This window comes from Flavobacterium bomense (genome assembly GCF_003970355.1).
This window is the reverse complement of record NZ_RYDJ01000019.1, coordinates 1-57,671: the sequence shown is the minus strand read 5'-3', so window position 1 is coordinate 57,671 and position 57,671 is coordinate 1. Positions and strand designations below refer to the sequence as shown.

Below are 57,671 nucleotides of genomic sequence, written 5' to 3'. Positions count from 1 at the left end.
TACTAATACTAACTCTTCTAGTACAGTTGTAGGTGGAGTTTACTTCTCATCAGGATTTGTATATTCAGTTCAATTCTTTTGTCCATTAGCTAGTGCAGCTGCTTTCAATGGTAACTACAAAGTAACCGCTGATGCTTGGGCTGACTACGCAGTTGGAGATATAGTGCCTGTTCAATACGTATCCACTGATGGATTGTATACATTTAGAATTAGAAATACAAACAATCCATACTTAAACAATCCTTCGACATCCTATATGATAGTAACAATCAACCCTTCAAATGCAGTGGCAACTGTTACTGCTAATGAGCAGTTCGACTACACAGGCTGGATGAAGGTAACAGTGACTGGATCAGGATCTGTAGGTTCTTGTACTGGGGACATTAACTTAAGATTAAACTTCAGTGGATCGTCACAAAATCAAACTTTTACCTTAGTTAAAATTTAGATTAAATAAATTTCCATATATCTAAAACCACCATCATTACGATGGTGGTTTTTTTTTATATATTTGCACCATGGAAAAAGAACATCAAATATTTGGGATTAGAGCTATAATCGAAGCCATACAAGCAGGCGCAACAGTAGACAAAGTCTACATTCAGAAGGAAGCGAGCAGCGAACTGATGAAAGACTTAATGAAAGTGATGAAGCGCGGTAATATTAACTTTTCTTATGTTCCGGTTGAAAAACTAAATAGATTAACGCCTAATAACCATCAAGGTGCAGTGGCAACCATATCCCCTATCTCCTTTTTTGATTTAGAAACGTTGATTGAATCTGTAATTGAAAACGGGAAAAAACCATTGTTCTTAATATTAGATCAAATCTCTGATGCGCGTAATTTTGGCGCTATCATCAGAACTGCTGAATGCACCGGCGTAAACGGTATTATTGTCCAAAAAGCAGGCTCAGCTCCTGTGAATGGTGATACGGTAAAAACCTCTGCAGGAGCTGTATTCAATATTCCAATTTGCAAAGTAGAACACATCAAAGATGCTATTTTCTTATTGCAAGCAAGCGGTATCAAAACAGTTGCTGCAACTGAAAAAACAGATCAAAACATCTATGATATCTCTTTGAACGAGCCTGTTGCCATAATTATGGGATCTGAGGATCGTGGTGTAAACCCATCTGTATTGAAGATTGTTGACGAAAAAGCTAAACTTCCCATGTTTGGAACTATTGGTTCTTTAAATGTATCCGTAGCTTGTGGTGCTTTTTTATACGAAGCGGTAAGACAGAGAAGTTAATTTCCAAACCCTTCCCAAAGAATAGGGAACCAAAACAAATTCACTAAAAATGAATCAAGACTCCCGTTTTGATTCATTTTTTTTATGCGCTACAACAGTGTAACAAATCGGGAGACTACACCAATAAAAAGAAGCAAATTCCTCAGGCTCGTCTCTCGGAAGATTTACAAAATTACCGTTGGCATCAAAACGCTGCATGAATTTATCCGCCAAGGGATCATAATCCGGATGTTCCCAATCATACTTAAGGACTTTTTTATACTCTGGAGTTTTATATACTAACGTAAGAAGGAATCCAGAGAGCAACCCTCCCAGGTGACCTTCCCAAGAAATAGACTTATTACCTGGAATCTCAGGACTTGGAAAAACATACCAAACTAAACCTCCATAAACAACAATCACGGCAAGAGACAAGGCTATTAATCGATTGTACTTTGTTTGAATTCCCTTAAAAAAAATAAAACTAAACAACACATAAATCAAACCACTGGCTCCAATATGGTAATTCTCCCGACCAATAATCCACGTGATAAATCCAGACAATAGAATTCCATACCCAACAACCGCCAACGATTGTTTCGCATAGAAAAATTGTAAAGCGACCAATAATACCAATACAGGTATCGAGTTGTTGTACAAATGCTCTATATCACTATGAATAAAAGGACTGAACAAGATTCCTTGCAGACCTGAAAATGTTCGAGGGTAAATACCGTTTTGGACAAAGTCAAAATCAAATCGAATTTCGAGCCAATAGACAAACCACAATACTACCACAAAAAAAAGAGGCAGTCCAATAACTAAATTCGTGAATTTAAAATGTTTGTCCATGAATCCTACTTGTTTATACTATTATCTTAATTCAAAAACTTCTCCAAAAGCAATTTAATGCAATTTTGTCATAGTACAACCCAAGAGTAAAATTAAACACAAGAATTCCTAGCCCAGATGGAAACGGCATCCCACGCTTTTTTGCGTGGATATAGTGTACAGCTGGAAATAGCTCCGAAAAATAAATTTGACAATCATAAATGGGCTTAGATTAAAAAAAATATTAATTTTGCACAATGGAAGCACCACTTGCAGAGCGCATACGACCACAAAAATTAGAAGAGTACATTAGTCAATCCCATTTGGTCGGACCAAATGGTTCCTTGACACAACAAATCACAAAAGGAATTATCCCTTCCTTAATTTTTTGGGGACCACCGGGCACTGGTAAAACTACTTTAGCGCAAATTATTGCACAGGAATCAAAACGACCCTTTTATATTTTGAGTGCCATCAATTCCGGTGTGAAAGACATTCGCGAGGTGATTGAAAAAGCAAAGCAAAGTGGGGGTTTGTTTACGGCTAAAAACCCTATATTATTCATTGATGAGATTCATCGTTTTAGCAAATCCCAACAAGATTCGTTATTGGCTGCGGTAGAAAAAGGGTGGATCACCCTAATTGGTGCCACAACAGAAAACCCTAGTTTTGAAGTTATTCCAGCACTACTGTCCCGATGTCAGGTGTATGTTTTGAACGCTTTTAGCAAAAAAGACTTAGAAACACTTCTGGAACGCGCCATAAAAACAGACGCTTATTTGCAGACCAAAAACATTAAACTAAGAGAAACAGAAGCCTTATTGCGCCTTTCCGGTGGCGATGGACGTAAGCTGTTGAATATTTTTGAACTTGTTGTACATGCATCCGAAGAAGACGATGTTATAATCACTAACGAACGTGTTTTTGCTTTAGTACAACAAAATACCGTTTTGTATGACAAAACTGGCGAACAACATTATGACATTGTTTCAGCTTTTATAAAATCCATTCGGGGAAGTGATCCAAATGGTGCTGTGTATTGGCTTGCCCGCATGATTGAAGGCGGTGAAGATGTTAAATTTATTGCTCGTCGAATGCTTATCCTGAGTAGTGAAGATATAGGAAATGCCAATCCAACTGCTTTTATTATGGCCAATAATACCTTTCAGGCGGTTGCCACAATTGGATATCCGGAAAGCAGGATTATATTAAGCCAATGTGCCGTTTATTTAGCCACTTCCCCTAAAAGTAACGCTTCGTATCTGGCCATTGGAACTGCGCAACAACTTGTAAAACAAACTGGCGATTTACCGGTACCAATTCACTTGCGCAACGCGCCCACTAAATTAATGAAAGAATTAGGGTATGGCGAAGAATATAAATATGCACACGATTACACAAATAATTTTGCAGAACAAGAATTCCTTCCTAATGAACTGTCCAACAATCCCATTTATATTCCCGGAAATAACTCCCGAGAAAACATCACAAGAGAATTCTTAAAAAACCGCTGGAAAAATAAATATGGCTATTAAAACACAAAAAGGGATACACCGCAGTACATCCCTTTTAGAAAAATAATTAATTTATAATTGCACTAAAACTTTACCGTTATTTTTTCAGAATATAATTTGTCGTTTTCATAATACTCAAAAAACCATTGGTTGTTCTTAGCAATTAAAACACCTTTAATATCTCCTTTGAAAGCGATAAAAGATTCGGCACTAGAGGTTTTAAAAACTTTCATAACAACTTTTGGAGAACTATCAATCAACTGGAAACCGGTTGCCGTAGGCTGAGCATAAAGCAAATCCATTTCTTTTTCATCAGATACTGAGTCGCTGACTACTTTTTGAGCCAACACCACCGGAGCGGCCAAGGGCTTGGTAACTTCTGGCTCCATAGTTGTATTTATAGTACCGTTATATTTATATTGCAACTCATTAACGGATTCAAAAGCTTTGTTAAGCGCTTCGCCATACGCAGTTTCATATTGTTTCTCCTTGCTTTTCCCCACTGCAGATTGGAAAATTATTTTCCCGTAACAATCCTTAAGTGTCACAAATAACTTAGTCATCAAAAAAGCATTTTCTTTAACAACATCCATATACAACAAACTGCAACGGTCACTGTAGTCACTTGGAATGGCTTCTTTGCTGTAAAAAGCTTCAAAACCGGCTTTGTTTAGATTGAATTTAGACATTGTTGTCAGTCGATACTGATTCTCTGTTTTGAGGAAATCGTACTTAACGGGAATAATCACAGCTTTATAATCGTTTACCGATTGAGAATAGGAATAACTAACAACTAATATCAGCAGGAATACTAATGATTTTTTCATCTTTATAAATATTTTTTAAGTTCTAATAAATGGTTAATTTGTATGATGTGCTGTTCTACCTGAACTTTACTTTCATTAAAGAAAATAGCTTGCAGTCCCGCATCCAGTGCTCCTTGAACATCCGCTTCTAAACTATCACCAATCATGATACTTTTTTCTTTTTTGGCTTTGGCCAAATCTAAAGCGTAATCAAAGATAATGGGATTTGGTTTTTTTACCCCAGCCATTTCTGAATTAGTTATGGTCTGAAAATAGCTTCCAATTTTTGAATTGTTCAATTTTTTAAATTGCACTTCCGCAAAACCATTGGTTATAATATGCAAATTGTATTTAGGTTTTAAATACTCCAAAAGTTCCACTGTCCCATCAAAAAGATGATTGTTGTCCGGCAAAAACCGAATATAATCCTCCGCTATAGTCTCTATTTCTTCATCTGAAATAGTATAACTCAACGCATCAAACGAGTGTTTCAATCGATTGTACCGCAATTCCTGATGGGTAATCTTATCGTATTGATAAAGTGCCCAACACGCTTGGTTAATTGGAACATATTTTTCAATAAACTCCTTGGTTGCTATCGTTGGATGATTTCTGTTAAAAATAGTCTCAAAAGTGAGCTCTGAATTTTTATCAAAATCCCAAAGGGTATGATCTAAATCAAAAAAAACGTCCTTTATATGTGTTTGTTTCATTTTGTAATTTTAAAATATCCCTTCATCTGCAAAGCTGAAATAACTGGTTTCAGTTATAATAAGATGATCTAATACTTTTATTTCTAAACTATCACCTGCCAATTTCAATTTTCTTGTAATTTGTTTGTCGGCATCACTAGGAATCAATGTTCCGGAAGGATGATTGTGACACAAGATCAATGCTGTAGCTCCGATTTCGAGTGCCGTTTTGAAAACGATTCGCACATCGACCAATGTTCCGGTGATTCCGCCTTTACTCAATTGGGATTTCGACAGTACCTTATTGGAGTTATTCATATAAATAATCCAAAATTCTTCGTGTGGTAATTCCCCAATAATAGGCTGCATGATTTCGAAAATGATTTTGCTGGAAGTAATTTTCGTTAATTCCACAACCTCTTCGCCTCTTCTGCGTCTTCCTAATTCTAAAGCAGCAATAATAGAAATGGCCTTTGCCTCTCCTATTCCTTTAAATTGCATGAGCTGAGACAGTGATAATTTTCCTAAGGCATTCAAATTAGTATCTACGCTTGCCAAAATCCGTTTACTCAAATCCACCGCTGACTCATTCCTGCTGCCGGAACCTATCAAAATAGCTATCAGTTCCGCATCACTCAAAACACTTTTACCTTTCAGCATTAGTTTTTCACGTGGTTTATCGTCTTCGGACCAATTGGTAATAGGAAAAAAGGAATTTTCAGCCATTCGCTTGTTGTTTAAATTTGTTTGCGCATGCAAATACTATTTTCTAAACCCACATAAGGCTCATAATTATCAACAATAACATATCCCGCTTTTTGATACAAAGCAATGGCTTCCTTTTGCTTGTATAATGTTTCCAAAACAGAAAATGATGATCCAGAATCCTGCGCCCAAAGTTCCAATTCTCGTAAAATAGTTTGAGCCAATCCCATTCCTCGCACCTCAGGAGAAACAAACATACGTTTTATTTCAATTGTATTTTTATCATATTTTTTAAAACAACCGCAAGCAACAGCTTCGTTTTTTAGATATACAACAATAACATTTGGGTTTAATTCCAAAATATTATTACCCCAATAGTCGGTTTTTAATTCGGGATAACGCTCCCATAAACTTTTATCTAAAGCGCTAATAAGAGCCATAAAATCAGGATTTTCGCTTGTAGTCTTAGCAATTCTTATAGAATCTTTCATAGCATTATTTACTTTACCAATTCCTTTACTTCATCAAAATTCAATCCGCCGTAATTACCGGAACTCATCAACAACAAAGCCGAATTTTCAAGGTTTAAATTAAACAAATAATCCGCAAAATCTTTTGGATTGGTATAAATAATTAAATCTTTTTTGTTAAAAGCAGTAGCAATTTGCTCGTGTGTTACTTCCTCCAATTGTTTGATTTTTACGGCATCGGGCGAATAGAAAACTACTGCTGTATCAGCATATTCAAGTGCGCCTTCGTATTCTTTTAAGAATTCTGCATTCAAGCTACTATAAGTGTGAAGTTCTAAACAACCCACTAAAGTACGATTTGGATATTGTTCTTTTACCGCTTTGGTAGTTGCCGCCACTTTACTTGGGGAATGTGCAAAATCTTTATAGGCCACTTTTGTTTTACTCTCCGCAATTTTTTCTAATCGTTTTGATGCACCTTTGAAACTGGCAATGGCTTCATAAAAATCAGCTTCATCAACACCCATATTCTGGCAAATCCATTTGGCACCAGCCAAATTATTAAGATTATGTGCTCCAAAAACTTCAATTGGCATGTCGCCTTCCGGAGTTTCCAGCAGTGTCACACCCTCATTAACAGTATATTTTGGGGTATGATAGGCTAATTTTCGGATTGGATTTGTAGCCGCTTCTGCAACACGTTTTACTTCAGTATCATCTTCATTATACACGAGAATCCCGCCATTGGTAATTTTGCCAATAAAAATTTCGAACTGCTCCACGTAATTTTCATACGTGGGAAAAACATTGATATGGTCCCAAGCAATCCCTGAAATTAGAGCAATATTCGGTTGGTATAAATGGAACTTTGGTCTTCTGTCTATCGGCGAGGACAAATATTCATCTCCTTCTAAAACGATAAAGTCATTCTCTTCCGTAAGATGCACCATTGTATCAAATCCTTCCAGTTGAGCGCCAACCATGTAATCTACAGCAATGTCATGGTAGTGCATTACATGCAAAATCATCGAAGTTATAGTTGTTTTTCCATGAGAACCACCAATAACCACACGTGTTTTATTTTTAGATTGTTCGTATAAAAACTCCGGATACGAATATATTTTGAGTCCTAATTCCTGGGCTTTCAATAATTCAGGATTATCTGCTTTGGCATGCATACCAAGAATTACAGCTTCAATAGCTGATGTTATTTTTTCAGGAAACCAGCCTAATGCTGGCGGTAAAATCCCTTTTTTGTCTAATCTAGATTTTGACGGTTCAAAAATGGCGTCGTCACTTCCCGTAACTTGATATCCTTTGTTGTGTAATGCTAAAGCCAGATTGTGCATGGCGCTACCTCCGACAGCTATAAAATGTGTACGCATTAATTGTTTTAATTTAGAGTTTTACAGTTCAAGTGAATTAAAAACTACTTTGAACCTTTTTGTTATTATAGGATTCTAAAAGAGATTTTGCCTTTTCAGTTTCATTCATTTTATCATTATATAAGCTAACCAGCTTTTGGTAACTTATTTTTGAACCACCAGCCAGAATTGCTTTTTTATACTGCTGTTCCGCACCTTTATATCGTTCGAAATATTCCTCAATATGACCTCTTGACAAATATCCATCAACAGGCGACAACCGCAATAATTCATCGGAATATTTCATAGCCTTAGTTTCACTCCCGCCAACAATTCCCGGTAACTGAATGTATATTTCAATCAAAGCCCAACGCGCCTCTATATGTTTTGGATTCAGATTGATGGCTTTTTCAAAGGAGGCTTTAACTTCAGCAATCATCCCAAGCGCCTTAAATTTACTGCTCTCTTTAGCTCTCATTCCCATCGCACCACCATATTTATAATAATAATTGGCTTCTGATGGTTTTACTGTTTTTAGCTTTTTATAATAGGTAATTGCTTTTTCCCATGAATTATAATAACCGGCAATATCGCCCAAATACTCTATCGTCTTCAAATCTGAAGGATTCGTTTTTAGTATTGATTCAAATATTGTTTGTGCCTGCTCATACTTTTCCTCTTTGAAGAGTTTTTGCGCTTTTTCAAAATTGGATTGTGACCAAATCATAATAGGAAACAATAAAAAAACTAGTATACTATGTTTCATGCTTCAAAAATAAGGAAAATTTAAAGTATTAAACAGCTTTTTTAATCTTAAAAAAGTTAACAAATCAATATGTGTAGCGTGTAATAATAATATATACGAAACATTATCATAACACAGAGTAATTAATTTCGTCAAAACAAATTATGAAAAGAAAGAGAAAAATTCCTTTAGTCGTATTGAGCGATGTACACTTAGGAACATATGGTTGTCAGGCCAATGAATTACTACAATATTTAAAATCGATTCAGCCAAAAATGTTGGTTTTAAATGGAGACATTATTGATATGTGGAGTTTTAGCAAAAGATATTTTCCTGCCTCACACATGAATGTATTGCGACAAATCATAAAAATGTCGAATCAAGGAACTCGAGTTATTTATATTACGGGAAATCATGATGAAGCTTTAAGGAAATATTCCGATTTTATTTTAGGGAATTTTGAATTGGCAGATAAATTGATCCTGGACTTAGATGGAAAAAAAACCTGGATTTTTCACGGGGATGTTTTCGATTCTTCTACGAAAGGTTATGCTAAAATTTTAGCTAAACTTGGCGGAAAAGGCTATGATTTATTGATTTTGATAAATAGTTTTATCAATTGGGTTTTAGTGCTTTTGGGAAAAGAAAAAAGAAGCTATTCTAAAATGATTAAGGACAGTGTAAAAAAAGCCGTCTCTTTTGTGTCAAATTTTGAAACTACAGCCGCCGAAATTGCTATTCAAAAAAAATACAGTTATGTAGTTTGCGGACACATTCACAAACCCCAAATGAGGGAAGTACAAAATGAACATGGAAAGGTTATGTATTTAAACAGCGGTGATTGGGTCGAAAACCTTACCGCATTGGAATACAAAAAAGAAAAATGGAGTATTTACCAGTATAAAAAAACGGACTATATAGACCATGAGAACAAAGAAGATGCAATTATAAATGACATTGTAACCAAAATTTTATCTTAATAACCCTGAGGAAAAATCATCTTATCCTAATAAATCCATATTTAAAAGAAATCAGTTATAATCCAATCTAAATAACAAACATGAAAATATTTTATGCTATTCAAGCCACTGGCAACGGTCATATCAGTAGAGCCATGCAACTTTATCCTTATTTACAAAAATTTGGCACTGTAGACTTCTTCATGAGTGGAAATAATGCTAGCCTAAAAATTGATTTACCAGTAAAATACAAAAGCGACGGTTGCAGCTTGCACTACAGTAAATGTGGTGGCTTGAACTACTGGAATATTGCAAAAAACATTAGGCCAATACAGATGTTCAAAGATGCAAGCTCTCTACCTTTAAAAAATTATGATGTTGTAATAAATGATTTTGATTCAATTACTTCTCTTGCTTGTAAATTACAGAAAGTACATTCGGTACAATTTGGACATCAAGCTAGTTTTGCGTCAAAATTGACACCAAGACCAGAAAAAAAAAGCCTTATGGGAGAAATAATTCTAAAACATTATGCTCCTTCTCCACAGTATATTGGACTGCATTTTGAGAAATACGATTCTTTCATTCTCCCTCCAATTATTAAAGATGAAATCATACAAGCCGAACCAAAAGACTTAAAACACATAACGGTTTATTTACCGTCTTTCCAAAAAGATTGTTTAGAAAAAGCGTTTAATAAACGCTCCGAAATTAATTTTCACTGGTTTTTGAATGATGTAAAACTCAAACATACCATTGGCAACATCACGTATTATCCTGTAAATCAAAAACAGTTCAATCAAAGCTTAATCAACTGTCATGGTGTCATAACCGGTGGTGGATTTGAAACACCCGCAGAAGCATTGTATCTTAGAAAAAAAATACTCAGCATTCCTATACGAAATCATTATGAGCAGGAGTGTAATGCTGCAGCACTAAAAAAAATGGGGGTTCCAGTAGTTTATGAAGTAGGTGATAATTTTGATTTAATCATAGAAAACTGGCTTAATAAGGATACTCTTACGCCTAATATACTAGCTAATACAGTCCCTGACACATTACAGTTCTTATTTGACACCTACAACAGTAACTAATTCTTAAATTATGGCAACAAAAAAGGTGTTCTAAAAGAACACCTTTTTTGTGAAATTTATGAAAATTAGTCGTTCAACATTTTCCACAACTTGTCTTTTAATTCTGTCAAACCTTGTTGAGCCACAGAAGAAATAAACATATACGGAACATCCTTGAAAGCAACGTCTAATTCTACTTTTAGCTCTGCTTTTAACTCATCATCAAGCATATCGCATTTAGAAATCACCAGCAAACGCTCTTTGTCAAGCATTTCGGGATTGTATTTTGTCAATTCATTTACCAAAATATCATATTCCGCTTTGATATCCGGAGTATCCACTGGAACTAAGAACAATAAAGTTGAATTCCGTTCAATATGGCGCAAGAAATAATGTCCAAGACCTTTTCCTTCGGCTGCTCCTTCAATAATTCCGGGAATGTCTGCAATTACAAAAGATTGAAAATCTCTGTAGGCTACAATACCAAGATTTGGTTTCAAGGTAGTAAACGGATAATCGGCAATTTTTGGTTTTGCAGAAGTCAAAACTGACAATAATGTTGATTTTCCTGCATTAGGAAAACCTACCAAACCTACATCAGCCAGCACTTTTAATTCTAAAATAACATCCATCTCTGCTCCAGGCAATCCCGGTTGAGAATATCTGGGGGTTTGATTTGTTGAGCTTCTAAAATGCCAGTTACCTAAACCACCTTTCCCACCGCGAGAAAGAATTTGTTTTTCACCCTCATCAGTAATTTCAAATAATATTTCTCCCGTTTCTTTATCCTTTACAACAGTACCCAGCGGCACTTCGATAAATTTATCGTCACCATCTGCACCGGTACTCCTGTCTCCACTTCCATCTCCACCATTACCGGCTTTGATATGTCTGGCAAATTTTAGGTGAAACAATGTCCAAAGTGCTTTATTTCCTACCAAATATACATGGCCACCACGACCACCATCACCACCGTCAGGGCCTCCTTTTTCAATAAATTTTTCTCTGTGCAAGTGCGTAGATCCTTTTCCTCCTTTTCCGGATGAAACATATATTTTAACATAATCTACAAAATTCCCTTCAGTCATTTTTTTTTGTTTAAAAGTTTATCGTTTAAAGATTAAAGATTAGCGGCACACTAACTTTACACATTAAACTTTAAACCAAATTTTAACCCTTTAAGGCTTTCACCATCACTTTATCAATCTTGACGCCATCCATATCGATAACTTCTAACTCAAATTTTTGCCAAATTAATTTCTCTCCTTGTTTGGGTATGTGAGATAGTTCCGTCATTATTAATCCACTCACCGTAGTAACTTCATAATCATTGATTAGCTCATCTAACTCAAAGTACGTCAAGAAATCGTGCAACGAATAATGTCCGTCAACGAGCCATGTTCCATCTTCTCTTTCAATTAACTGAAAATCATCTTTATAAAAATCCGAAGCATCACCAACCAGCGCTTCCAGAATATCATTCAGTGTAATAACACCCTGAAAAACACCATATTCATCAGATACAAATGCGTAATGTATTCCGGTTTTTTTAAAATTCTCTAACGCTACATACGCCGTGGTTTGCTCCATCATAAAGGGAGCTTCGGTCATAATATCAGCCAAATTGAAATTTTCGTTCTCAAAATGGGCAAAAATATTTTTTAGGTTAACAACCCCTACAATATCATCATAATTCTCACCGTAAACAGGATAAATAGAATGCAACTCTTTAAGCATAAACTCTCTAACCTGTTCTTTATCTGCATGAAAAGGTAGAAAAACCACTGATTTTCTATGTGTCATCAAAGAATTTATTTTCCGATCACCAATATGAAAAACGCGTTCCACAATATCTTGCTCTATTTCCTGAACTTCGCCTCCTTCAGTTCCTTCTTTGATAATCGCTCTAATTTCTTCTTCTGTAACTTTGCCGTCAGCTGTTGGTTTTATTTGTAAAATACTCAACAAAAATTCCGTTGAATGCGTCAACATCCAAATGAATGGAGCCATAATTACCGAAATAATTTTCATGGGTAATGCCACTGTTTTTGCAATGCTTTCCGGATGATTTAAACCAATTCTTTTTGGCAGTAATTCCCCTAAAACCATAGAAAAAAAAGTTAAAGCCACTACAACAATCCCAACAGAAACAGAATGGGCATACGGTTTGAGTATCTCAAAATTATTGATGTAAGTTTCGACGTCAAATGTGATTTTATCCCCACTATAAATACCGGTTAGAATCCCTATCAAGGTAATTCCTATTTGTACGGTTGATAAAAATTTGTTTGGAGAATTGGCTAATTCCAATGCAATTTGAGCATTTTTATTCCCTTTTTTTGCAGAAGTTTCTAATCTATTTTTACGTGCCGAAATCAATGCGATTTCTGACATGGAAAAAATTCCATTAAGCAGTATTAGAAAAAATATTATTAGTATTTCCAATTTCTTAGTTGATTCGTTTGTGTATTAAAATGTGATTCCTCCATTTTTTGTTTTGAAATCGGTTGTTTGTAACCTCAATTTTATAGCCCAGATAACAGTGAAAAGCCCAAAGGTAAAAAAACTATTTTTCTTGAGGCTTGCAAAGTACAGCTGGAACTGCTCCTATAAATGATCAATAACGGTACTTACTCTTTGGGTAATTTCTGCAATGGTACCAATTCCGTTTACTGCGTGAAATTTCCCTTGTCCCTGATAATAATCCATTAATGGCACTGTTTTTTCGTTGTATTCCTGGTAGCGATTTCTGATCTTTTCTTCGTCTTGATCGTCAATTCTGCCACTTGTTTTTCCTCTTTCTAACAATCGTTGTACCAGGATTTCGTCATCAGCTTCGAGTGCAATTGTTGCGGCAACAGTCGAACTAATTGAAACAAGAAATGCATCTAAATCTTTGGCTTGTGATAGTGTTCTTGGATATCCGTCAAATAAAATTCCGTTTGTGTCTGGATGTTTATTTACCTCATCAATCAACATTTTTGTCGTCAATTCATCCGGTACTAAATCCCCTGCATCCATATAAACTCTTGCTTGTTTGCCTAATTCTGTGTCGTTTTTTAAATTAAAACGAAATACGTCGCCCGTGGAAATATGCGTTAATTTGTACTTGTCTTTCAAAAATTCTGCTTGAGTTCCTTTTCCTGCTCCTGGTTTTCCAAATAAAACAATGTTAGTCATAATGTGTTGGTAATTATTCTTTTAGTTTATATACTTCGGATAAATTTCTTCCTAAACCATCATAATCCAAACCAAAACCTACAATAAATTTATTTGGGATTCGAATCCCAATATAATCTATTTTGATATCTTTTGTGTATGCCTCTGGTTTGAAGAAAAGTGTCGCTATTTTGAAATGCTTTACATTTTGTTTTTTGAATAATTCTTTGAGTTCCACTAAAGTATTTCCGGTATCTACAATATCCTCTAGTATGATAACGCTACGTCCAGTCAAATCCTGATTTAATCCGATTAATTGTTTTACCTCATTTGTGGTAGAAGTTCCTTCATAAGAAGCCATTTTTATAAAAGACACTTCACATGGTTTTTTATACTGTTTCATAAAATCAGAAACGACCATAAAAGCTCCGTTTAATACACCTACAAAAACTGGTATTTCATCAGCGAAATCATCTTCTATTTGCGCCACCATTTTAGCAATGGCAAAATCAATTTCTTTAGCAGAAATAAACGGAACAAATTGTTTGTCGTGAAGTTGTATCATTATTTTCGTTTTTAAAATAATGTGCAAAGATACAGAATTCGGATTTGTGAATTGATAAATGAGAATTAATTTGTAATTTTAAGTAAATTTCACATAAAAGGGCCTCAAAATGTATTGAAAGCAACAAAAGTTATAATAAAAATTCCGAAGAAAATAAAATTGTGTTTTCGGATTCCATCATTATAAAGTATCTTTGCTTAAACATACAACTACACAATGAATTATTTTTCTTCTGATTTTAAATTGGGAATTCTCGGTGGCGGACAACTGGGCAAAATGCTATTGTTTGACACCCGAAAGTTCGACATACAAACCTATGTTTTGGATCCAAGTGATGAAGCACCTTGCAAAATAGCTTGTGACCAATTCTTCAAAGGGGATTTAATGGATTTTGAAACCGTGTATAACTTTGGTAAAAAAGTAGATATTTTGACTTTTGAAATCGAATTAGTCAATCTGGAAGCTTTGGTAAAACTGGAAGAAGAAGGGTTAAAGGTATTTCCTTCGCCAAAAACGTTGAAACTCATTCAAAACAAAGGAATTCAGAAAGATTTTTACATTCAACATGCCATCCCAACCGCAAATTACAAACGATTTCACAATTTAAAAAGTCTCGTTGTTGATATTCTGGATTCGAAAACAAAACTACCGTTTGTATGGAAATGTACGGAATTTGGCTACGATGGAAATGGCGTAAAAGTGATTCGACACATTTCGGATTTGGATAATTTAGCCAATGTAGAATGCATTGCCGAAGAAATGATTCCGTTCAAAAAAGAATTGGCTGTCATCGTTTGTCGCAATCCTTCCGGTGAAATAAAAACCTATCCTGTAGTAGAAATGGAATTTCATCCAGAAGCCAATCAAGTAGAATATGTGATTTGCCCAGCTCGAATTGATGATACAGTAGCCGAAAAAGCAAGAGCTATCGCATTGAATGTTTCTAAAAAATTCAATCATGTGGGATTATTAGCCGTAGAAATGTTTCAAACCGAAGACGATGAAATCCTTGTGAACGAAGTGGCTCCACGCCCGCACAATTCAGGTCATTACTCGATTGAAGCCAGTTATACCTCGCAATTTGAAAATCATTTGCGTGCCATTCTAGATTTGCCTTTAGGGAATACAGACAGTAAAGTAGCCGGGATCATGGTAAATCTAGTGGGCGAAGAAGGTTTTTCAGGAGATGTAGTCTACGAAAACATCGAAAAAATACTGGGATGGAATGGTGTTACGCCACATATTTACGGAAAAAAACAAACGCGTCCCTTTAGAAAAATGGGACACGTAACCATCGTAAATGAAGACATCAACGAAGCCCGAAGAATTGCTGAGGATGTAAAGAATACGATTAGAGTGATAAGTTAATTAAAAGATTGAAAAAATTAAAGATTGAAAAATTCAAAAAATTAATTAAATTGAATTTCTCAAAAATCTTTAAATGCTTAAATCTTTAAATCTTTAAATAAGAAACAATGAAAGTAGCCGTAATAATGGGAAGCATCTCAGATATGCCGATCATGCAAGAAGCCATAGATATCCTAAAAGCATTTGAAATCGAAATTGAAGTCGATATCGTTTCGGCACACCGAACGCCTGAAAAATTATTTGATTTTAGCATGAACGCACATACTCGCGGTATTTCTGTGGTTATTGCCGGTGCTGGCGGCGCGGCACATTTACCCGGAATGGTCGCTTCAATGTCGCCACTTCCCGTAATTGGCGTTCCTATAAAATCCAGTAATTCAATCGATGGCTGGGACAGCGTTTTATCCATTCTGCAAATGCCAGGTGGCGTTCCCGTAGCAACCGTAGCCTTAAATGGCGCCAAGAACGCAGGTATTCTTGCCGCTCAAATCATAGGAAGTCACAACAAAAGTGTCCTAGAGAAAGTAATTAAGTACAAAACCGGATTGAAAGAAGCCGTCAATATCGCTTCCCAAAGCCTCCAAAAATAAAAAAAGCTCCATGACGGAGCTTTTTTTATGAATTCAGATAGTGAAATAATTTATTCTGCATCAACAACAATTTCAAGAACTCCTTCAAATTCTGATGCAATAATGTCCTCTCTGCTTAACCAGTATTCAGAAGTTGTAATCGTATAATTCACATTATCCGTGGTCTTAACATCCCATAAAATATCTTCCGCTTCCGAAAAAGGGACGTTTTCAGTCATTGGCAGATCGAACAATCTTTTGATCAAATTACTGCCCGATAAACCGTTGTTTAATAATTTCAGAATATTTTCTTTAGTCAATTCGCTTTCATTTTCACCTTCGACCGGGACCAAACTGCATTCAACAATCGTCGCTTTTGCATTAGGAAAAGTACCGTTGTAAGCTTTGAAAAGCAATTGATTGATATGAAACAATGTTGAATGCAATCCAATTTCGGGATATTCTTCACATACTTTATCTAAAAGCATATCGTTTGAAATTTGCTGAATTTGACCTTCATTCAAATCTTCTGATAATTTGTATTCCAATAGTATTGCAGCGGCATCTTTTGGTTCGAAATCACTTATTGCCATAAACAACAATTCCCTTAAACTGGCAGCATCCCCATCAGCAGCATCCGGATAATCAAACTTTCCCAAGAGTTTTATATAATCCTCATTTGTCCAATATTCTTCAACCTCATCAACAGTATTCGCTCTATTTATTGTAATTTGATAATTCATCTTTTCTTTTAGTTTATTATATTTTTTTCGATTCATTTTTTACAAAACCAATCATTTTTTACAATTTAAGGCTTTATTACTGCCAAACGAAATAAATAACATTTAAATAACACTTCTGAATCCGCTATTTTGGCCCAAATCAATTCCTTGGACAAACACATTTTTTTTATTAAATCCGTACCTTTGATTTCTTTAAACATCAAATTATTTTTATTACAAAATACAAATGAGCATCCTAACACACCTTTTCAATACAAAGTACAATACTGCACCTTTTTCGAAAATTAAAAATGAAGATTTCCTTCCTGCTTTTCAAAAAGGAATCGAATTGGCAAAAGCCGAAATCGATGCGATTGTACAAAATCCGATAAAACCCACTTTCGAAAACACGATTGAAGCATTAGCGTTCAGCGGCGATGTTTTGGACCGAATCTCAAGCATCTTTTTCAACTTGAATTCAGCCGAAACCAATGACGAAATTCAAAAAATCGCTCAGGAAGTTTCGCCTCTGCTCTCTGAGTTTGGCAACGATGTGCGTCTTAATCCGGATTTATTCGCACGAGTAAAAACAGTGTATGAGCAACGAGAAAAACTGAATCTCAATCCGGAGCAAACCACGCTTTTAGACAAAAAATACAAAAGCTTTTCCAGAAATGGAGCGAATTTACCGGAAGATAAAAAGAATCAATTGCGAGAAATTGATAAAGAATTATCAAAATTGAGCTTGCAGTTTGGCGAAAATGTTTTGACCGAAACACAGGCCTATCAACTGCATATTACTAACAAAACAGATTTAGCCGGTTTGCCAGAGGGAACTATCGAAGCCGCTCGTTCATTGGCTAAAAGCCAAGAAAAAGAAGGATGGATTTTCACATTGGACTATCCTAGTTATGTTCCGTTTGTGACCTATGCTGACAATCGGGAATTACGCATGGAAATGGCAATCGCTTTTGGTGCCAAAGGTTTTCAAAATAACGAATTTGACAATCAGGAAATTGTACTAAAAATCGCCAAATTGCGTTTTGACAGAGCGCAAGTTTTAGGTTATGCTACGCACGCTCATTTTGTACTTGAAGAAAGAATGGCCGAAAGTCCGGAGAAAGTAAAAACCTTCTCGAATGATTTATTAGAAAAAGCCAAACCGGCAGCTTTGAAAGAATTTGCACAATTGACCGCTTTTGCAAAAGAGCTTCACGGAATCGAGCAACTTCAAAAATGGGATGGTGCGTATTATTCGGAGAAATTGAAGCAGCAATTATTCAATTTGGATGATGAAATTTTAAAACCGTATTTTCAATTAGAAAAAGTTTTGAACGGTGCTTTTGCAGTAGCGCAAAAATTATACGGAATTACTTTTGAAGAAGTTTACGAAGTAGATAAATACCATGAAGAAGTAACAACATACGCAGTAAAAGATGAAGACGATCAATTAGTTGCGGTGTTTTATGCTGATTTCTTTCCAAGAAAAGGCAAACGAAACGGAGCTTGGATGACTTCTTTTAAATCGCAATATGTTAAAAAAGAAATTAACGAAAGACCTCATATTTCTATTGTTTGTAATTTCACGAAACCTACCGAAACAAAACCATCCTTATTAACTTTTAACGAGGTAACAACTTTATTTCATGAATTTGGTCACGCGTTGCACGGAATGTTAGCCAACACGGCATATCCAAGTTTGTCCGGTACTTCAGTATATTGGGATTTTGTAGAATTGCCAAGTCAGATTCTGGAAAACTGGTGTTACGAACCGGAGGCCTTGGCGTTGTTTGCCTATCATTATCAAACCGGCGAAATGATTCCGATGGAGTTAGTTCATAAAATTAAGGAAAGCGCGAGTTTTCAAGAAGGTATGGCAACGATGCGCCAATTGAGTTTTGGATTATTAGATATGGGTTGGCATTCACAAGATCCATCTAACATCAAAGACATCAAATCTTTTGAAACCGAACAATTTGCAGCCACACAATTGTATCCTGAAGTAAAAGAAAATGCGATGAGCACTTCTTTTTCACACATATTTCAAGGCGGGTATTCCTCGGGTTATTACAGTTATAAATGGGCCGAAGTGCTGGATGCTGATGCTTTTGAATATTTCCAAGAAAAAGGTATTTTTAATACAGAAGTGGCCACCAAATTCAAAGAAAACATACTTTCAAAAGGCGGAACAGAACACCCTATGATTTTGTACAAACGCTTCAGAGGACAGGAACCAAAACCGGAAGCTTTGTTACGAAGAGCAGGATTGGTTTAGAAAAAACTTATTGAAAACCTGAAGTAACAGGCTTCGGGTTTTTTCAATAGTATTTCACATACCTACAAAAAATTAAAACCAACAAAAAAATGAGTTTCTTATAAGCCGAGTGGAATAATTTAGCCCTGAATTAATTATATGGTCAATCCGGAAATTCTAGAGAAATATGTCCCAAAAGGAACAGAAATCGATTGATGGAACGGCAAATGTTATGTTAGTTTTATTGGTTTCTTGTTCGAAAACGTGCGCGTTTTAGGAATGAAGATCCCGTTTCTTTCTGATTTTGAAGAGGTCAATCTTCGTTTTTACGTTAAGCGTTTTGAAAATGGTGTATGGAAAAGAGGTGCCGTTTTTATCAGCAAAATTGTCCCAAAACATACTATTACACTTGTTGCAAATACGTTTTACAATGAGCATTATAGAACGCTACCGATGAAACACGTTTTGAAAGTCAATGGAAACTCCCGAGAATTTATATACCAATGGAAAGTAAAAAACAAATGGAATACGATTCAGGTAACAACCCAAAAAAAACCCATTGCAATTGCACCGGATTCCGAAGCTGAGTTCATTACGGAGCATTATTTTGGGTATACCAAAATCAACGAAAATGCAACTTTTGAATACGAAGTCACGCATCCCCGATGGCAACAATTTGAAGTAACGAAAAACGAGTCAGTAATTGATTTCGAAGGCGTTTACGAAAAAGAATTACTTACGGATTAATTAACTACAACGAAACGGTTACCTGGCGCGGTAAATATTTTGGTTTCTAAAAACCCCTTATTCCTTTTATCCTCGAAAGAAACAAAGTATTAAAAGCTTTGTCTGAAAATAAACAGTAAAAACCAACACACTACGTACACAAAGACCAAACTACTTCAAAAATTCTCGAAAATTATCTTTAATCAACACTAGAAAAATATCCTATTCACCAAATTAATACTATTATTAGTGAACGTACTCACCAATTAAGTGCTTTTTAAAATAATAAAAGTAACAACCACCAAACTATCGGAATGCTTTCAACACAAAAAGAAGTATAATATTTTGATCGTTTTTCATTGGCAAAAATCAAAAATAATGAAATCATCAGTACTAAAATGAAGTTTACAATCAATTGATCTTTATCTAAATTACTTTTAAAAAACTCCAATAAATAAAATGGAATCAAAAGTAACAGTCCCAATATTTTGGTTCGCTTCACTCCTATTTGTTGCGGAACTGTTTTAAGATGCGGATCGTCATGTGCCATATCAATGATTTCAAAAACAAGCACCAATACAAAAATCAAGATAAAGCGTTGCATGCATTTTAGATAGAAATCCATGGTTATTGGTATGCCCGCATCTAAAATTGGGAGTCCTAGCGTGACACCCACCCAGCACAATGCTACGATATAAATTTTGACACCAGCCCAATTTCTTGCGTTTTTTTTATTTGGAAAAAAAGGAAGCGTATACAACAAGGTAATACTCAAAAAAACAATAGCGGTAATTTGCGTCACTCGTTCCAGCATAAAGAAATAATAGCCTACAAATAGAAGGGAGCAAAAACTAAACAAAGCAATCCCTTTTAGTTCCTTGCGCATTTTTATCTTTTTGGATCGAGCCAAAGCATCGTATTTCACAAAATTATACCCCACAATAGTTCCAAAAAAAACAAAATTAGCAACTGGTTCACCTACTGGAATGTGGAACATATAGTTCGTCATTCGGACCAAAGCATAACACGATAAACCCACGTGAATACTACTATTTATATAAAAATCGAATATTTGTTTAAAAAACCTCATTAGACAAAATTAATCAAAGTGTTAATAAGAACGGCTTTTAGTTGAAAAATTCACAGAAAATCCGATTAAAAAAGGCAATTAATAGCATATTAATATTTAATTTTACAGCCTTTTAAAACAAGAAACACACAACCTATTTTATATACAATGAAAACAGACGCTTTTGCATTAAGACACATTGGCCCTAGAGAAAATGATTTAGAACACATGTTAAAGACAATTGGGGCAGCAACGCTGGAACAATTGATTCAGGAAACGATTCCAAGTGACATTCGTTTAAAATCTGATTTAGATTTAGAACCTGCAATGACCGAATATGAGTTTGCAAATCACATCCAGAAACTAGGAAATAAAAATAAAGTTTTTCAATCCTACATTGGTTTAGGATACAATGCCGCAATTATTCCTGCAGTGATACAAAGAAATGTATTTGAAAATCCAGGATGGTATACTGCCTATACGCCGTATCAAGCCGAAATTGCGCAAGGCCGTTTAGAAGCCATTTTGAATTTCCAAACGATGGTTATCGAATTAACCGGAATGGAAATTGCAAATGCCTCTTTATTAGATGAAGGAACTGCAGCCGCAGAAGCAATGGCATTGCTTTTTGACGTTCGCTCCCGGGATCAAAAGAAAAATAACACCAATAAATTCTTCGTTTCTGAAGAAATACTACCCCAAACTTTATCCGTTTTACAAACACGTTCCACGCCAATTGGTGTCGAATTAGTACTAGGAAACCATGAAACATTCGATTTTTCATCGGACTATTTTGGAGCAATCCTTCAATATCCGGGAAAATTTGGGCAAGTACATGATTATACTGCCTTTATCGCTAAAGCAGCTGCAAACGAAATAAAAGTAGCTGTTGCCGCTGATATTTTGAGTTTGGCTAAACTGACACCTCCCGGAGAAATAGGCGCTGCTGTTGTTCTTGGAACAACACAACGTTTTGGAATCCCGCTAGGATACGGTGGTCCGCACGCAGCTTATTTTGCAACAAAAGACGAATATAAAAGAAGTATGCCAGGAAGAATCATCGGCGTGACAGTTGATACGGATGGAAACCGCGCCTTGCGTATGGCGTTGCAAACCCGTGAGCAACACATCAAACGGGATAAAGCGACTTCTAACATTTGTACCGCTCAAGTATTATTATCCGTTATGGCCGGAATGTATACCGTGTATCACGGACCAAAAGGATTGCAATATATTGCAAATAAAGTACATGCTTCAGCAGCGACATTGGCTAATGCATTAGAAAAATCTGGTTTCCAGCAAATGAACACTGCTTTCTTTGACACCATTGTCATCAAGGCTGACGCTAAAAAAGTAAAAACAATTGCAGAAGAAAACGAAATTAATTTCTATTACATTGATGATTATACGATTTCAATTTCCTTAAACGAGACGACAAGCATTGCTGATTTGAATAAAATTATTGCTGTTTTCGCTTCTGCAAATGGGACTCCGCTTACACTGATTGAAACGTTATCAAAAACCAATCATTTTCCTGAAAACGTAAACAGAACATCAACGTTTTTACAACACGATGTTTTCAATAAACATCACTCAGAAACAGCTTTGATGCGTTACATCAAAATGTTAGAACGAAAAGATTTAGCGTTGAATCACTCGATGATTTCATTAGGGTCTTGTACCATGAAACTGAATGCCGCTTCAGAGATGTTGCCGTTAAGCATGCCACAATGGAACAATATTCACCCGTTTGCACCACTTGATCAAGCGCAAGGATATCAGGAAATGTTGGCTAAATTAGAAAACCAATTAAACGTCATTACTGGTTTTGCAGGAACAACATTACAACCTAATTCAGGTGCTCAAGGCGAATATGCCGGATTAATGGTGATTCGTGCGTACCACCAGTCAAGAGGAGATCACCACAGAAACATTGCTTTAATTCCATCATCCGCGCACGGAACAAATCCTGCATCAGCAGCGATGGCAGGAATGAAAGTAGTGGTAACTAAAACATTGGAAAACGGAAATATTGACGTAGAAGATTTACGCGAAAAAGCAGTTTTACACAAAGACAATCTTGCCTGTTTGATGGTAACCTATCCATCGACTCATGGAGTTTTTGAAAGTGCCATTAGAGAAATCACACAATTGATACACAATAACGGAGGCCAAGTATACATGGATGGTGCGAATATGAATGCGCAAGTTGGATTGACAAATCCTGCAACTATTGGCGCTGATGTATGTCACTTGAACCTACATAAAACATTTGCGATTCCTCACGGCGGCGGCGGACCAGGAGTAGGACCTATATGCGTTGCACCACAATTAGTGCCGTTTTTACCTACTAATCCTGTAATTCCAACTGGTGGAGAAAACGCGATAACAGCAATTTCTGCAGCACCTTGGGGTTCCGCATTAGTGTGCTTGATCTCTTACGGCTATATCTGTATGCTAGGAGCCGAAGGGTTGAAACAATCTACTCAATATGCCATTTTAAACGCCAACTATATTAAAGAGAAACTAAACGGTCATTATGATACGTTGTATTCTGGAGAAATGGGTCGTGCCGCACACGAGATGATTTTAGAATGCCGCCCTTTCAAACAAAAAGGAATTGAAGTTACTGATATTGCAAAACGCTTGATGGATTACGGTTTCCATGCACCTACGGTTTCTTTCCCAGTGGCAGGAACATTAATGATTGAACCTACAGAAAGTGAAAACCTGGAAGAGTTGGATCGTTTTTGTGATGCCATGATTGCAATCCGTAAAGAAATTGAAAACGCAACATTAGAAGACAAAAACAATGTTTTGAAAAATTCGCCCCACACATTAGCCATGCTAACTACTGATATCTGGAATTTTCCTTACACTCGGGAACAAGCCGCTTTCCCATTAGATTATATTGCCGAGAATAAATTCTGGCCAACCGTACGAAGAGCAGATGATGCCTATGGAGACCGAAACTTAGTTTGTTCCTGCGCACCAATTGAAGCCTATATGGAAAGTTAAACCACTACAAAATGTCTCGAGAAATCGAGACATTTTTTTTGCGCAAAAAAATTATCTGACCAGAAGCAATCTTTTGATAAAAAAAATAAAAAAGCAGTTTTTTTAACTTAAAAGAAGTAAGAAATAAAAATCGCATCAAAACATTCCTTTTACAATAAAAAAATTAATATTTTAGCCAATAAATTATTATTTCACAATTATATGCATGCATAGTAAATATTGTGACTGTACTAATTTTTTAATGATTAATTTAGCATAAATTTTGGAAAATTAACGCAATGAAAATAAAAATAGCTGGAATAGGAAGTTATATTCCTGAGAAAAAAATAAGCAATACAGATTTTGGCGAACATGTTTTTTTAAACGAGGATGGAACCGCTTTTGGTTATCCAAACGAAGTAGTCATTAATAAATTTAAGGGCATTACCGGAATTGAACACCGGCGCTATGCAGAGGATCATTTAAACTCCTCCGATCTCGCTTTTTTTGCCGCTCAAAAAGCAATAAAAAATGCTGGAATTGATCCTGAAACAATAGATTACATCATCTTTGCTCATAACTTTGGCGATGTAAAATACGGCACAAGCCAGTCCGATATGCTTCCAAGTTTAGCCACACGTGTCAAACACAAGCTACAAATAAAAAACCCAAAATGTGTTGCATACGACATCCTTTTTGGCTGTCCCGGATGGATCGAAGGCGTACTTCAAGCCAATGCTTATATCAAATCCGGCATGGCAAAACGTTGCTTGGTTATAGGTTCAGAAACGCTTTCCAGAGTAGTCGATGCGCATGACAGGGATTCCATGATCTACTCAGATGGTGCCGGCGCTTCTATCATTGAAGCTTCAGATGATGACACCGGTTTGTTAGCGTATGAAAGTGCAACCTATGCAAATGACGAAGCCAACTATTTATTCTTTGGAAAATCCTACAATCCTGATTTAGATCCGGACATTCGCTACATAAAAATGTACGGACGTAAAATCTATGAATTTGCATTAAATCATGTCCCTGCAGCCATGAAAAGTTGTTTAGACAAAAGCGGACTAGGTATTGATGATGTCAAAAAAATTCTTATCCATCAGGCTAACGAAAAAATGGACGAAGCAATCATACAGCGTTTTTACAAATTATACGACAGATCAGTTCCTAAAGACATCATGCCCATGAGCATCCATGAACTGGGAAACAGCAGTGTTGCTACCGTTCCAACTCTTTTTGACCTGCTCATCCGAGGCAAAATAGAAAATCAGGAAATACACAAAGGAGATGTTATGATTTTTGCCTCTGTTGGAGCAGGAATGAACATCAACGCCTTTATTTACCGATATTAATTCTTTTTAGGAAATTGTAATCAGGAGCTAATCCGGCTGTCCATTACAATTCCTCACTACAAAACTTGTTTTTCTAAGGTGCAATAAAGCTTCTTTTAGTCGCTTTTTGCACCTTGAAAAACTACATTTTGAAGCTCCGGGATTTTCATTGCCATCCGGGCTAAAAAACAATCTTCAAAAACACATTTATTACTATATTTGTGCCTTCGTTCCCCAGCGGACAAATCAAAAAAACATGTACGAAAAAACGTTTCCCAATAAAAGATTCAAACATACTTTAGAATTTCTAAAAAAACATGTCTCCTCCTCAGAGACCATCTTAGACTTAGGCGTTGAAAACCCTTTCTCTAAAATCATGAAATCCGAAGGATTTACAGTTACAAACACAGCCGGAGAAGACTTAGACAAAGACCAATCCGTATTTTTAAGAGAACAAAAAGAGGTTGTAACCGCTTTCGAAATTTTTGAACATTTACTAAATCCTTTCACTATTTTAAGCGAAATAAAATCGGATAAACTTTTTATTTCTATACCATTGCGACTGTGGTTTTCTCCAGCTTACCGCAGTAAAACAGACCCCTGGGATAGGCATTACCATGAATTTGAAGACTGGCAACTCGATTGGCTATTAGAAAAAACAGGCTGGAAAATAATAGACCGGCAAAAATGGACCAATCCCGTTAAAAAATTTGGAATTCGTCCCTTATTAAGAAAGTTTACCAACCGATATTATATTGTTTACGCTGAAAAAATCAAATAGATTTAAGATTGTAGATTAACGATTTCTGATTTCTGATTTCTGATTAACGACTTGCAACAAATCGTTAATCTGAAATTTAAAATCTAAAATCTAAAAATTTTTAAATGAATTATTACATTGTTATTCCGGCCCATAACGAGGAAGCATTTATTGCTTTAACGCTAAATTCTTTGATTTCGCAAACCATTTTACCCAAAAAAGTAGTCGTAGTCAATGACAATTCTACTGATAAAACGGCCGAAATAGTTATGGCTTTCGCCAAAGAAAATCCGTTTATCACATTGGTCACAAAAACCTCCCAAGCAATTCATTTGCCGGGAAGTAAAGTTATTCAGGCTTTTCACAAAGGTTATGAAACATTAGATAAAAATTATGACGTAATCGTGAAACTGGATGCCGATTTAATTCTGCCCAACAACTATTTTGAAACTATTTTAAACATTTTCAAAAAAGATACAACAATAGGAATGGCAGGCGGATTTGCTTATATCGAAAAAAATGGCACATGGATTCTGGAAAATCTTACTGACAAAGACCATATTCGTGGCGCATTCAAAGCCTATAGAAAAGCATGCTTCGAGCAAATAGGTAATTTAAAACCGGCAATGGGTTGGGACACCGTAGATGAATTACTATGTAAATTTTACGGATGGAAAGTCATTACGGACACTTCATTACTGGTAAAACACCTAAAACCAACTGGCGCTAATTACAATAAAACTGCACGTTACAAACAAGGCGAAGCATTTTATACTTTAGGCTACGGCTTTTTAATCACTTCCATCGCTTCGGCAAAGCTGGCAATAATGAAGAAAAAACCGCTACTATTTGTAGATTACATCAGCGGTTATTGGAAAGCTAAAGCAGCTAAAACTCCATTATTAGTTACAGAAGAACAAGCAAAATTCATTAGAAAATATCGTTTAAAAAAAATGAAGGAAAAGCTTTTTTAGCTTCCAAAATCAAAAACTGCTAAATTGAAAGATATAACTCCTTACAATTTTTGTAATTTAGCCCATATTCGCAAAACTTATGATGCTCATTCGATATATAACACAGATAGGAAGATACTTCCTAATGCTGAGAGAAATTTTTAATAAACAGACCAAATGGTCTGTGATGAGAAATTTAATTTTCAAGGAAATTGATGACCTAATCATTGACTCTCTTGGTATTGTTGCCTTTATCTCTTTTTTTGTTGGAGGTGTAGTTGCTATACAAACTGCTTTAAATCTAACTAACCCATTAATTCCAAAATATCTTATCGGTTTTGCGACACGACAATCCGTAATATTAGAATTCGCACCCACTTTTATCTCCGTGATTATGGCCGGAAAAATGGGTTCGTTTATTACCTCCAGTATAGGAACCATGAGGGTTACCGAACAAATTGATGCCTTAGAGGTGATGGGTGTAAACTCCTTAAATTACTTGGTTTTTCCTAAAATAATCGCCTTATTATTATACCCATTCTTAATAGGAATTGCTATGTTTCTGGGAGTTTTGGGAGGCTGGATGGCAGGCGTTTATGGTGGTTTTATCTCTAGTACTGAGTTTATAAATGGCACACAGATGGATTTCATCCCGTACCACATTGTTTATGCATTCATAAAGACACTGATATTTGCCATGTTACTGGCCACAATCCCCTCTTTTCATGGCTATTATATGAAGGGCGGTGCGCTTGAAGTAGGTAAAGCCAGTACCGTTTCTTTTGTTTGGACATCAGTTTCCATAATACTATTCAATTATATACTAACACAGTTGTTACTAGGATCATGATAGAAGTACAAAACATAGAAAAATCATTTGGTGGAAATAAAATTCTTAAAGGTATTTCTACGGTTTTTGAAACCGGAAAAACCAATTTAATTATTGGACAAAGTGGATCCGGAAAAACAGTTTTGCTCAAAAGTCTTTTAGGCATTCATACTCCAGAATCTGGAACAATTTCATTTGATGGTCGAATTTACTCGGAATTAACGTCTGACGAAAAACGAGAACTTCGCACTGAAATTGGAATGGTTTTTCAAGGAAGTGCTTTATTTGATTCCATGACTGTAGCTGAAAATGTTGGCTTCCCATTAAAAATGTTCACTAGAGACAATAAAGCAAAAATTCAGCAGCGCGTAGATTTTGTATTAAAAAGAGTCGATCTTACTGACGCCCATAAAAAACTCCCTTCGCAAATTTCAGGAGGAATGCAAAAACGCGTTGCTATTGCCCGCGCCATTGTAAACAACCCCAAATACTTATTTTGTGATGAACCTAACTCTGGTTTAGACCCAAATACAGCTATTTTGATTGATAATCTTATCAAAGAAATCACTGAAGAATACAACATGACAACGGTTATCAATACACATGATATGAACTCCGTAATGGAAATTGGGGAGAAAATTCTATTCCTGAAAGATGGTTTAAAAGCCTGGGAAGGAAACAAAGAAGAAATTTTCAGAACCGATAATGAGGCTGTTGTCGCCTTTGTTTATTCTTCAAATTTATTCAAAAAAGTACGAGAAGCGTATTTGAAAGCGTAAAAAACTAACTGGATTTCAATAATTCTACCTCAGCATTTGGGTTGAATAAATAGGTTCTTCCAGAACTCATTTCTAAACATTCGAAACGCTTGGTTCTGATCGCAATTTTCTTGAAAATCTTTCCGTTTTGGATCCTAAAAACACTACCGTACGGGATTTCGAATACATAGTTTTTGTCATTTTGCTGGTCAAATTGTTTCAGGGCTAATGCCAAAGTAGCATCAGTATCGCTGCTGGCTGTAGGATTTTTGAAATGTCGAGCTAACAAAGGCAACAAATGATTCGGAAAAATTTCTGGTCGAATATAAGGAATCATCAACCGTTGAAAAGAATATTTCCATTCGTCCCCATGCGGCTTAATATTTCTGCCGAACTTTTCAAACGCAACCAAATGCGATATTTCATGAATCAACGTAATCAAAAACTTGTATTTATTGAGATTTGAATTTACCGTGATTTCATGCTTCCCGTTTAAGCCTTTTCGATAATCACCATGACGTGTCTGACGCTCGTTGACAATCTTAAGATGCACTTGATTAGCAACAATAAGTTCAAAAACGGGTTTTACCGCATGCTCTGGAATAAATCTGGCTAAGGTTTCGCTCAAAATAGACGTGAGTTATAAATTAAGGATTCGTAGAAGAAACTTGCAACACTTTACCATTGAAATATTTATTTCCAGTTAAAGTAAAATCATAAATATAATTCGCCATTTCGCCCGCTGATATTGGCGCTTGATATCCCGGAAAAGCTTCTGCCAACATTTCTGTTTGCACGGAACCTAAAGCCAAAACATTGAAAGAAACCCCGCGGTCTTTATATTCTTCGGCTAATAACTCTGATAACGTAATCACGGCTCCTTTACTTGAACTATACGCCGCTAATCCGGCAAACTTTAAACTTCCCTGAATCCCACCCATAGAACTTATGGTTACTACATGGCTTCCTTTTTGCAGATAAGGCAGGCAAATTCGAGTCAAATTAGCCACTCCAAAAACATTGACCTTATAGATGTTTTCGAAATCTTCCTGAGTCGTTTCTGAGAAAGGTTTCAACAATAAACTTCCGGCGTTATGAATGACTGCATCTATTTGTTTCCAAGACTTAGAAAGGAAATCACTTACTTTCACTAATTCAGATTCATTGGACAAATCAACTGAAAGACAGATAATATTCTCGTTGCCCAATAAAGCTTGAGGAATCTTTCTGGATATGGCTAGTACTTGGTGTCCCGCATTGGCAAATTGCAATGCCAATTCAAATCCTATTCCTCTACTCGTTCCCGTGATGATAATATTTTTCATGTAGCAAAAATAAACAAAAACGACAAAAAAGTAAGGCTTTAGGCAAAGGATTGTTAGTACAATAAAAATTAAAAATTTCAGGAATTTTACTTATTTTTGCCAAACAAAATTAACATCAGATTTTAAGAAAAATGACCAAAAGCATACAATTCGAAACTGCAAAAATGAGTGACATTGATGGAGTATTGGTATTACAAGAATTGTATCTTGTAGTAAATTTATCCGAAGAAGAAAAAATTTCTGGATTTGTTACTACGCCATTTTCAATACTACAATTAACCGAAGTTATTCAAAAATCAGAATTATTTATTGCCAAGAAAAACAACAAAATCATTGCTTACATTTTTGCAGGAAGTTGGGAGTTTTTCCAACAATGGCCCATTTTCAATTACATGAGCTCCTTGTTTCCTGAATTACACTTTTTAGATTTTAAAATCACCACAACAAATAGTTTTCAATACGGACCCATTTGCATTCACAAGGAATACCGTGGCAGGGGATTGATCAAACCATTGTTTGAATTCATGAGAATACACATGGCACAAAAATATGCGTTGGGTTTGACATTTATCAATAAAATAAATATCCCGTCTATGAAAGCGCATACCGAAAAACTGAAATGGACCATTATTGGGGGTTTTCAGTTCAATAATAATGACTATTCTATATTAGCGTATAATATGAATCAGCCGGTTTCTAAAACTATTTAAGCAATACGATTTCTTGTGTTGGCGTATTTGCCATTTGCGTTACAGCGGGTAATAATTCTTGAATAAAATAAGTCATGTGAGGAATATCCATCGCTTTGAAATCATCCGAAACATGATGATAAAAGTCAAAATTTTCAAAATCGAATGTACTCACTGATTGGCAAGGCACCTTAAAAACATCATAAAAAGAGAAGTTATCGGATCTGTAAAATAATTTATATTCGGCTTCTTTTGGAAGAAAACCAATCGTATTTTTTCCAGTATATTCATTGATTTTACCTGCCATATTGGATTTATCAAAACCAGTAATATAAGCTAGATACGCTCTTTTCATTGGCACACCAATCATTTCAATATTGAATTGAGCATACAATTTAAAATCTTGCGCTTTCAGTTTTTTGGCTAAATGCTTAGAACCTAATAACCCTTTTTCTTCTCCTGCAAAAAATACAAAAAGAATACTTCGCTTATTGTTTTTGGCTATGCTAAAATATTTTGCCATTTCAGCAACTGCAGTTGTTCCTGAAGCGTCATCATTGGCACCATTGTTTATAAAATCTCCCTTCACTCCTTTTTTATCCAAGCCAATATGATCGTAATGTGCGCTTAGCATTATAAATTCATTTTTAAGAACCGGATCGTTCCCTTCAACAAAACCGACGATATTAAAAGCGGTTCCCTTAAAAGTGGATAATGTATCGCGATACGATTTGAAATAAGGTTTTACATTGTTGTCTTTAAAAAACTGCTCTAAATAATCCGCCGCTTTTACCATTCCTTCTTTTCCGGTTTCCCTTCCTTCCAGTTCATCCGAAGCTAAATATTTTAATGTTTTAGCAACGTCATTTTCTGATACTTTATAGTCAATATCAACTGGGTTTTTTTGCGTCTTACTAGCTGTTTGGGCAATAATAACTTGAGTTGACAGACAACCTAAGAAAATTAAAAAAAGAGATAGGAATGCTTTTTTCATGATATTGAGATTTCTATTTTATAAAAGGGTTTTATTTCGATAATATTTCTTGTAGACTTTACCCATTTGAACAAGAGCCAAAACCACAAAAAATGACGGAATTACTACTGGCATTACATATTGATAAAAACTGGTTGTGTTTTTAGATAAGGTATTTAATATTAAAACTAAACTTAACATCCCAAAAAATGTGCCTACCAAAGTTCCTGCAATATAATACAGTTTGAGCTTATTTACAATGGAAATATAATCCCCATTTATCAAATAGAGATTCCAGCCGGTCCAAAACGGCACTTGAAGAAAATTGATACAATTCAACAATACACCAATAAGGAAAGGAGAACACATAGCATAACTCTCTAAAATCCCTTGTTCTTCCATTATTTGACTAGAATTAGCATAAAAAGAATACCCTAAAATCAACAGAAAGAGAACGGCAAAAAAATCAATAATTTTCATTAATTTTTTATTGTTTACTAATTGCTTTGCGAAAATTAAAGTGAGATAAATCACAACCATCTCTACGAAAATCACTCCTAATAAAAAGAAAAACAAGCTATTCATTCCTAGCTTTGAATAGATTTCGAAACCAATAACATTCAAATAACCCAAGGGTATCGAGCCGATAAAACTCACTAAAAAACCAACAAAAATGTTCTTTAATGCCTTCATTATTTTAGAAATTTACAATTTTATAGCTTTGTTTCAGATGCATTCTGTATTCTTTCATCCCCTCTTTATGCCCTAAATATGGAGTGCCATTTTTATGGTTTGCCACACTTATTTCGTACATGTAGGTAATGTGACGCGCAAGTTCTTTCCATGCAAAAAACAAAGAATTTTTTGGATCATAAATATGGGTGGGCTCACTTGCAGCTCCATTCAGCTCCACAACTGAAAAGTTCAATCCTTGTTCTAATTCTTCAATAGTATTGTACATCACATCCATTCTCCCAAAGTAGAAACCAGGAATTTGCAAACACATTTCGTTAATAGTCTGTGTCAATTTTGGTGTGACCCAATGGCTTCCATCAATGAATTTTGCACCTCGTGCATGATTCCCATACGGCACCAGATTCAATTTTTCTCCTTTTGGAAGAATCTCGAGTAGTTTTTTTCCGTATTCTTGTTTCAAAACCTTTAATTGCAGTTCGTATCGCGGATTTTCTTTGATTAATTCTTCTACGGTAGAGAATCCGGTTCCGGTAATAATCAGAAATTCTTTAGAAACAATTCCAGTAATTCTACCGGTTTTTTCATGAGGATAACGCACATAAAAAATCCCGACTTCATTGTCAAACGGAATTAAATCCTGCACTACATAATCAAAATTTGCTTTTTCAGCATATTCTTTTAAATCTTGAACATTGTTAATTTTTTTGACTCCGGAGCCTCGCAGTCCAATATCTGGTTTTGCAATCAAAGGATATTTTATTTTTGATACTTGAATCGTCTTTAAAATTTCTTCAAGAGTAGTTCCTTCTTTTATTAATTCCGTTTTTGGGTAATAGTGTTGTGGAATCAAATTGTAGATTTGTTTTTTGGACTCCATCATAAAACCGCCATTTTTTATGGTTGGATTAGACGCATTAAAGAAAAAAATAGATTTTGCCTTGATGGAATAATAGGACCAAAGAAAATAAATTGGAATATACACAATCTGGAAAGGCCAGTATTCCCAATGCGTAACTTTATAAAAAAATAGTTTGATTCGCCTGTTCGTCATAACTCGGGTCAATGTGTACGTATTAAACGGTGATAAATGAGGTCGAAAAATCCTGTTGCGCAATCAAATCGTAATGCAATATAGCAACTTTATTTTTTTCAATAACTGCTTGTGTAATGCTCAACGTTTTCATTTCGTCATTTCTATTGATAACCAAACCATTTTCATCATTTCCTTCTTCGGTGTAGCGATGAAAATCGTGCATTTTTGATTCGGAAATTTCAGGATTCTCATTCATAAAAGTGTAAAACCACTGCAAACGCTGTTCACGCATGGCTAATGAATATAACGTTGATGAAGACCAAATATGGTTTTTACGTATGTCTAAAGATATTGTTTCTTTCTTTTTTCCGTTCCAGCGCAATTGAAAAAGAGCGTTGTTTTGAAATAAAACTAATGTAAAAGGTTCAATGTTTTCCAAATCAATTTCGCTCCAGAAATCCTTTGGCGATAAGCTACTGATCATCTCTAAAACAATCAAGCCACGGCTTTTTCGATATGGGAGCTGTACTTCATGCTTTTCATCCGCACCGTTTAAAAGTACCAAAATTACTCCGTCAGCATTAGCCACAAACCACGTTCCTCCTGCTTTTGGATCCTTTGGGAAAATAATATTTTTCCCGTTTACGGTATAACTTTTTGGAGGTATTGCACTGGGTCTTACTGTTTTTTCATCCCGATTGGAGGTAATGATAATTGTATCATTCGTTGCTACAAAACTTACTGTGCACATTGATTTCTATATTCGATGGTAGATCGGGCAACTCCAAAATTAGGGTCAATGATTACTGTTTCACATTGTAAAATAGCTACTTTTATAAGTGCTTGATGGTGAATGCAATGTTCTAGATTATACAGTAATTCTCTGAAATAATTACTCTCAATTCGGATTTCCTCTCCATCAATAACTTGCAACAACTCGATATTTTTGTTTTTCTTGTTTAAATTTTGTTGAATCAAGACGATGTTTTCAATAGCAAAAGTCGTATCCGTTTGAATACGGGCATTTCGTTCTCTTTTGTCATAATTCACAATGCCTGAATCATATTGATTTTCTAAGCACTGAAACATTTCAAGAATATGTCTGGTATGCTCCCCAATAGTTGCATTACTTAATTCCGCACAAGAATTTGAATATTCTTTTTGCGACAATTGATTCAGCAAATCAATCAGCTCGTTTAAACTATTATTAATAGAAGGTAGTAGCATATTTACGTTTTAATTCAACAAATTCATCACTTTAGTTCTGTCATTAATAATTAAAGTAGCGCAACAAAGAAAGGCAATTAGAGCCAAAATAAAAAGTGTCCCACCATCATTTTTAACTTCAAGCCTAAGCACAAACAGATGGGCAAAAACCGCACCAACCATAATTCCGCAACCCAATACAGCGTCAAACAAGAAAGTTCTTGGTATTAAGATCAAAATTACCACAATCAACTCGGCAATTCCAGTGCCAATTCGTCCATAAGGTTCTACCCCATAGTAGAAAAAACAGAAACCGATTCTTCACTCCCCGTAAATTTGAAGTACAGCGTTTGGACTAAAATTACTGCTGTCGTAAATCTCAGCAATCAGAAAAACAGAGATAAGTAATAACCATGGTATAATGTCGTATTTTAAAATCAGGATAAAATTATGTAACAATCTGATTTAAAGTTGTTTTACTTAAAGTTAATTCTTTTGACTTTACGACTTTTAAACTTTCGACTTACTTAGTTTCATGATTTCTATTTTTTTAATTCACTATTTTATTCCAATTTACATCGGCCTTCATCATCAATCCAGATTCATTCTGGTTCCAGCTTTTCAATGTATTATTAAAAAAAGCATTGTAAAACAAATACAACTTCCCATTCTTTATTTTGAAAGTCTCCGGATTTATAGACACTTTTTCATTAGAATCTCCCATCGCAAAAGCACACCAACCTCCGTACTGCGGTTCAAATTTTGAAGAATTCTTTAAGAAATAGTCTTTATTTACTGGCATCGAAAAATAATAAACCACGCCTTCATGCAATGCTGTTATTTCTTTTTTGCCTTTCACTGCTTTTCCTTGTTTGAAATAAGCCACAGGATCATATCCTTGAATAGCCACATTTTTTTCAAGATTAAAATGATCCATTCGTTTGCTGTCGTTTTGTGCAAAGCCAGAAAAAGCAAACAAAACGGTTAGAACAAACAGTACCTTTTTCATGATTATTTACTTAACGATTTTGCAACGGCTATCAACAAATCATTTGAAATTCTGTTTTTGAAATTTGGAGTGATGTACTCAAATTCAATTTCCGCATTTACATTTAAAATAAACACCGCCGGAACAGGCAAAAAAGAACTATTTACTCCTTCAGAATCTTTATTGAGAATGGCTTTATAATTTTCTGGTGCTTGAAAAGCAATCCCAACCGCCTTCGACAATTCACCTGCACTGTCTGACAATAACAAATAATTTAACTTTTCTTTATCATCTGTACCTTTCAAGCTTTTTGGAGCATCGGGACTTATTGCGATAATTTGATATCCTAAATCCAACAATTCTTTTTCGGCTTCGGCCAAAGCGGCTAAATGAGCATTACAATACGGGCACCAACCACCACGGTAAAAAACTAAAACCGTTCTTTTCTTACTGATTAATTCCGTTACATTAACATCCTTATTTTCTACAGATTTCAAAGTAAAAGTAGGAATTTTTTCTCCAATAAGCAATGGAGCGATTTCTGTGGCTAATTTTGGTAAATTATTTTGAGCATAAGCGGATAATCCAATTGTAAATAAGGCCAGACAAATTATTTTTTTCATAGTGTTACATTTTTAAGTTGTAAAACTACTGTACTATTTCGAACTGATTTGTCGGCTATGTTACAGTTCCACTAAATTAATTATAATGCACTGATGTCCGTTATAATAATTTCTCTCCTGCTGTAAACAATAGTACCATTCGTTTCCATTTCATTCAGTAATTGTGTAGTTGTTTGCCTCGAAGTGCATATAATTTGGGCAATATCATTTTGGGTCAGGTAATTTTCAATAACTACTTTATCACCTATTTTTTTTCCTTCTTTCTCTGCCCAATCTTTCAGGAACTGAAACAATCTGGTTCTGGCGTCTTTAGAAATCAAATTAGAATAACTGTTCTTAATGCGTTTCATCTTTAATCCTACAAACTTGGTGTAAGACAACGCCAGACTTGGATTTTGCAATAATAAATTTTCAAAATCCGACATTAGAAAACTACAGATAGCCACATCATCCGAAAGTACTTTAGCATATTCATTAGAGTGGCTGTCGACTTCCAAAGCCAGTTCCCCAAATAAATCTCCTTTTTGAATAATATCTTTAATTGTTTCATTGCCGTCTTCATCAACTGCCACAATTTTTATATTCCCTTTTTTTAGAAGAAAAATTTTTGGCAAATCCGAAGAAGAAAAATAAATAATTTCGCCTTTCTGTGCTTTTTTAAAACCGGTGATGATACACAATTCCCTGATTTGTCCAAAACTCAACGTCCGGAATAATTTATGATCGCGCAAATACCAATATTTTAAATCTTCGTACATAAAAAAAAATTTCCGTAAATGTATTGAAAAAATGATTTGAAAAATAAAACCCTTTCAAATCATAACTTGAAAGGGTTTGTAAAATAGTATGCAATATAATTATGAAACTAATGTTCTTGAAATTACAATTCGTTGTATTTCAGAAGTTCCTTCGTAAATTTGAGTAATTTTAGCATCCCGCATCATTCGCTCCACATGATATTCAGCTACATATCCATTTCCGCCGTGAATTTGAATAGCTTCAATTGTAGTATCCATTGCCGTTTGAGAAGCAAATAACTTAGCCATAGCACCCGATTGCGTAATATCTTTCCCTTCGTCTTTTTCAAAAGCTGCTTTTAGAACTAGCATTTTTGCCGCCATAATTTGAGTAGCCATATCCGCTAATTTGAAAGCGATCGCTTGATGTTTGAAAATTTCCTTTCCAAAAGATTTTCTCACTTGAGAATATTTCAATGCTAATTCGTACGCTCCGGTTGCAATCCCTAATGCTTGGGAAGCAATCCCTATTCGTCCTCCGTTTAAAACTGCCATAGCAAAATTAAACCCAAAACCATCTTCTCCAATTCGGTTTTCTTTCGGAACTTTCACATCAGAGAACATCAAAGAATGCGTATCTGAACCACGAATTCCCATTTTCTTTTCTTTAGGTCCAATATCAAAACCCGCCCAACCTTTCTCTACGATAAAAGCATTGATTCCTTTATGTCCTTTTTCAATATCTGTTTGAGCAATTACAATATAGGTTGACGCTGAAGAACCATTGGTTATCCAGTTTTTAGTCCCATTCAACAAATAATGATCCCCTTTATCTATTGCCGTTGTTTTTTGAGATGTGGCATCTGAACCCGCTTCTGGTTCTGACAAACAAAATGCTCCAATTACTTCCCCTTTTGCAAGCGGAACCAAATATTTCATTTTTTGTTCTTCATTGCAATATTTTTCAAGACCAGCACAAACTAATGAATTATTCACCGACATAATTACTGCCGCAGAAGCGTCAACTTTTGAAATTTCGGTCATAGCCAAAACATACGAAATACTATCTAAACCGGATCCACCATATTTAGGATCCACCATCATTCCCATGAAACCCAAATCAGCCATCATTTTCACCTGTTCAGTAGGAAACTTTGAATGTTCGTCTCTTTCTATAACTCCGGCTAACAGTTCTGCATTTGCAAAATCGCGTGCCGCTTGCTGAATCATTAAATGCTCTTCGGTTAGATTAAAATCCATATTTTTATTGTAAATTAAATGTTCTTAAATTTGTCGTCAAAAGTAATTATTAAATATTAGATTTCAAACGATTTCGTAAATTTAGCCAATGTTTAAAGAAAAGTATACAATTATAGGAGTCATGTCCGGAACTTCACTGGACGGCGTAGATTTGGCATATATTGTCTTTACTGTCAAAAACAATGAATGGGACTTTCAAATCCTGGAATCCGAAACAGTTCCGTATAGCATTGATTGGTTAAACAAATTGAAAATAGCTGTCGGTTTTTCTGAAACTGCTCTCGAAAAATTAAACCAAGATTACACGCAACTTCTGGCTGCTATCATTTCTGATTTCATCGAAAAACATGAAATAAAAAATCTCGATGCCGTTTGTTCCCACGGCCATACTATTTTGCACCAACCCCAAAACGGATTCACACTTCAAATTGGAAATTTGCCGGAAATTGCCCCTTTAATTAGCCAAACGGTTGTTTGTGATTTCAGAATTCAGGATGTGCAATTGGGAGGTCAAGGTGCCCCTTTGGTTCCTATTGGCGACCGCATTTTATTTTCTGAATACGAGTATTGCATGAATTTAGGCGGTTTTTCGAATGTGTCGTTTGAACAAAACAACAAAAGAATTGCCTTTGATATTTCACCGGTAAACACTGTTTTGAATTTTTATGCCAATCAACTGGGATTAGATTATGATGACAAAGGCCGTATTTCGAAAACAGGAATTTGCAACAAAGATTTAGTACAGGAATTAAATGCGTTGGATTTTTACCAAAAGAAACATCCTAAATCGTTGGGTTTTGAATTTGTGAAAGAAACCGTTTTACCTATTATAGAAAGCTATTCCATTCCCATAAAAGACAAATTACACACGTTCACGGAACACGTGGCGCTGCAAATTGCGGTGGCTTTACCCAATAAAAAAGGAAGCCTTTTCATAACTGGCGGTGGCGCTTACAATGATTTTCTGATGGAGCGCATTCAATGTCATTTACCGGAAATGAAAATTATTATTCCATCAACTAAAATTCTGGAATTTAAAGAAGCGTTGATTTTTGCATTACTCGGCGTTTTAAAATTACGAGGCGAAATAAATGTATTGAGCAGCGTTACAGGTGCAAAATCAGATCACAGTTCGGGAATTATTTATTCTCCAAAATAAAACTAAAAATACAGATTTCACATTATTCTATTTTTTATATTTGCCAAAATTAAATATATCGCAACAAATGAAAGATTTATTAAAGAAATTCGAAAATAAAGAACCTGAAATAGTTTTCCATTGGAAAGATGCTGAAACTGAAGCTGAAGGATGGACAGTCATCAATTCGCTACGTGGTGGCGCTGCCGGTGGCGGTACTCGTATGAGAAAAGGGCTGGATATGAATGAAGTGTTGTCTCTGGCAAAAACCATGGAAGTGAAATTTTCGGTTTCCGGGCCAGCTATTGGCGGCGCTAAATCTGGAATTAATTTTGACCCGAATGATCCAAGAAAAAAAGGCGTTTTACAACGCTGGTATAAAGCCGTTTCTCCATTATTGAAAAGCTATTACGGAACCGGTGGCGATTTGAATGTGGATGAAATTCATGAAGTAATTCCCATGACGGAAGAATGTGGCGTTTGGCATCCTCAAGAAGGCGTTTTCAACGGTCACTTCAAACCGACAGAAGCAGATAAAATCAACAGAATTGGACAATTGCGTCAGGGTGTGGTGAAAGTGATTGAAAATCCAAAATTCTCACCAGATGTTTCCAGAAAATATACTATTGCTGATATGATTACAGGTTATGGCGTTGCCGAAGCCGTTCGTAATTATTACACGATTTATGGTGGCGATGTAAAAGGAAAGAAAGCAATCGTACAAGGTTTTGGAAATGTCGGTTCAGCTGCCGCATTTTACTTAGCCGAAATGGGTGCTAAAGTAATTGGTATTATCGACAGAGATGGTGGATTAATAAAGGAAGAAGGATTCACTTTTGAAGAAATTAGAGCTTTATTTTTGGCCAAAGACGGAAACAAACTGGTGGCCGAAAACATGATTCCTTTTGAAGAAATCAATCAAAAAATATGGACAATCGGTGCTGAAATATTCACTCCATGTGCCGCCTCGCGATTAGTCACTCAATCTCAAATTGACAGCTTAATTGCAAATGGGCTTGAAGTAATTTCATGTGGTGCAAATGTTCCCTTTGCTGACACAGCAATATTTTTCGGTCCAATTATGGAAGATGTAGATCATAAAGTGAGTTTGATTCCTGACTTTATTTCTAATTGTGGTATGGCTCGTGTTTTTGCTTATTTCATGGAAAAGAAAGTACAAATGACGGATGAAGCTATTTTTCAAGACACTTCAGAAATTATTAAAAAAGCGATTGAAAAAGCGCATAATTTGAATCCAAGTAGAACAAATATAAGCGCCACTGCTTTTGAAATAGCATTGAAGCAGCTTACTTAAAATACAATCGTATTCTTTAACCCGTTGGGTGTAATTCAATTTGTTTAATTTTTTAACCACATAGAAACATAGATTTTTACTTTATGGAAGGCGTTTCACTTTTTAGTAAAAACCATGGCTAGGTGAACTCAAGAATTGGGCTATATGACTCTTTTTTTCTATGTTTCTATGAGGTTCAATTTTTTTATTTAGAATTAATTGAAATTTCTATTAATTACACCCAACGGGTTCTTCTTTAATGTTTATCGGAACTGGGATTAATCAGATTTTATAATCTGTTTGATCCTTTTTCACATTTCTGACTTTAAGCGAAGCAATCCTAATTTATATTCCGGCAGTAGCTTTTTACTCTTAACAATTTTTAGTACTTTTCAACGTTTTTTAGTAATACACTTTTTTAAATTTAAAACACAAATGAGTTTCACCATTTTATCAGATCAAAAGAAATCGTTAGCACTATCCATTCTTTTGTATGCGACAATGTTGTTAATTTTATTTTTTATCCGTTTCTGGCCTCCTGCAAACATGGATGAACTTGCTGGTGGCGGCGGTGGTGGTGGCGTTACAGTAAATTTTGGCGACAGCGATTTAGGTTCGGGTGCGAATTATAAAAGCGAAGTTTTGGAGGTAAAAAACCAAACCAGACAAACGCCTGCTAAATCAACTCCAGAGGAAGCTATTTTATCTCAGGAAAACAGCACTGAAGAAAGTGTTGTGATTCCGACAAAAGAAAAAACTAAAAAACCAACAGTAGTTATAAAAGAAGCAACAAAACCAGTAGTTGTAAAACCTAAAGTTTCTAACAATACCAATAATGCTTTATCCAGTTTCATGAAAGGCTCCAATAAAGGCGGAGATGGCGATGACAAAGTAGCCGGAAACAAAGGAAAAGCAAACGGAAGCCTGAGTTCAAACGGTTATTATGGAACGGGTGGTTCTGGAGGAGGAACAGGCGGCGGAAACGGTACTGGAAGCGGAATAGGAACTGGCAGTGGCTATGGTTCCGGAAGCGGGGGTGGAACCGGAAGTGGCTCTGGCGGCGGAGTGGGATATTCGTTAGGAAACAGAAAAGCTGTTTCTAAACCCGCACCAAAATATACGTGTAATGAACAAGGCAAAGTTGTAGTTGAAGTATCTGTAGACAGATCCGGACGGACAGTAAATGCCGTTGCTGGTGTTAGAGGAACCACGAATACCGCAAAATGTTTATTAGACCAAGCCCGAATTGCAGCAATGAGCACGAGATGGGATGCCAGCAGCGATGCCCCGGAAAAACAAGTCGGTAAAATTGTTTACAATTTCAATTTGAATTAGAGCAATTAGGAAGCGTATCTTTTTATCATTGCGAGGAATAAAGTAATGACAACTGCGTAACATCAGAGATACAACTTTGCGTAAGGGATAGTAGCAAGTACCGAAGTACTGCGGATAGCCCGACCGCAATAGAAAAAGGGGCTAATCAACACTATGCTGATTAGCCCCTTTTTCTATTACGGTCACGCCCAAATAATCCTGTAAATAAAATGACAGTATTACTTTGGACTGGTAGCAATCACAAACTTCAAATTGTTTTTGACTCCTATTTGCAGTACATCAACTAAGTCTTGCACTTGCAAATTGAATGGAATACGAACAATAACCGTTTGGTCCTTCTCTAAATTCATCTTAGACATCAAGGTTGTTTCGAGTTCTTCAAAGGAAACCGCCTGCTTGTCTATGTAGAATTTTTTATCCTCAGTGACAGATAAACTAATGTATTGCTTATTTGTTTTCTCGTTCGCCTGAGCTTTTGGCAAGGTCATCTTGATCACATTAGGATTTGCCAACGTTGATATAATCAAGAAAAACAACAACAGGAAAAACATAATATCACTTAATGACGATGTGGCTACCTCAGCATGAAATCTTCTTTTTCGTTTTATAGACATGTTACGATCTTTGAATAATATTTACAAACTCCAGGATTTGTTTTTGAATTTTTAAAGCAAAATTATCAATCTTGCCGTTTAATATATGATATCCGCTGTAGGCAATGATACCAACGATTAAGCCCGCACCACTACTGATCATTTTTTCATACAATCCCCCGGAAATATTACCGATACTAATATTTTCAGTAACTGAAATACTATAAAATATTTTAATTACTCCAGAAATAGTTCCAACAAACCCTAACGTAGGTGCGATTCCGGCTATAAGGCCTAAGTGACCTAACTGCTTTTCCATTTCTCCTATTTCGATATCTGCAGCACGATCCATATTAGATTCAATTTCAATAATTGGTCGCCCAATAACCAGGATTCCTTCTTTTATGATATTTCCTGAAGCCGTATTATTTCGTTCTGCAATAGATCGAGCTAAATCAAGATTCCCTGAATTAAGATTATCACGTACATCGCGCATCAAAAGAGTATCAATTTTTGATGCTTTATTGATATACAAATAGCGTTCTATAATAAGATAAAAAGTGTAAAATAATAGAATCCCGATTGGGATAAGCCACACGCCCCCTTTTAAAAGGAATCCTAAAGTGGATATTTCGGCATTTGAAGCAATTTTTTCAATAACTACGTTTGAAGCAGCGTTGGTAATCGTGTCGGCCTGTAATTGTATAAAACTAAACATATAATATTATTGTATTTTAATCATTAATTCTAAAAATTATTTCAATTTTGCACTAAAGATACTTTTCGATGTACTATTAAACTAAAAAAAACGAAAAATATTTCAAACAATTACTATTTTATTACAAAAATGAACTACCAGGAAACCACCAATTGGATGTTTAACCAGCTCCCGATGTACCAACTTCAGGGCGCCTCGGCGTACAAGAAAGATTTAACCAATGCGCATTTACTCACAGCACATCTTGACAATCCTCAAGAAAAAATAAAATGCATTCATGTTGCGGGAACTAATGGAAAAGGCTCTACTTCGCACATGTTGGCATCCATACTTCAAGAAGCTGGGTATAAAGTTGGCTTGTACACTTCCCCACATTTAAAGGATTTTAGGGAACGTATAAAAATTAGTGGAAAGGATATTTCCGAGGAATTTGTTACTAATTTCATCCATGAACACAAACATTTTTTTGAATCCAATGACATGAGTTTTTTTGAAATGACCGTTGGTTTAGCCTTCGATTATTTTGCCAAAGAAAAAGTAGACATCGCTGTTATAGAAGTGGGAATGGGCGGACGATTAGACGCTACCAATATTATCACTCCATTAGTTTCGGTGATTACCAATATAGGATTGGACCACACGCAATTTTTGGGCAACACACTTGAATCAATCGCTTTTGAAAAAGCGGGAATTATCAAACCCAACCTTCCCGTGATAATAGGAGAATACACTCCTGAAACCCGACCTGTTTTTTTGGCTAAAGCCAAAGAATGCAATTCGGAAATCTATTTTGCTGCTGATTTAATTTCAGAAACCTATCCCTCTGATTTAATTGGCGATTATCAAAGGCACAATAAAAAAACAGTATTAGAAACCATCACCGTTTTAAACAATCAGAACGAATTTAAAATCACTTCTGAAAATGTAAAATCCGGCTTATTGAATGTGGTGAAAAATACCGGACTGCAGGGAAGGTGGCAACAATTAAGAGAATTCCCCAAAGTTATTTGCGATACTGCACATAACAAAAATGGACTGGAAATTGTGTTGAATCAAATCCAAAAACAAACTTTTGAAGCATTACATATTGTTTTGGGAGTTGTAAATGACAAAGATTTAAATGAAATCCTGCCTTTATTTCCTAAAAAAGCAATTTATTATTTCTGCAAACCCAATATTCCTCGTGGGCTGGATGTTCTAATTCTAAAACAAAAATCGGCCAGCTTTGACCTAAAAGGCCAAGTATACAATTCTGTTTCAGAAGCTTATCATGCCGCACTGAAAAATGCCGGAGCAACTGATTTTATATACATTGGTGGAAGCACCTTTGTAGTAGCAGAAATTTTATAATTTTTTTGGTTTTTACTTGCAAATCTAGAAAAGTGGCGTATATTTGCACACGCAATAACGGAAACGAAAGTAACCAAATTGTTTAGGGCGATTAGCTCAGCTGGTTCAGAGCACCTCGTTTACACCGAGGGGGTCGGGGGTTCGAACCCCTCATCGCCCACAAGTTTACAAACAAATGGTTTCAAAACCCTATAGATCTTATGATTTATAGGGTTTTTTCTTTTGGGCATACTTCAAATTATTCATTCAATCTTAATTCTTAAGGGACAAAATCGAGACCCTTCAAATTTCAAAATTTAGGGTCTCGCTAAATCTTCTTAAGTCCAGCAAACAGTCGTACTAACAACAAGTTTACTACTTGTTCAGAATATGTACATCTTGCTTGCTATCAATTAGAAAATTAAATTGAATACTAATTAAAAGGTCACTACCATGAAAGCAAAAATCACCTTGCATATTTATGCAAAAACTACAAAAGCTAATGCAACTGGACAATTACCAATTTATATTCGGTTAACAGTTGACGGGCAACGTTTAGAATTCAGTTCCAAAAAATTCATTGAAAAAAGCAAATGGTCACCAGAACTATCTAAAATGAAAGGTAGTTCAGAAGAAGCTAGAACATTAAATAACTATCTTGATTTGATGAAATCTAAAGTTTTTAATATTCAAATGGAGTTACTTCATAAAAATGAAGATTTATCCCTGGAGAATTTCAAATCCAGAATATTAGGAACCCATCAACGAGAAAGAATGTTGATTCCGATTTATCAAAACCACAATGATAAAATAGAAGAACTTATAGGGAATGGCTACGCTTATGGTACATTAGAACGTTTTAAAATTTCATTGAAACATACTCAGGAATTTATAATGTGGAAATATCAAATGTCTGATATTCGAATTGATAAAATTGATTATGCTTTTGTGACTGAATTTGAATTCTACTTGAGAAGCGTTAAAAAATGCAATAACAATACTGCTGTGAAATATGTTAGAAATTTCAGGAAAATAATTAAAATCTGTTTAGACAATGATTGGCTGGATAAAAACCCCTGTAGCCGGTATGAAGGTAAAATGAAAGAAGTGGAAAGAGATTTTTTGACAGAAGAAGAAATACAGAGAATTTATTCTAAAAAATTCTCTTCCGAGCGCCTATCATTAGTTCGTGACATATTTATATTCTCTTGCTATACCGGTTTAGCTTACATCGATGTTAAAGGACTAAAGAAAGACCACATAGCAATAGGCATCGATGGCGAAAAATGGATTTTCAAAAATCGCCAAAAAACAGATACCAAGTCAAAAATTCCAGTGCTGCCAATTGCCCAAGAAATCATTCAAAAATATGCCAACCATCCTAAATGTTTAAATGAAGACAGCATTTTACCTATTTTGAGCAATCAGAAAATGAATGGCTATCTTAAAGAAATTGGAGACTTATGCGATATTCCAAAGGAAATAACCTTTCACATGGCTCGACACACTTTCGCAACATCTGTAACGCTTACAAATGGAGTACCAATTGAAACCGTAAGTAAAATGCTTGGTCATAAAAATATACAGACAACCCAGCATTACGCCAAAATACTAGATAAAAAAGTAAGTGAGGATATGATGGTTTTAAGAAACAAAATGGCAATCTACAACAATGATAAAATTATCAATAAGACTAATTAGAATTTTTGCTAGTCTAATTTATCCCATGATATGCATAGAAAATATAGTTCAATTTAGACAATTAAAAAATATTTTTAAAATTACTATCTGAGAAAGGCAAACATCATAAATAGCTCAGATATAAATATACGTTGCAAGAAAACAGCCTTTCTTTTGCGATCTTTAGTACATTTATCTTAGTCCCTGATTTTTCCCAAAAGAACATTTTAAACTCTTAAAATATGTTATCAAAAACAATTTCAACACTAAAATATGTAATATTGGAATATCGTTTTTATTTTTTAAGTATTACATCATTATTGGCTCTCTTGATTTATAATCACAATAAAACTCTGGCTTTGAAAAAAAAACTTGTCCAAATAAACAAAGAACTCCAACAGCAACAAGTCACTTTCGAAAAAAGACAAAAACTATATAATGAAAAAATGAAACAGCAGCACGCAGAAATTGAACTTATGCAAAAGAAATAGTAGATATAATTTGAAATGAATTGCACAACAGTCACCCTTAGCGGGAGGTTTCATATTTTCTTTATTGTATTATAAATTCCTATTATGTAGTTTCTAACCTCTTGCGATAATGTTTCTAATTCTTCAGTCGCATTTTCGTCAATTTTACAAATATCAAAAATCATTAAACAAGTGATATAAATACCTAGTTTAGTTATCGGGTTAGCATATTCATCAGTAATTGGGATGCCTCTTGCTTGTTAAAGCGTTAAATTTTATTTAGAATAAATTTAAATAAAAAATTTGTTTGTTAAGTTTTAGGTTTTATATTTGCAGGAAATTATTTTAATTCAATCTAAATTAACTGAAATGAACTTTAAAAAATTATCTCTTTCCGCATTCCCAATTTTATTATTAGCGTTTGCTTCATGTTCAAATGATGATAACGCACCAATTGAAGAAACCTATAATTATACTGTTCCGGCAACTTACACATTCGAAAGAAACGCCGTAACTTCTGTAGATTATTCAGGGCAATCGAGCCGTTTATTAATGCTTGATGAGATGGGGAAATATTTTAGTACAGCCGCAACAAACGGAACTGTCGCTGATGATGCAGTACTATCAGACATGTATGCTAATGTAAATAACCGTTTTACTGGAACAGGTTTAAACGCTTCAGGGAAACAATTAAAAGATAAAACGGCTGCTTCAAAAGATTATTTTTCATTATATCTTGGTGGTGGTTCAATAGCTGAACAAGTAAGTGTTCGTGATTTATTTGAAACCCAATTTGACAATGGTGATGCTGCTAGTCAAGGAGCAACTGCTTCTGCGGGTGTTGCAGGTGTTTATTTAGATGGAACAAGCAAGCGCTTATTTGCAGCAAATGGATTAGTGCCACAACAAGTATTATTAAAAGGAATGATGGGGGCTTGCTTTATGGATCAAATAGCTAATAATTATTTAAGTCTAAACAAGCTTGATGGCGGTACTAATAAAGTTGACAACACGAACAAAGTATTGTTAACTGGAAAGAGTTATACTGAAATGGAGCATAATTGGGATGAAGCTTATGGCTATATTTATGGTGCAGATAATTTAACGGTTACTCCAAATGTTTTTAAATTCTGGAGTAGTTATATCAATCAAGTTAATGCCGATACTGATTTTAATACTCTTAAAGCAGATATTGACTTGGCTTTCCGTAAAGGTAGAGCTGCAATCGTAGCTAATGATTATAAAGTTCGTGACGCTCAAATTGATATTATCAAATCAAAGTTAGCTATAGTTCCTGCAGTGAGAGCTGTATTTTATTTACAAGAAGGAAAAGGTAAATTAGCAACTGATAAGGGAGCAAAAGCTTTCCACGCTTTATCTGAAGCTTACGGCTTTATTATGTCACTGCGTTATACAAATAAACCAGGAACAAATAGTCCATATTTTACAAAAGTAGAGGTAGATACAATGCTAGCTTCTATGGTAAGCGGAACAAACGGTTTGTGGGCTATAGATACTTTAGGAGCAAAATTAGATACCATATCTACACAAATTGCAACAAAACTTGGGTTTACAGTTGCTCAAGCTACAACAGTAAATTAATTCAGTAAAAAAACAAAGTAAGAGAAATTAACCCTCTTGCTTTTGTACTTTTGCTTAAATTTTTAAGAATATGAAAAAAATATTATTAGTTTTAAGTTTTGTTGCCGTATTTTTAGCTTGCTCATCAAATGATGGTGAAAACAATACGGACGGGGATAATTTCGATAGAAAAGCACTTTTAACCAACTGGGCTGATAATATTATTGTTCCAAGTTATGTAAATTATCAAGCGAAAGTACAAATATTGGTAACTAGCACAAATACTTTTGTTGCAACTCCAACTGAAGCAAATCTTCAAATTCTAAGAACTTCTTGGTTAGAGGCTTACAAGGCATATCAATATATATCAATGTATAATTTGGGTAAAGCGGAGGAGATTAATCTTAATATGGCTTCCAATACCTATCCAACAAATACAATCGGTATAGAATCAAATATTTCATCCGGAACTTATAATCTGGAATTGTTGTCTCAATTTGACAAACAAGGTTTTCCGGCATTGGATTATTTAGTAAATGGATTGGGTGCAAATGATGCGTCAATTGTTGGTTTTTATGCTACAAATGCAAATGCTGCAAATTACAAGCAGTATTTAACAGTTGTTGTTAGCAAACTAAAAACTAATGCTGATGCAGTTGTAATCAATTGGAATTCAGTATTTAGAAATAGTTATATAGCTAACAATGGGACTTCGGTAAGTAGTTCAGTGAATAAAACAACAAATTTGTTTGTAAAAAATCTTGAAAAAGATATTCGTACGGGTAAATTAGGAATTCCAGCAGGTGTTTTTTCAAGTGGCGCCAAATTTCCAGAAAAAGTAGAAGGGTATTATAAAAATGATATTTCTAAAGAGTTGTTGAATGTTTCAATAAAAGCACAACAAGATTTTTTTAATGGAAAACATTTCAATAGTACTACAACTGGCGAAGGTCTAAAAACGTATTTAGATTTTTTAAATGCTATTAGAAACAATCAGAAGTTAAGTGATATTATAAACAATCAATTTGCTACTATTTATACAGTAAACAATTCACTTAACAACAGTTTTTCTCAGCAAGTAAATACTGATAATTCAAAAATGATTGCCGCTTATGATGCTTTACAGCAAAATGTAATCTACACAAAACTAGATATGATGCAAGCATTAAATATCACTATTGATTATGTAGATGGCGATGGCGATTAATTATGGGTTTTAGTATAACAAAATATCTAAATAAATATTCAGAGGCATCAACGCTAGCTTTTTTTAGGCTAGCGTTTGGCTTTATGATGGTTTTAAGTCTAATACGATTTGTAAGTTATGGTTGGATTGATAAATTTTATATCCAACCCCAATTTCACTTTACGTATTATGGCTTTGAGTGGGTTAAACCGCTAGGGAATTATACCTATTTATTATTTCTTATTTCAGGTTTAGCTGCTTTATTTGTAGCCATTGGATACAAATATAAATTATCGATCATTACCTTTTTCCTGAGCTTTACCTACATTGAATTTATGGATAAAACCACATACCTGAACCATTATTATTTTATTACGGTTGTGAGTTTTATACTGATATTTTTACCGGCAAATGCCTATTTTTCAATTGATGCCTATAGGAACCCTAAAATTGCCCATCAGAAAATCCCGAGTTGGACTATTGATATTTTAAAATTGTTGTTAGGTATTGTATATTTTTATGCAGGCTTGGCAAAACTCAATTCCGACTGGCTTTTTGAAGCGATGCCGCTCAAAATCTGGTTGCCCAATAATTCAAATTTACCCTTAATTGGTTCTTTATTAAACGAGAATTGGGTGCACTATGTATTTAGCTGGACGGGGATGATTTACGATTTAAGTATTCCTTTTTTATTACTGTATAAGAGAACCCGATTATTTGCTTTTGTTTTAGTGGTAGTCTTTCATATTCTGACTAAAATTCTTTTCCCCATTGGTGTTTTTCCGTATATAATGATTGTAAGTTCATTACTCTTTTTTGATGCAGATTTTCATAAAAAGTGTTTAAAAATTATTTCAAAATTATTCAATTTCAGTATAACTGTTTTTGAGAACGGAAAAGAAAAAATTCAGAATTTCAATGGGATTTATAAAACAAAAATAGCCTTTTTAACCTGTTTTTTAGCTTTTCAGTTACTGTTTCCTTTTCGATATTTATTGTTTCCGGACGAATTATTTTGGACAGAAGAAGGTTTTCGGTTTTCGTGGCGCGTGATGCTTATGGAAAAAGCCGGTTATACCCAATTTATTGTTACCGATGCGAAAACGAAAGAAAATATAATGATAAATAACAGTCATTTTTTAACCACTTTTCAGGAAAAGCAAATGTCGTTCCAACCGGATTTTATTTTGGAATACGCACATTTTTTACATGATTATTACCAAAAAAAAGGCATTCAAGAACCCGAAGTCAGAGTACAAAGCTACGTTGCTCTCAACGGAAGATTAAGTCAAAAATATATCAATCCAATAATAAATTTAGCCAAAGAAAATGAAACTTTCAAACACAAAACGTGGATATTACCTTTTAACGATGAAATTAAAGGATTTTAGTTGCATTCTACTTTTATTATTTACCATAAATAGTTTTTCCCAATATAAAATTTCAGGAATAACTAAAGCTGACAATGGTAGAATACTAGCTTTCGTTGAAGTATATAATAAAACTTCCGGGACTAAATATTTATCTAATCCTAAAGGAGAGTTTTCAATCGAATTAGACAAGTCAGGGAGTTATGAACTTGTTTTTTACAAAGAAAACTATGCTGTTTTAGAAAAAACAGTTTCAACATCTGATGAAAGCATTGTTATTGTTTTGGATAAAATCACCAACCTTTCGGAAGTAGTTATCAATACACAAAAGGAAAAAATATTTGCACTCAATAAATTAAAAGATATTGATGAAACGGCCATTTATGCCGGAAAGAAAACCGAAGTAATCTCATTAAACAAACTAACGGCAAACAAGGCAACCAATAATGCACGTCAAATATTCGCGCAAGTTGTAGGATTAACAATCAACGAAAGTTCCGATGGCGGTTTGCAATTAAGTATTGGTGGACGAGGATTAGATCCAAACAGAACATCGAATTTTAATACCCGTCAAAACGGCTATGACATAAGTGCTGATGTTCTGGGTTATCCTGAAAGTTATTATGCCACACCTACCGAAGCATTAGAAGAAATACAAGTAGTTCGCGGCGCAGCATCTTTACAATACGGAACGCAATTTGGTGGATTAGTTAATTTTAAATTAAAAACACCCAGCAAAAAACCATTTGAGTTCGCAACAAGAAATACCATTGGATCTTATGGTTTGTTTACCAATTTTACTTCATTAAGCGGTACAAAAGATAAATTCAGTTACTACACCTTTTATAATTACAAACAAGGAAATGGTTTTAGAACCAATTCTGAATTTGAAAGCAAAAACTATTTTGGAAATCTAAATTATCAGCTCAACGATAAAACATCATTGCATTTTGACTACACATATTTTAATTATTTAGCCCAACAAGCCGGCGGATTAACTGATGTGATGTTTAACGAAAACCCTACACAAAGCAATAGAACCCGAAATTGGTTTGCTGTAAATTGGAATTTATATGCATTGCGATTAAAACATAAATTTAATGCTAATGCCGATTTTTCATTGCAATTATTTGGGTTAGATGCTAGTCGAAAAGCAGTTGGTTATCGTTCTAATAGGGTTTCTAATCCTGATGTAGTAGGAACGGAAAGAGATTTAATAGTAGGTAAATTTGTCAATTGGGGAGCAGAAGCACGATTTTTAAAACGGTACAAAATAAAAGAAAATACCAGTGCTTTTTTAATTGGAGCCAAATATTATCAATCCAAAAATTCAGGAATTCAAGGTCCGGGAAGTTCGGGTAGTGATGCCAATTTTAACGTTGCTTATACTGAATTCCCTTTTTATCAAAATCAATCCAACTATACGTATCCCAACTTGAATGTATCTGTTTTTGGAGAAAATATATTTAAGATAACACATAATTTCTCAATAACACCTGGTTTTAGATTTGAAAAAATAAAAACACAAGCAGAAGGTTCTTATCGAAAAATAAATCTGGATTTAGCCGGAAATGTAATTTTAGATGAAACCAAGTTTGAGAATAATATAAAAGACAGAAATTTTGTTTTATTAGGTATAGGATTAAGTTATAAACCATTGAATAGAATAGAGTTTTATGGGAATATTTCACAAAACTATCGTTCGGTAACATTCAACGATATTCGAACCGTAAGCCCAAGTCAAGTGATTGATGAAAATATTACGGACGAAAAAGGCTATACATCAGATATCGGAGTACGCGGACAATTAGGAGATAAAGTAACTTTTGATGCCAGTATATACGGATTGTATTATGATGACAAAATAGGCGAATATGAAACCAGAAACCCCAATGGTTCAGCGGCAATTGTAAGATTTCGGGACAATATAGGAACTGCCGTAACTTATGGTTTCGAAACGATGTTTGATTGGAGTTTGAATAAAACTTTTTTCAAAGAAAAAGAGAACTTTGTTTGGAATGTATTCTCCAATATCGCTATTACAGATTCGGAATATTTAAAATCGGACGCACCTAATATTGAAGGGAATAAAGTGGAATTCGTGCCGCTATACAATATAAAAACGGGGACAGGAATTGGATATAAAAATTTTATTTCGAGTGTACAATTTACCTATGTATCTTCTCAATTTACGGAAGCAAACAACAGTAAAACAGATGCAAATGACAATACGTATGGCATTTTTGGTCAAATTCCGGCTTATTACGTAGCTGATTTTTCAACTTCCTACAAATGGAAAAACTGGAAACTGGAAGCTGGAATCACCAATTTTACTAACAATAGTTATTTTACACGAAGAGCGACCGGTTATCCAGGTCCCGGAATCATTCCTTCGGATGCTAGAACTTTTTATACTACGCTTGAGTTTGTTTTTTAATGTTTAAAAAAAATGCTGATTGAGAATCCAATCAGCATTTTTTACCTGTTTTCCTTTTTGAATGAAAAAAGTCTTGAAATGCTAAATCCACATCGAAATTGATCTTTAATCCAAGAAGTTGTGTAATAAAATATAAACAACTCACATCAAAAACCTTATGAAATTTAACATTTATAGACAATTTTACAAAAAAGTCAAATCAAAAATAAACCTCTCTTAAAAGTCCTAAAATTTCGGAATAAACGAGGCTTTTTTATTTTCTTTATGCGATTTAATTTTCGTTTTTTTATTTTCCACAAAAAATGAGAAGTAAATGCTAATAAAAACTGTTGCTATTCCAGTAATTATAAATGTGGCATTTGCACCAAATTGATACCAAATTAATCCTGCTAATGAACTCGCTAACATGGTACAAATACTTTGAAAACCTGAATAAGTTCCGATTGCTGTTGCAGTATCTTTTCTGTCGGAAATATTACTAATCCAAGCTTTGGAAATCCCTTCAGTTGCTGCTGCATAAACTCCATAAATAAAGAACAGCATTGCAATAGCATAAATATTAGTACTAAAAGCCATCCCAAAATATACGATTGCAAATAAAGAAAGCCCAAAAACAAACATTTTCCTTAATCCTATTTTGTCTGCAAAAATTCCTACTGGAAATTCGCAAAGCGCATAAACTAAATTGTAAAAAATATAAACCCAGATTACTGCTGTATCATTTAATCCTGCCTGTTTTGCTTTTAGTAACAAGAAAATATCGGAACTGTTGAATAAGGTAAATACCAGTAACCCGATTAGTAATTTTCGATACTGTAATGGACTTGTTTTCCAATAATTTAGAAAGCAGAAAAAAGGTGTCGGTTTTCTTTCTATTGGATAGGCTTTCGTTTTGTCTTTCAAAAAAAAGGAAGCCAATACAGCAAGTAGCCCAGGAATAAAAGCGACATAAAAAAGTGTTTTGTAATCCTGTGGATAAAAGTATAGATACACTAATGCCAATGCTGGCCCGATAACTGCTCCAAAAGTATCCATTGATCGATGAAAACCAAAGATTTTTCCCTTGTTCTCTGATGTTGCCTCATCCGATAAAATAGCTTCTCTTGCACCAGTGCGAATTCCTTTCCCGAAACGGTCAATAGCTCGCGCAAAGAAAATCCAAAGCGGAAAAGTAAAAACTGCCATCATTGGTTTTGAAATAGTGCTTAAAACATAACCGAGTTGAACAAACGGAACACGTTTTCCGGAATTGTCCGATAATTTTCCGAAATATCCTTTGCTTAAACCTACCAAAGCTTCTGCAAAATTTTCCAAAAACACCGATTAATACAATATAAAATCCGATTGTTTTTAAATAAATCGGCATTGTTGGGTAAAGCATTTTACTTGCTGCATTAGTAAATAAATTGAGTAAAGAAAGTACCTAAACGGTTTTAGAAATATAATTAAACAACTTCATTTGATTTTGTAATTAAAATTTTATTCAAGAAAAAATATATTATAATAGCATAAAATATTCCTAAAAACATAGCTACTATTACATCTAGTGGATAATGTACGCCATTGTAAATACGGCTATAAGCGACAAGGATTGCCCAAAACAATAAAATTATCTTTAACCAATTATATTTTGCAGGTAACAGTAAAATTAAAAAGGTGGCCAAACCGAAAACATTTGCAGAATGTGAAGAAATAAAACCATACTTTCCTCCAGGTCCAGCCTTACTTAAATAAACTAGATTTTGTAATGCCGGCTCATGAGATGGTCTTAGCCTCTTCACTGAACTTTTTATAAGATTAGAGGCAGTCTGATCGCAAAGAGTAATTAATATTCCTATACCAATTAGTATGTAAACACTTTTTTTATGAAATTCTCTAATTATTATAAATATTAAAAACACATAGAATGGCAGCCAAAACCATTTGTGGCTCGCCCAATACATAATGGGGTCAAAAAAGGAATTGTGTTTTCCATTTAAAAAGAGAAACAGTTTTGTGTCTATTTGATTTATCTTCTCTAGCATTTTATTATTTTGGAGTTTGGATTTACTAAAACAATCATTGTGGATTCTAACAGCTCTTTACTTTGCTGAATAAACATTTTGATATTCTTATCATTGTCAATCAGATCTAAACACATCGGATTTTTCGAGGAGAGTAATTCAGAATTATAAATTTTAATTGTTTCGCAATTCAAATACCCTGATTTAGAAGTAAACAGATTAGGTTGTTTCATATTGAATTTTTTGAAAAATACGTAACTCAAGATACTACTCCAAAGGCGTTTCCAAAAAGATTGTTCTTTTACCGTATGACTATAATCAAAATCTATTCTTAATATAGTTCTGTTATTTTCCATATTTTAATTTTTAGCTTCATTAATTGTTTTTCCAGAATGATTTTCAAATTGAGAATGTTTTACTTCACCGATCACTTGACTATTGTAAATACTGTTATGTCCTGACAATAGATAAGAAACCACACAAGCTATTGCTGCATAAATACCGCATTCGACACCAAAAATCTCTATTGCCATTAGCATACAAGCCAAAGGGGTATTTGTTGCTCCAGCAAAAACAGCGACAAATCCCATACCTGCTAAAAGTCCTGTTGGCAGTGGGATAAATAAGGACAATGCACTCCCTAAAGTTGCACCTATAAAAAATAATGGTGTTACCTCACCTCCTTTAAAACCTGCTGAAAGCGTTATAATAGTGAAAGCCATTTTCAGGGCAAAATCATACATCGGTAATTGCTCATCAAATGCTTGCAAGATTGTTGGAATTCCCAAACCTATATACCTTGTAGTCCCAATTATTAAAACAGCTAATGCAACAATAATTCCGCCTATAAATGGACGAAGTGGAGGGTAAACGATTTTAGTTTTAAAAAAAGTGGTAGTTGTTTGGATAATTTTACTGAATGAAGCCGCACATAAGCCAAAAGCTATTCCTGCCATTATACTGTAAAGAATGGGAAGTAATGAAATGTGGGGTATAAAATCAATATGATAGTGTGTATGTTTTACTTGCCACAAATTAGTAACTAAATCGGCAAGAATTGCCGAAGCAAATGCGGGAAAGATGGCATTATAACGTATTCGCCCAATTAAGAAAACTTCCAACCCAAAAATTGCTCCAGCTAATGGAGTTCCAAAAACAGAGCCAAAACCAGCAGAAATAGCGGCAATAAGCAATATTTTACGCTCATTTATATTGAGTTTAAAAGGTTTCGTAAATTGGTCTGCAATCGCTCCAGCCATTTGTAATGCCGTTCCCTCTCGACCTGCTGAACCTCCAAAAAAATGAGTAGCAATAGTGCCGAGATAAACAAATGGAGCCATTCTGAAAGGAATAGTTTCTTTTGGGTTGTGTATACTGTCAAGCAATAGATTATTACCTGCTTCAATGTCCTTGCCAAAATAAGTATAAAGCAAACCGATAAGTAATCCACTAATTGGTAAAAAGGTAATAAGCCAAAGATGGCTTTCTCTAAAAGAGGTTACCCAATCTAAAGAAACAAGAAAACCAGCGGAAGCAGAACCCACACAAATACCAATTATAGAGCTGATTAAAAACCATTTAGTTATATAGGGTATTGCAGGATATTTTCTAAAAAACACTTGAAATTGGATTGTTTTGCTGAATGACTTTTTTTGTTTGTTGTAAGACATAATTATCCTGATTAAATTAGTTAAATAATTTATTAATCAGGCGTCATCAGCTTTTTAGGGCGGTTGGATTAGGAAGAACACCATTTCCTATTGAGCTGTAAAAGTAATGCTTATTTTATTTTTAGCAAATTTTATATTTGATTAATTAAAAGTCAATTTATTTCCTTATTGAGCAACATTTGAAACAAAAAAAAATCTCACTTTTATCCCACCTTTTAAAATAAATCCATCTGTTGGTCTGTAAACTTCTCTAAATTGCACATTTTGTATTTGTTCCTTAATACATATTTTCCCATTTCGATTATCCAACCTCCAAGAATTTCAAAACTTCCAATTCCAAGAGCTGATCCTGTGAAGATAAATAAAAGGAAATAAGAAGGTAAAAATAGAAATGTTAAGAAAAGTCCATACACTCCTAAATTTGTCTATGTTTGATTTTTCACAAAAAATAAGAAGTAAATGCTAATAAAAACTGTTGCTATTCCAGTAATTATAAATGTAGCATTTGCACCAAATTGATACCAAATTAAACCTGCTAATGAACTCGCTAACATGGTACAAATACTTTGAAAACCTGAATAGGTTCCGATTGCTGTTGCAGTATCTTTTTTGTCGGAAACATTACTAATCCATCCTAGCATCAACATTCAAAAATGCTTGGTCATAAAAATATACAAACTACCCAACATTACGCTAAAATATTGGATAAAAAAGTGAGCGAGGATATGATAATTTTAAGAAACAAATTCAATCTCGCAAAAGGATCCACAAATGAATTAGTGAAAGTAAATTCCATTTAAACATCTGGACATGCTAACTTAGCCATCACATTAAGTTAAGAAATAATCTTAATTTTAGCCTATGAAACAAGTCCGCAAAA

58 protein-coding genes, 1 tRNA gene, 1 pseudogene and 1 riboswitch (1 of these 61 running past the window's edge) are annotated in these 57,671 nt (G+C 34.7%); of the genes and pseudogenes, 28 read left to right on the top strand and 32 right to left on the bottom strand.

The window, feature by feature from the left end:
* Window positions 1–448: the 3' portion of a hypothetical protein gene (locus EKL98_RS13905; protein WP_126458813.1), read on the top strand. Its footprint begins 419 nt before the window's first position; the window shows 448 of its 867 coding nt (coding positions 420–867); its start codon lies off the left edge, out of view; the stop codon is at window positions 446–448.
* A 70-nt stretch (window positions 449–518) separates the two neighbouring features.
* Window positions 519–1,253, top strand: a complete 735-nt coding sequence (gene rlmB, locus EKL98_RS13900; protein ID WP_126458809.1) for a 23S rRNA (guanosine(2251)-2'-O)-methyltransferase RlmB — start codon at window positions 519–521, stop codon at window positions 1,251–1,253.
* Between the two features lie 54 nt (window positions 1,254–1,307).
* Here rlmB and EKL98_RS13895 read toward each other — a convergent pair whose 3' ends face one another.
* The gene (locus EKL98_RS13895; RefSeq protein ID WP_126562911.1) at window positions 1,308–2,084 is read right to left on the bottom strand and encodes a rhomboid family intramembrane serine protease; all 777 of its coding nucleotides are present in this window, start codon (window positions 2,082–2,084) and stop codon (window positions 1,308–1,310) included.
* Between the two features lie 236 nt (window positions 2,085–2,320).
* Between EKL98_RS13895 and EKL98_RS13890 the strand changes: the two genes are divergently transcribed.
* Window positions 2,321–3,598, top strand: a complete 1,278-nt coding sequence (locus tag EKL98_RS13890; RefSeq protein ID WP_126451798.1) for a replication-associated recombination protein A — start codon at window positions 2,321–2,323, stop codon at window positions 3,596–3,598.
* 62 nt (window positions 3,599–3,660) lie between these two features.
* On the opposite strand, the gene EKL98_RS13885 is transcribed toward EKL98_RS13890, so the two are convergent.
* Genes EKL98_RS13885 through EKL98_RS13860 form a run of 6 tightly spaced genes read right to left on the bottom strand, consistent with a single transcriptional unit; the run spans window position 3,661 to window position 8,380 of the window.
* Window positions 3,661–4,404 (bottom strand): hypothetical protein, encoded by a 744-nt coding sequence (locus EKL98_RS13885; protein ID WP_126562910.1) that lies wholly within the window; start codon window positions 4,402–4,404, stop codon window positions 3,661–3,663.
* Window positions 4,405–4,406: 2 nt separating this feature from the next.
* Window positions 4,407–5,096 carry a YjjG family noncanonical pyrimidine nucleotidase gene (locus tag EKL98_RS13880; RefSeq protein WP_126451796.1) on the bottom strand — a complete coding sequence of 230 codons (690 nt, stop codon included), beginning with the start codon at window positions 5,094–5,096 and terminating at the stop codon, window positions 4,407–4,409.
* 9 nt (window positions 5,097–5,105) lie between these two features.
* Window positions 5,106–5,801: a RadC family protein gene (gene radC, locus EKL98_RS13875; protein WP_126451795.1), complete on the bottom strand. Its 696-nt coding sequence runs from the start codon at window positions 5,799–5,801 to the stop codon at window positions 5,106–5,108.
* Window positions 5,802–5,812: 11 nt separating this feature from the next.
* Window positions 5,813–6,271: a GNAT family N-acetyltransferase gene (locus EKL98_RS13870; protein ID WP_126458793.1), complete on the bottom strand. Its 459-nt coding sequence runs from the start codon at window positions 6,269–6,271 to the stop codon at window positions 5,813–5,815.
* Between the two features lie 8 nt (window positions 6,272–6,279).
* On the bottom strand, window positions 6,280–7,635 hold the full coding sequence (locus tag EKL98_RS13865) for a UDP-N-acetylmuramate--L-alanine ligase (RefSeq protein WP_126562909.1): 1,356 nt from the start codon (window positions 7,633–7,635) through the stop codon (window positions 6,280–6,282).
* A gap of 37 nt (window positions 7,636–7,672) precedes the next feature.
* Complete coding sequence (locus EKL98_RS13860) at window positions 7,673–8,380, bottom strand: tetratricopeptide repeat protein (RefSeq protein ID WP_126458787.1); 708 nt, start codon at window positions 8,378–8,380, stop codon at window positions 7,673–7,675.
* Between the two features lie 143 nt (window positions 8,381–8,523).
* On the opposite strand from EKL98_RS13860, the gene EKL98_RS13855 reads away from it, so the two are divergent.
* Both EKL98_RS13855 and EKL98_RS13850 read left to right on the top strand, forming a co-directional pair.
* Complete coding sequence (locus EKL98_RS13855) at window positions 8,524–9,339, top strand: UDP-2,3-diacylglucosamine diphosphatase (RefSeq protein WP_126458781.1); 816 nt, start codon at window positions 8,524–8,526, stop codon at window positions 9,337–9,339.
* Window positions 9,340–9,419: 80 nt separating this feature from the next.
* Window positions 9,420–10,412 carry a glycosyltransferase family protein gene (locus EKL98_RS13850; RefSeq protein ID WP_126562908.1) on the top strand — a complete coding sequence of 331 codons (993 nt, stop codon included), beginning with the start codon at window positions 9,420–9,422 and terminating at the stop codon, window positions 10,410–10,412.
* Between the two features lie 65 nt (window positions 10,413–10,477).
* Here EKL98_RS13850 and obgE read toward each other — a convergent pair whose 3' ends face one another.
* The 4 genes from obgE to hpt all read right to left on the bottom strand — a co-directional run bounded on the left by obgE (window position 10,478) and on the right by hpt (window position 14,115).
* The gene (obgE, locus tag EKL98_RS13845; protein ID WP_126451789.1) at window positions 10,478–11,479 is read right to left on the bottom strand and encodes a GTPase ObgE; all 1,002 of its coding nucleotides are present in this window, start codon (window positions 11,477–11,479) and stop codon (window positions 10,478–10,480) included.
* An 82-nt stretch (window positions 11,480–11,561) separates the two neighbouring features.
* Complete coding sequence (locus EKL98_RS13840; RefSeq protein WP_126562907.1) at window positions 11,562–12,836, bottom strand: hemolysin family protein; 1,275 nt, start codon at window positions 12,834–12,836, stop codon at window positions 11,562–11,564.
* 162 nt (window positions 12,837–12,998) lie between these two features.
* The gene (locus EKL98_RS13835; protein ID WP_126554580.1) at window positions 12,999–13,571 is read right to left on the bottom strand and encodes an adenylate kinase; all 573 of its coding nucleotides are present in this window, start codon (window positions 13,569–13,571) and stop codon (window positions 12,999–13,001) included.
* Between the two features lie 13 nt (window positions 13,572–13,584).
* Window positions 13,585–14,115, bottom strand: coding sequence for a hypoxanthine phosphoribosyltransferase (gene hpt / locus EKL98_RS13830; protein ID WP_126458767.1), 531 nt, complete (start codon window positions 14,113–14,115; stop codon window positions 13,585–13,587).
* Window positions 14,116–14,331: 216 nt separating this feature from the next.
* Here hpt and EKL98_RS13825 point away from each other — a divergent pair, with 216 nt between their 5' ends.
* Together EKL98_RS13825 and purE are read left to right on the top strand one after the other, a co-directional pair.
* Window positions 14,332–15,483 carry a 5-(carboxyamino)imidazole ribonucleotide synthase gene (locus EKL98_RS13825; protein ID WP_126562906.1) on the top strand — a complete coding sequence of 384 codons (1,152 nt, stop codon included), beginning with the start codon at window positions 14,332–14,334 and terminating at the stop codon, window positions 15,481–15,483.
* Between the two features lie 107 nt (window positions 15,484–15,590).
* Entirely contained in the window at window positions 15,591–16,073 is a 483-nt protein-coding gene (gene purE, locus EKL98_RS13820; RefSeq protein ID WP_126458759.1) for a 5-(carboxyamino)imidazole ribonucleotide mutase, read from the top strand.
* A 50-nt stretch (window positions 16,074–16,123) separates the two neighbouring features.
* On the opposite strand, the gene EKL98_RS13815 is transcribed toward purE, so the two are convergent.
* Window positions 16,124–16,831: a hypothetical protein gene (locus tag EKL98_RS13815; RefSeq protein ID WP_231507387.1), complete on the bottom strand. Its 708-nt coding sequence runs from the start codon at window positions 16,829–16,831 to the stop codon at window positions 16,124–16,126.
* Between the two features lie 190 nt (window positions 16,832–17,021).
* Between EKL98_RS13815 and EKL98_RS13810 the strand changes: the two genes are divergently transcribed.
* Entirely contained in the window at window positions 17,022–19,049 is a 2,028-nt protein-coding gene (locus tag EKL98_RS13810) for a M3 family metallopeptidase (protein WP_126562905.1), read from the top strand.
* A gap of 243 nt (window positions 19,050–19,292) precedes the next feature.
* The gene (locus EKL98_RS13805) at window positions 19,293–19,775 is read left to right on the top strand and encodes a DUF2071 domain-containing protein (RefSeq protein ID WP_304984559.1); all 483 of its coding nucleotides are present in this window, start codon (window positions 19,293–19,295) and stop codon (window positions 19,773–19,775) included.
* Between the two features lie 256 nt (window positions 19,776–20,031).
* On the opposite strand, the gene EKL98_RS13800 is transcribed toward EKL98_RS13805, so the two are convergent.
* Entirely contained in the window at window positions 20,032–20,751 is a 720-nt protein-coding gene (locus EKL98_RS13800) for a UbiA prenyltransferase family protein (RefSeq protein ID WP_317125392.1), read from the bottom strand.
* Between the two features lie 240 nt (window positions 20,752–20,991).
* Between EKL98_RS13800 and gcvP the strand changes: the two genes are divergently transcribed.
* The 6 genes from gcvP (at window position 20,992) to EKL98_RS13770 (ending at window position 28,478) form a co-directional block, all read left to right on the top strand.
* Window positions 20,992–23,841 carry an aminomethyl-transferring glycine dehydrogenase gene (gcvP, locus tag EKL98_RS13795; RefSeq protein WP_126562903.1) on the top strand — a complete coding sequence of 950 codons (2,850 nt, stop codon included), beginning with the start codon at window positions 20,992–20,994 and terminating at the stop codon, window positions 23,839–23,841.
* Between the two features lie 278 nt (window positions 23,842–24,119).
* Window positions 24,120–25,178 (top strand): 3-oxoacyl-ACP synthase III family protein, encoded by a 1,059-nt coding sequence (locus EKL98_RS13790; RefSeq protein WP_126562902.1) that lies wholly within the window; start codon window positions 24,120–24,122, stop codon window positions 25,176–25,178.
* A 235-nt stretch (window positions 25,179–25,413) separates the two neighbouring features.
* Complete coding sequence (locus EKL98_RS13785) at window positions 25,414–25,938, top strand: methyltransferase (RefSeq protein ID WP_126562901.1); 525 nt, start codon at window positions 25,414–25,416, stop codon at window positions 25,936–25,938.
* A gap of 104 nt (window positions 25,939–26,042) precedes the next feature.
* Window positions 26,043–26,891, top strand: coding sequence for a glycosyltransferase (locus EKL98_RS13780; RefSeq protein ID WP_126562900.1), 849 nt, complete (start codon window positions 26,043–26,045; stop codon window positions 26,889–26,891).
* 79 nt (window positions 26,892–26,970) lie between these two features.
* Window positions 26,971–27,720 (top strand): MlaE family ABC transporter permease, encoded by a 750-nt coding sequence (locus EKL98_RS13775; protein WP_126451774.1) that lies wholly within the window; start codon window positions 26,971–26,973, stop codon window positions 27,718–27,720.
* A complete protein-coding gene (locus EKL98_RS13770; RefSeq protein ID WP_126458733.1) occupies window positions 27,717–28,478 on the top strand; it encodes an ABC transporter ATP-binding protein in 762 nt (253 codons plus the stop codon). Before EKL98_RS13775 ends, EKL98_RS13770 begins: the two co-directional genes overlap by 4 nt.
* A 4-nt stretch (window positions 28,479–28,482) precedes the next feature.
* Here the strand turns inward: EKL98_RS13770 and EKL98_RS13765 are convergent, their stop codons facing one another.
* Window positions 28,483–29,085 carry a SprT-like domain-containing protein gene (locus EKL98_RS13765; RefSeq protein WP_126562899.1) on the bottom strand — a complete coding sequence of 201 codons (603 nt, stop codon included), beginning with the start codon at window positions 29,083–29,085 and terminating at the stop codon, window positions 28,483–28,485.
* Window positions 29,086–29,104: 19 nt separating this feature from the next.
* A complete protein-coding gene (locus EKL98_RS13760; protein WP_126515898.1) occupies window positions 29,105–29,782 on the bottom strand; it encodes an SDR family NAD(P)-dependent oxidoreductase in 678 nt (225 codons plus the stop codon).
* Window positions 29,783–29,913: 131 nt separating this feature from the next.
* On the opposite strand from EKL98_RS13760, the gene EKL98_RS13755 reads away from it, so the two are divergent.
* Window positions 29,914–30,492, top strand: coding sequence for a thioredoxin domain-containing protein (locus EKL98_RS13755; RefSeq protein ID WP_126562898.1), 579 nt, complete (start codon window positions 29,914–29,916; stop codon window positions 30,490–30,492).
* Here the strand turns inward: EKL98_RS13755 and EKL98_RS13750 are convergent.
* The 10 genes from EKL98_RS13750 to EKL98_RS13705 all read right to left on the bottom strand — a co-directional run bounded on the left by EKL98_RS13750 (window position 30,485) and on the right by EKL98_RS13705 (window position 37,987).
* Window positions 30,485–31,465: a M28 family peptidase gene (locus EKL98_RS13750; RefSeq protein WP_126562897.1), complete on the bottom strand. Its 981-nt coding sequence runs from the start codon at window positions 31,463–31,465 to the stop codon at window positions 30,485–30,487. The two genes, EKL98_RS13755 and EKL98_RS13750, sit on opposite strands and share 8 nt — an antisense overlap.
* An 18-nt stretch (window positions 31,466–31,483) precedes the next feature.
* On the bottom strand, window positions 31,484–32,137 hold the full coding sequence (locus EKL98_RS13745; protein WP_126562896.1) for a hypothetical protein: 654 nt from the start codon (window positions 32,135–32,137) through the stop codon (window positions 31,484–31,486).
* A gap of 4 nt (window positions 32,138–32,141) precedes the next feature.
* Window positions 32,142–33,191 (bottom strand): ATP-grasp domain-containing protein, encoded by a 1,050-nt coding sequence (locus tag EKL98_RS13740; RefSeq protein ID WP_126458720.1) that lies wholly within the window; start codon window positions 33,189–33,191, stop codon window positions 32,142–32,144.
* Window positions 33,192–33,213: 22 nt separating this feature from the next.
* Window positions 33,214–33,924: an NRDE family protein gene (locus tag EKL98_RS13735; protein WP_126562895.1), complete on the bottom strand. Its 711-nt coding sequence runs from the start codon at window positions 33,922–33,924 to the stop codon at window positions 33,214–33,216.
* Window positions 33,912–34,400 (bottom strand): DinB family protein, encoded by a 489-nt coding sequence (locus tag EKL98_RS13730; RefSeq protein ID WP_126562894.1) that lies wholly within the window; start codon window positions 34,398–34,400, stop codon window positions 33,912–33,914. The genes EKL98_RS13735 and EKL98_RS13730 overlap by 13 nt, the downstream gene beginning before the upstream one ends.
* Window positions 34,401–34,409: 9 nt before the next feature.
* Window positions 34,410–34,616, bottom strand: a complete 207-nt coding sequence (locus EKL98_RS18125) for a hypothetical protein (RefSeq protein ID WP_231507385.1) — start codon at window positions 34,614–34,616, stop codon at window positions 34,410–34,412.
* 313 nt (window positions 34,617–34,929) lie between these two features.
* A complete protein-coding gene (locus tag EKL98_RS13720) occupies window positions 34,930–35,388 on the bottom strand; it encodes a YHS domain-containing (seleno)protein (RefSeq protein WP_126562893.1) in 459 nt (152 codons plus the stop codon).
* 2 nt (window positions 35,389–35,390) lie between these two features.
* On the bottom strand, window positions 35,391–35,990 hold the full coding sequence (locus tag EKL98_RS13715; RefSeq protein WP_126458708.1) for a peroxiredoxin-like family protein: 600 nt from the start codon (window positions 35,988–35,990) through the stop codon (window positions 35,391–35,393).
* A gap of 80 nt (window positions 35,991–36,070) precedes the next feature.
* Entirely contained in the window at window positions 36,071–36,748 is a 678-nt protein-coding gene (locus EKL98_RS13710) for a Crp/Fnr family transcriptional regulator (protein ID WP_126562892.1), read from the bottom strand.
* Window positions 36,749–36,847: 99 nt separating this feature from the next.
* On the bottom strand, window positions 36,848–37,987 hold the full coding sequence (locus EKL98_RS13705; RefSeq protein WP_126562891.1) for an acyl-CoA dehydrogenase family protein: 1,140 nt from the start codon (window positions 37,985–37,987) through the stop codon (window positions 36,848–36,850).
* 88 nt (window positions 37,988–38,075) lie between these two features.
* Here EKL98_RS13705 and EKL98_RS13700 point away from each other — a divergent pair, with 88 nt between their 5' ends.
* The 3 genes from EKL98_RS13700 to EKL98_RS13690 all read left to right on the top strand — a co-directional run bounded on the left by EKL98_RS13700 (window position 38,076) and on the right by EKL98_RS13690 (window position 41,754).
* Entirely contained in the window at window positions 38,076–39,146 is a 1,071-nt protein-coding gene (locus EKL98_RS13700; protein ID WP_126554879.1) for an anhydro-N-acetylmuramic acid kinase, read from the top strand.
* Between the two features lie 67 nt (window positions 39,147–39,213).
* On the top strand, window positions 39,214–40,440 hold the full coding sequence (locus EKL98_RS13695) for a Glu/Leu/Phe/Val dehydrogenase dimerization domain-containing protein (RefSeq protein ID WP_126451759.1): 1,227 nt from the start codon (window positions 39,214–39,216) through the stop codon (window positions 40,438–40,440).
* A gap of 414 nt (window positions 40,441–40,854) precedes the next feature.
* Entirely contained in the window at window positions 40,855–41,754 is a 900-nt protein-coding gene (locus EKL98_RS13690; protein ID WP_126554877.1) for an energy transducer TonB, read from the top strand.
* 218 nt (window positions 41,755–41,972) lie between these two features.
* On the opposite strand, the gene EKL98_RS13685 is transcribed toward EKL98_RS13690, so the two are convergent.
* Together EKL98_RS13685 and EKL98_RS13680 are read right to left on the bottom strand one after the other, a co-directional pair.
* Window positions 41,973–42,368 (bottom strand): ExbD/TolR family protein, encoded by a 396-nt coding sequence (locus EKL98_RS13685; RefSeq protein WP_126458690.1) that lies wholly within the window; start codon window positions 42,366–42,368, stop codon window positions 41,973–41,975.
* Window position 42,369: 1 nt separating this feature from the next.
* Window positions 42,370–43,065, bottom strand: a complete 696-nt coding sequence (locus EKL98_RS13680) for a MotA/TolQ/ExbB proton channel family protein (RefSeq protein WP_126458687.1) — start codon at window positions 43,063–43,065, stop codon at window positions 42,370–42,372.
* A gap of 129 nt (window positions 43,066–43,194) precedes the next feature.
* Here EKL98_RS13680 and EKL98_RS13675 point away from each other — a divergent pair, with 129 nt between their 5' ends.
* The 8 genes from EKL98_RS13675 to EKL98_RS13640 all read left to right on the top strand — a co-directional run bounded on the left by EKL98_RS13675 (window position 43,195) and on the right by EKL98_RS13640 (window position 53,118).
* Complete coding sequence (locus EKL98_RS13675; RefSeq protein ID WP_126562890.1) at window positions 43,195–44,415, top strand: bifunctional folylpolyglutamate synthase/dihydrofolate synthase; 1,221 nt, start codon at window positions 43,195–43,197, stop codon at window positions 44,413–44,415.
* Between the two features lie 85 nt (window positions 44,416–44,500).
* Window positions 44,501–44,575 (top strand) — tRNA-Val (locus tag EKL98_RS13670).
* Window positions 44,576–44,847: 272 nt separating this feature from the next.
* Window positions 44,848–46,095, top strand: coding sequence for a site-specific integrase (locus EKL98_RS13665; RefSeq protein WP_126562889.1), 1,248 nt, complete (start codon window positions 44,848–44,850; stop codon window positions 46,093–46,095).
* A gap of 221 nt (window positions 46,096–46,316) precedes the next feature.
* A complete protein-coding gene (locus tag EKL98_RS13660; RefSeq protein ID WP_126562888.1) occupies window positions 46,317–46,565 on the top strand; it encodes a hypothetical protein in 249 nt (82 codons plus the stop codon).
* A 348-nt stretch (window positions 46,566–46,913) separates the two neighbouring features.
* Window positions 46,914–48,146 (top strand): DUF4856 domain-containing protein, encoded by a 1,233-nt coding sequence (locus EKL98_RS13655; protein ID WP_126562887.1) that lies wholly within the window; start codon window positions 46,914–46,916, stop codon window positions 48,144–48,146.
* Window positions 48,147–48,216: 70 nt separating this feature from the next.
* On the top strand, window positions 48,217–49,332 hold the full coding sequence (locus EKL98_RS13650; protein ID WP_126562886.1) for an imelysin family protein: 1,116 nt from the start codon (window positions 48,217–48,219) through the stop codon (window positions 49,330–49,332).
* A gap of 2 nt (window positions 49,333–49,334) precedes the next feature.
* Entirely contained in the window at window positions 49,335–50,702 is a 1,368-nt protein-coding gene (locus EKL98_RS13645) for an HTTM domain-containing protein (protein ID WP_126562885.1), read from the top strand.
* Window positions 50,683–53,118: a TonB-dependent receptor domain-containing protein gene (locus tag EKL98_RS13640; protein ID WP_126562884.1), complete on the top strand. Its 2,436-nt coding sequence runs from the start codon at window positions 50,683–50,685 to the stop codon at window positions 53,116–53,118. Before EKL98_RS13645 ends, EKL98_RS13640 begins: the two co-directional genes overlap by 20 nt.
* Before the next feature lie 225 nt (window positions 53,119–53,343).
* Here EKL98_RS13640 and EKL98_RS13635 read toward each other — a convergent pair whose 3' ends face one another.
* From EKL98_RS13635 to EKL98_RS13615, 5 genes are all read right to left on the bottom strand, one after another.
* On the bottom strand, window positions 53,344–54,432 hold the full coding sequence (locus EKL98_RS13635; protein ID WP_233589441.1) for an MFS transporter: 1,089 nt from the start codon (window positions 54,430–54,432) through the stop codon (window positions 53,344–53,346).
* Between the two features lie 131 nt (window positions 54,433–54,563).
* Window positions 54,564–55,142 carry a phosphatase PAP2 family protein gene (locus EKL98_RS13630; RefSeq protein ID WP_126562883.1) on the bottom strand — a complete coding sequence of 193 codons (579 nt, stop codon included), beginning with the start codon at window positions 55,140–55,142 and terminating at the stop codon, window positions 54,564–54,566.
* Complete coding sequence (locus EKL98_RS13625; RefSeq protein ID WP_126562882.1) at window positions 55,136–55,477, bottom strand: hypothetical protein; 342 nt, start codon at window positions 55,475–55,477, stop codon at window positions 55,136–55,138. Before EKL98_RS13625 ends, EKL98_RS13630 begins: the two co-directional genes overlap by 7 nt.
* A gap of 3 nt (window positions 55,478–55,480) precedes the next feature.
* The gene (locus EKL98_RS13620) at window positions 55,481–56,791 is read right to left on the bottom strand and encodes a voltage-gated chloride channel family protein (RefSeq protein ID WP_126562881.1); all 1,311 of its coding nucleotides are present in this window, start codon (window positions 56,789–56,791) and stop codon (window positions 55,481–55,483) included.
* 30 nt (window positions 56,792–56,821) lie between these two features.
* A riboswitch (Fluoride riboswitch) is annotated at window positions 56,822–56,888 on the bottom strand.
* A gap of 328 nt (window positions 56,889–57,216) precedes the next feature.
* Entirely contained in the window at window positions 57,217–57,432 is a 216-nt protein-coding gene (locus EKL98_RS13615) for a hypothetical protein (protein WP_199740704.1), read from the bottom strand.
* A 6-nt stretch (window positions 57,433–57,438) separates the two neighbouring features.
* Between EKL98_RS13615 and EKL98_RS18610 the strand changes: the two are divergent.
* A pseudogene (locus tag EKL98_RS18610) lies at window positions 57,439–57,591 on the top strand (site-specific integrase); the annotation flags it as partial.
* Between the last annotated feature and the right edge of the window lie 80 nt (window positions 57,592–57,671).

Coding starts and splice junctions, on each gene's coding strand:
- rlmB (WP_126458809.1), top strand. CDS start 519: ATGGAAAAAGAACATCAAATATTTGGGATTAGAGCTATAATCGAAGCC.
- EKL98_RS13895 (WP_126562911.1), bottom strand. CDS start 2,084: ATGGACAAACATTTTAAATTCACGAATTTAGTTATTGGACTGCCTCTT.
- EKL98_RS13890 (WP_126451798.1), top strand. CDS start 2,321: ATGGAAGCACCACTTGCAGAGCGCATACGACCACAAAAATTAGAAGAG.
- EKL98_RS13885 (WP_126562910.1), bottom strand. CDS start 4,404: ATGAAAAAATCATTAGTATTCCTGCTGATATTAGTTGTTAGTTATTCC.
- EKL98_RS13880 (WP_126451796.1), bottom strand. CDS start 5,096: ATGAAACAAACACATATAAAGGACGTTTTTTTTGATTTAGATCATACC.
- radC (WP_126451795.1), bottom strand. CDS start 5,801: ATGGCTGAAAATTCCTTTTTTCCTATTACCAATTGGTCCGAAGACGAT.
- EKL98_RS13870 (WP_126458793.1), bottom strand. CDS start 6,271: ATGAAAGATTCTATAAGAATTGCTAAGACTACAAGCGAAAATCCTGAT.
- EKL98_RS13865 (WP_126562909.1), bottom strand. CDS start 7,635: ATGCGTACACATTTTATAGCTGTCGGAGGTAGCGCCATGCACAATCTG.
- EKL98_RS13860 (WP_126458787.1), bottom strand. CDS start 8,380: ATGAAACATAGTATACTAGTTTTTTTATTGTTTCCTATTATGATTTGG.
- EKL98_RS13855 (WP_126458781.1), top strand. CDS start 8,524: ATGAAAAGAAAGAGAAAAATTCCTTTAGTCGTATTGAGCGATGTACAC.
- EKL98_RS13850 (WP_126562908.1), top strand. CDS start 9,420: ATGAAAATATTTTATGCTATTCAAGCCACTGGCAACGGTCATATCAGT.
- obgE (WP_126451789.1), bottom strand. CDS start 11,479: ATGACTGAAGGGAATTTTGTAGATTATGTTAAAATATATGTTTCATCC.
- EKL98_RS13835 (WP_126554580.1), bottom strand. CDS start 13,571: ATGACTAACATTGTTTTATTTGGAAAACCAGGAGCAGGAAAAGGAACT.
- hpt (WP_126458767.1), bottom strand. CDS start 14,115: ATGATACAACTTCACGACAAACAATTTGTTCCGTTTATTTCTGCTAAA.
- EKL98_RS13825 (WP_126562906.1), top strand. CDS start 14,332: ATGAATTATTTTTCTTCTGATTTTAAATTGGGAATTCTCGGTGGCGGA.
- purE (WP_126458759.1), top strand. CDS start 15,591: ATGAAAGTAGCCGTAATAATGGGAAGCATCTCAGATATGCCGATCATG.
- EKL98_RS13815 (WP_231507387.1), bottom strand. CDS start 16,831: ATGAATCGAAAAAAATATAATAAACTAAAAGAAAAGATGAATTATCAA.
- EKL98_RS13810 (WP_126562905.1), top strand. CDS start 17,022: ATGAGCATCCTAACACACCTTTTCAATACAAAGTACAATACTGCACCT.
- EKL98_RS13800 (WP_317125392.1), bottom strand. CDS start 20,751: ATGTTCCACATTCCAGTAGGTGAACCAGTTGCTAATTTTGTTTTTTTT.
- gcvP (WP_126562903.1), top strand. CDS start 20,992: ATGAAAACAGACGCTTTTGCATTAAGACACATTGGCCCTAGAGAAAAT.
- EKL98_RS13790 (WP_126562902.1), top strand. CDS start 24,120: ATGAAAATAAAAATAGCTGGAATAGGAAGTTATATTCCTGAGAAAAAA.
- EKL98_RS13785 (WP_126562901.1), top strand. CDS start 25,414: ATGTACGAAAAAACGTTTCCCAATAAAAGATTCAAACATACTTTAGAA.
- EKL98_RS13780 (WP_126562900.1), top strand. CDS start 26,043: ATGAATTATTACATTGTTATTCCGGCCCATAACGAGGAAGCATTTATT.
- EKL98_RS13775 (WP_126451774.1), top strand. CDS start 26,971: ATGATGCTCATTCGATATATAACACAGATAGGAAGATACTTCCTAATG.
- EKL98_RS13770 (WP_126458733.1), top strand. CDS start 27,717: ATGATAGAAGTACAAAACATAGAAAAATCATTTGGTGGAAATAAAATT.
- EKL98_RS13760 (WP_126515898.1), bottom strand. CDS start 29,782: ATGAAAAATATTATCATCACGGGAACGAGTAGAGGAATAGGATTTGAA.
- EKL98_RS13755 (WP_126562898.1), top strand. CDS start 29,914: ATGACCAAAAGCATACAATTCGAAACTGCAAAAATGAGTGACATTGAT.
- EKL98_RS13750 (WP_126562897.1), bottom strand. CDS start 31,465: ATGAAAAAAGCATTCCTATCTCTTTTTTTAATTTTCTTAGGTTGTCTG.
- EKL98_RS13745 (WP_126562896.1), bottom strand. CDS start 32,137: ATGAAGGCATTAAAGAACATTTTTGTTGGTTTTTTAGTGAGTTTTATC.
- EKL98_RS13740 (WP_126458720.1), bottom strand. CDS start 33,191: ATGACGAACAGGCGAATCAAACTATTTTTTTATAAAGTTACGCATTGG.
- EKL98_RS13735 (WP_126562895.1), bottom strand. CDS start 33,924: ATGTGCACAGTAAGTTTTGTAGCAACGAATGATACAATTATCATTACC.
- EKL98_RS13730 (WP_126562894.1), bottom strand. CDS start 34,400: ATGCTACTACCTTCTATTAATAATAGTTTAAACGAGCTGATTGATTTG.
- EKL98_RS13720 (WP_126562893.1), bottom strand. CDS start 35,388: ATGAAAAAGGTACTGTTTGTTCTAACCGTTTTGTTTGCTTTTTCTGGC.
- EKL98_RS13715 (WP_126458708.1), bottom strand. CDS start 35,990: ATGAAAAAAATAATTTGTCTGGCCTTATTTACAATTGGATTATCCGCT.
- EKL98_RS13710 (WP_126562892.1), bottom strand. CDS start 36,748: ATGTACGAAGATTTAAAATATTGGTATTTGCGCGATCATAAATTATTC.
- EKL98_RS13705 (WP_126562891.1), bottom strand. CDS start 37,987: ATGGATTTTAATCTAACCGAAGAGCATTTAATGATTCAGCAAGCGGCA.
- EKL98_RS13700 (WP_126554879.1), top strand. CDS start 38,076: ATGTTTAAAGAAAAGTATACAATTATAGGAGTCATGTCCGGAACTTCA.
- EKL98_RS13695 (WP_126451759.1), top strand. CDS start 39,214: ATGAAAGATTTATTAAAGAAATTCGAAAATAAAGAACCTGAAATAGTT.
- EKL98_RS13690 (WP_126554877.1), top strand. CDS start 40,855: ATGAGTTTCACCATTTTATCAGATCAAAAGAAATCGTTAGCACTATCC.
- EKL98_RS13685 (WP_126458690.1), bottom strand. CDS start 42,368: ATGTCTATAAAACGAAAAAGAAGATTTCATGCTGAGGTAGCCACATCG.
- EKL98_RS13680 (WP_126458687.1), bottom strand. CDS start 43,065: ATGTTTAGTTTTATACAATTACAGGCCGACACGATTACCAACGCTGCT.
- EKL98_RS13675 (WP_126562890.1), top strand. CDS start 43,195: ATGAACTACCAGGAAACCACCAATTGGATGTTTAACCAGCTCCCGATG.
- EKL98_RS13665 (WP_126562889.1), top strand. CDS start 44,848: ATGAAAGCAAAAATCACCTTGCATATTTATGCAAAAACTACAAAAGCT.
- EKL98_RS13660 (WP_126562888.1), top strand. CDS start 46,317: ATGTTATCAAAAACAATTTCAACACTAAAATATGTAATATTGGAATAT.
- EKL98_RS13655 (WP_126562887.1), top strand. CDS start 46,914: ATGAACTTTAAAAAATTATCTCTTTCCGCATTCCCAATTTTATTATTA.
- EKL98_RS13650 (WP_126562886.1), top strand. CDS start 48,217: ATGAAAAAAATATTATTAGTTTTAAGTTTTGTTGCCGTATTTTTAGCT.
- EKL98_RS13645 (WP_126562885.1), top strand. CDS start 49,335: ATGGGTTTTAGTATAACAAAATATCTAAATAAATATTCAGAGGCATCA.
- EKL98_RS13640 (WP_126562884.1), top strand. CDS start 50,683: ATGAAATTAAAGGATTTTAGTTGCATTCTACTTTTATTATTTACCATA.
- EKL98_RS13630 (WP_126562883.1), bottom strand. CDS start 55,142: ATGCTAGAGAAGATAAATCAAATAGACACAAAACTGTTTCTCTTTTTA.
- EKL98_RS13625 (WP_126562882.1), bottom strand. CDS start 55,477: ATGGAAAATAACAGAACTATATTAAGAATAGATTTTGATTATAGTCAT.
- EKL98_RS13620 (WP_126562881.1), bottom strand. CDS start 56,791: ATGTCTTACAACAAACAAAAAAAGTCATTCAGCAAAACAATCCAATTT.
- EKL98_RS13615 (WP_199740704.1), bottom strand. CDS start 57,432: ATGCTAGGATGGATTAGTAATGTTTCCGACAAAAAAGATACTGCAACA.